The 54254-nt window shown below is 48.2% G+C and carries 30 protein-coding genes and 1 pseudogene; 8 read left to right on the forward strand and 23 right to left on the reverse strand.

Annotation, left to right across the window (positions count from 1 at the left end; translation table 11 throughout):
- A partial coding sequence (locus V2I46_13285) for a TonB-dependent receptor (protein ID MEE4178473.1) occupies nt 1-2310 on the forward strand: 2310 nt, incomplete at its 5' end.
- Between the two features lie 506 nt (nt 2311-2816).
- On the opposite strand, the gene V2I46_13290 is transcribed toward V2I46_13285, so the two are convergent.
- From V2I46_13290 to V2I46_13400, 23 genes and pseudogenes are all read right to left on the reverse strand, one after another.
- Nucleotides 2817-5780 (reverse strand): GH92 family glycosyl hydrolase, encoded by a 2964-nt coding sequence (locus V2I46_13290; GenBank protein MEE4178474.1) that lies wholly within the window; start codon nt 5778-5780, stop codon nt 2817-2819.
- Nucleotides 5777-6817, reverse strand: a complete 1041-nt coding sequence (locus tag V2I46_13295) for a LacI family DNA-binding transcriptional regulator (GenBank protein ID MEE4178475.1) — start codon at nt 6815-6817, stop codon at nt 5777-5779. The genes V2I46_13290 and V2I46_13295 overlap by 4 nt, the downstream gene beginning before the upstream one ends.
- Before the next feature lie 184 nt (nt 6818-7001).
- A complete protein-coding gene (locus tag V2I46_13300; GenBank protein ID MEE4178476.1) occupies nt 7002-8651 on the reverse strand; it encodes a sialidase family protein in 1650 nt (549 codons plus the stop codon).
- 81 nt (nt 8652-8732) lie between these two features.
- A complete protein-coding gene (locus V2I46_13305; GenBank protein ID MEE4178477.1) occupies nt 8733-10076 on the reverse strand; it encodes an anaerobic sulfatase-maturation protein in 1344 nt (447 codons plus the stop codon).
- Nucleotides 10077-10148: 72 nt separating this feature from the next.
- On the reverse strand, nt 10149-11585 hold the full coding sequence (locus V2I46_13310; protein ID MEE4178478.1) for a sulfatase: 1437 nt from the start codon (nt 11583-11585) through the stop codon (nt 10149-10151).
- A gap of 11 nt (nt 11586-11596) precedes the next feature.
- Entirely contained in the window at nt 11597-13129 is a 1533-nt protein-coding gene (locus V2I46_13315) for a sulfatase-like hydrolase/transferase (protein ID MEE4178479.1), read from the reverse strand.
- A gap of 30 nt (nt 13130-13159) precedes the next feature.
- Nucleotides 13160-13807, reverse strand: coding sequence for an FN3 associated domain-containing protein (locus tag V2I46_13320; protein MEE4178480.1), 648 nt, complete (start codon nt 13805-13807; stop codon nt 13160-13162).
- Between the two features lie 102 nt (nt 13808-13909).
- Nucleotides 13910-15427: pseudogene (locus V2I46_13325) on the reverse strand (sulfatase).
- A 39-nt stretch (nt 15428-15466) separates the two neighbouring features.
- Nucleotides 15467-17017 (reverse strand): arylsulfatase, encoded by a 1551-nt coding sequence (locus V2I46_13330; protein ID MEE4178481.1) that lies wholly within the window; start codon nt 17015-17017, stop codon nt 15467-15469.
- A gap of 47 nt (nt 17018-17064) precedes the next feature.
- On the reverse strand, nt 17065-19419 hold the full coding sequence (locus V2I46_13335; protein MEE4178482.1) for a glycoside hydrolase family 95 protein: 2355 nt from the start codon (nt 19417-19419) through the stop codon (nt 17065-17067).
- A 39-nt stretch (nt 19420-19458) separates the two neighbouring features.
- Nucleotides 19459-22197, reverse strand: coding sequence for a glycoside hydrolase family 2 TIM barrel-domain containing protein (locus V2I46_13340; protein MEE4178483.1), 2739 nt, complete (start codon nt 22195-22197; stop codon nt 19459-19461).
- Between the two features lie 284 nt (nt 22198-22481).
- On the reverse strand, nt 22482-24638 hold the full coding sequence (locus V2I46_13345) for an alpha-L-fucosidase (GenBank protein ID MEE4178484.1): 2157 nt from the start codon (nt 24636-24638) through the stop codon (nt 22482-22484).
- Between the two features lie 3 nt (nt 24639-24641).
- On the reverse strand, nt 24642-26522 hold the full coding sequence (locus V2I46_13350; GenBank protein ID MEE4178485.1) for a beta-galactosidase family protein: 1881 nt from the start codon (nt 26520-26522) through the stop codon (nt 24642-24644).
- A 42-nt stretch (nt 26523-26564) separates the two neighbouring features.
- A complete protein-coding gene (locus V2I46_13355; GenBank protein MEE4178486.1) occupies nt 26565-28889 on the reverse strand; it encodes a family 20 glycosylhydrolase in 2325 nt (774 codons plus the stop codon).
- Entirely contained in the window at nt 28882-30681 is a 1800-nt protein-coding gene (locus V2I46_13360) for an alpha-L-fucosidase (protein ID MEE4178487.1), read from the reverse strand. Before V2I46_13360 ends, V2I46_13355 begins: the two co-directional genes overlap by 8 nt.
- 46 nt (nt 30682-30727) lie before the next feature.
- Nucleotides 30728-32347 carry an alkaline phosphatase family protein gene (locus V2I46_13365; GenBank protein MEE4178488.1) on the reverse strand — a complete coding sequence of 540 codons (1620 nt, stop codon included), beginning with the start codon at nt 32345-32347 and terminating at the stop codon, nt 30728-30730.
- Nucleotides 32348-32473: 126 nt separating this feature from the next.
- Entirely contained in the window at nt 32474-33235 is a 762-nt protein-coding gene (locus V2I46_13370) for a DUF1080 domain-containing protein (GenBank protein MEE4178489.1), read from the reverse strand.
- 50 nt (nt 33236-33285) lie between these two features.
- Nucleotides 33286-34740, reverse strand: coding sequence for a Gfo/Idh/MocA family oxidoreductase (locus V2I46_13375; protein ID MEE4178490.1), 1455 nt, complete (start codon nt 34738-34740; stop codon nt 33286-33288).
- Between the two features lie 16 nt (nt 34741-34756).
- Nucleotides 34757-35686, reverse strand: coding sequence for a sugar phosphate isomerase/epimerase (locus tag V2I46_13380; GenBank protein MEE4178491.1), 930 nt, complete (start codon nt 35684-35686; stop codon nt 34757-34759).
- Between the two features lie 6 nt (nt 35687-35692).
- Entirely contained in the window at nt 35693-36748 is a 1056-nt protein-coding gene (locus V2I46_13385; protein ID MEE4178492.1) for a Gfo/Idh/MocA family oxidoreductase, read from the reverse strand.
- Between the two features lie 4 nt (nt 36749-36752).
- On the reverse strand, nt 36753-38357 hold the full coding sequence (locus V2I46_13390; protein ID MEE4178493.1) for a Gfo/Idh/MocA family oxidoreductase: 1605 nt from the start codon (nt 38355-38357) through the stop codon (nt 36753-36755).
- Nucleotides 38335-38841: a DoxX subfamily gene (locus tag V2I46_13395; protein MEE4178494.1), complete on the reverse strand. Its 507-nt coding sequence runs from the start codon at nt 38839-38841 to the stop codon at nt 38335-38337. Before V2I46_13395 ends, V2I46_13390 begins: the two co-directional genes overlap by 23 nt.
- A gap of 332 nt (nt 38842-39173) precedes the next feature.
- Nucleotides 39174-41777, reverse strand: a complete 2604-nt coding sequence (locus tag V2I46_13400; protein MEE4178495.1) for a family 20 glycosylhydrolase — start codon at nt 41775-41777, stop codon at nt 39174-39176.
- 129 nt (nt 41778-41906) lie between these two features.
- On the opposite strand from V2I46_13400, the gene V2I46_13405 reads away from it, so the two are divergent.
- From V2I46_13405 to V2I46_13435, 7 genes are all read left to right on the forward strand, one after another.
- Complete coding sequence (locus tag V2I46_13405; GenBank protein ID MEE4178496.1) at nt 41907-44420, forward strand: prolyl oligopeptidase family serine peptidase; 2514 nt, start codon at nt 41907-41909, stop codon at nt 44418-44420.
- 18 nt (nt 44421-44438) lie between these two features.
- The gene (locus tag V2I46_13410; GenBank protein ID MEE4178497.1) at nt 44439-45551 is read left to right on the forward strand and encodes a carbohydrate-binding family 9-like protein; all 1113 of its coding nucleotides are present in this window, start codon (nt 44439-44441) and stop codon (nt 45549-45551) included.
- A 42-nt stretch (nt 45552-45593) separates the two neighbouring features.
- The gene (locus V2I46_13415; GenBank protein MEE4178498.1) at nt 45594-46631 is read left to right on the forward strand and encodes a peptide-N-glycosidase F-related protein; all 1038 of its coding nucleotides are present in this window, start codon (nt 45594-45596) and stop codon (nt 46629-46631) included.
- A 12-nt stretch (nt 46632-46643) separates the two neighbouring features.
- On the forward strand, nt 46644-47762 hold the full coding sequence (locus tag V2I46_13420) for a family 10 glycosylhydrolase (protein MEE4178499.1): 1119 nt from the start codon (nt 46644-46646) through the stop codon (nt 47760-47762).
- Nucleotides 47763-47772: 10 nt separating this feature from the next.
- Nucleotides 47773-48645 (forward strand): endonuclease/exonuclease/phosphatase family protein, encoded by an 873-nt coding sequence (locus tag V2I46_13425; protein MEE4178500.1) that lies wholly within the window; start codon nt 47773-47775, stop codon nt 48643-48645.
- A gap of 292 nt (nt 48646-48937) precedes the next feature.
- Nucleotides 48938-52054, forward strand: coding sequence for a SusC/RagA family TonB-linked outer membrane protein (locus tag V2I46_13430; protein MEE4178501.1), 3117 nt, complete (start codon nt 48938-48940; stop codon nt 52052-52054).
- 12 nt (nt 52055-52066) lie between these two features.
- A complete protein-coding gene (locus tag V2I46_13435; GenBank protein MEE4178502.1) occupies nt 52067-53983 on the forward strand; it encodes a SusD/RagB family nutrient-binding outer membrane lipoprotein in 1917 nt (638 codons plus the stop codon).
- Nucleotides 53984-54254: the final 271 nt, after the last annotated feature.

Raw genomic sequence — 54254 nt, forward strand, 5'->3', positions numbered from 1 at the left:
AATGATCGTCAACCCCTGCCATTTGTTACGGTACAGATCATCCAGCTGCCCGACAGCAATTTCGTGACCGGTACAGTTACCACCGAACAGGGCCATTTCAGTATTGGTAAGTTGGGTGGTGGAGACTACCTGCTTAAAACTTCTTTTGTAGGATATGAGGAGCAATATACCCCCTTTCATATTGGCCGCCTGAGTTCTTTTCTTGACCTTGGTAATATTCTGATGGCAGAAAGTTCCCTCTCAATCGAGGGGGTCACGGTTTCAGGCATTCGTGAGGAGGTGATTTCATCCATGGATCGCAAGGTTTATTCCATTGAAGATAACTTAAGCCAGGCAGGCGGCTCCGCCCTCCAGGCCATGCAGAACCTTCCGGGAGTCACCATTGACCGTGACGGGAAGGTTTCCCTCAGGGGAAGTGACCAGGTGACCGTTTTCATCGACGGCAAGCAGACCGCCATTACGGGGATGGGCAGTCAATCAGGACTGGAAAACATACCGGCTTCAGCCATTGCAGGCATCGAGATCATCAATAACCCTTCGGCCCGATACGATGCAAGTGGCATGGCTGGCATCATCAATATCATCTTCCGCAAGGAACAGCAACAGGGCTGGAATGGCAGGGCTGGCCTTACCCTTGGCCTTGGAAATTTGGGCAGCAAAAAAGATAACCTGCCCGGCATCAGGGATCAGTACCTCCTTACCCCCAAAGTCAACCCTTCACTCTCAGCCAATTACCGGAAGGATGCCTTTAACTTTTTTGTGCATGGCGATCTGCTGTATCATAAAACGATGATGAAAAGCGAGTTTTTCCTCCGTGAATATGATGACAGCAATCCTGTCAGCCAGCAATGGCTTGAAAACCGGACCCAGCCCATATACAACCTGCGCGGGGGACTGGACTATTCCATCAATGAAAGAAACACCCTTACTTTTTCAGCCTTATTTAATTACAGGGAATATACTGACCTGGGCGACCTCCCCTATTTAAACGCCAATACCAACGAGCAAGTGCGCCTGTGGGAGTATTACGAGAACGAGGTCAACCAAACCCTCTTTGCAACCATCACTCACGCGCATCGCTTCATCCAGCCTGGTCACAGCCTGACCTCCTCGCTGAATTATTCCTTCCGCAGGAAAGATGAGGTGTTTTATTTCGACAATTTTGAAAACGGAATCATGGGGACTGACACCACAGCCCTGATCGCCGATGAGAACATCCTTGACCTGACCGTGGACTATGTCAGGCCACTACGTGCCGGAAGGATTGAGATTGGTACCAAACAAATGGCCCGCATATTTCCCAATGATATTGTATTCACCCCCGGCATCAACTCCATTCTCGATCCCGGCCTTGCTGGCACTGCCGAATACCGTGAGTATATGTCGGCAGCCTACACCAATTACGTTTATGAATTAAAGGCTTTAGAACTGGAAGCCGGACTGAGGGCTGAATACGCCAGGATCGATTACCTGGTGGATGAGAGCCACAGTGTTTATGAAAGCAATGGATTCGATTATTTCGGGTTTTTTCCAAACGTTAGGGCTTCCTGGCTTCTCAACGATAGAAACCGCCTGACAGCCTTTTACAACCGCAGGGTAGACCGTCCATCGGAAAGCATGCTCAGGGTGTTCCCCACTTATGCTGACCCGGAGATATTAAACCTCGGGAATCCGACCCTGGTGCCCCAGTTCACCCAATCCTTTGAACTGGGTTACCGAAATTCCTATGATAAAGGAACTTTTTACCTGGCAGGCTATCACCGCATTTCACGAAACATCCTGACAAAGATCATCACCGAGGTTCCGGAGAGCAACAGGCTGGCCTCGGTGAACCAGAACGCAGGCAAGGGTTACAATACAGGTGTGGAATGGGTATGGACCCAACAGCTTTTAAGGACTGTGAAACTTAGCACGAATGCCAATGTTTACCTGAACCGCATGGCGGCTTTTGAAATCATCAATGCCTACCCCTCAAACATCAGCTTTTCGCGCGAGGAACAATCGGCCTATGCGGGCAACCTCAAACTGATCTTCGATGTAAAACTGCCCCGGAGTTTTAACCTGCAGATTACCGGCACTTACCTGTCACCCGACATCCTTCCCCAGGGAAAAATCCTGGCCAGGTATTCGGTCGACGGGGGCCTGAAGAAGGAAGTACTCAACGGCCGTGGCGAGCTTTTCCTGAATGCCTCCGACATTTTCAACACCCTGGTGGTGAAATACGAACTCGAAGGCAATGGCTTTGATATTACGTCGCAGGATTATTATGAAACCCAGGTGGTTCGCATTGGCTATCAGCACCGTTTCTGATCTTCTGCAAATCCCATCCCGGCAACGGATGTTTTGTTAAATCCATCCAAAACCCTTTTCTTCCCGGACTTCAGGTAATGAAATTCTTTTGCCCTTAAGGATAAAACCGCTGCACAAGATACCCCTGCACCTTAAGATCAATAAGCCTTCAAGGGGCCTGATCAAACCTGGTCTTAGCCTGGTTCAGGATCATATCCAACACGTAGGTAAAACGAATTTTAAACGTAGTTGAAACGTAGTTTAAACGTACACGCACGTCTGAACTACGTCTGAACTACGTGTTAACTACGTCTGAACTACGTCTAAACTCTGACCCAAACAAGACATGGAAAGGTTTTGAGACCAGAAAAGCTGTTCAATGGTTTTTCCTTTATCAATAGGGATAAAAAAACAGTGAGGCATCCTATTGGATCCCTCACTGAAATTTGAATAAAAAGTGAATTTCCCTTTTAAAAACCTGGATTAGTCCAGCCCAGGTCACTTCAATGGGCCATACTATTAAAAAATCATTCTACGATAATTTCATCCACGAAAATGTAAGCATTGCCGCCAGCACCCAGGTGCCATTGGGGAATGGTGCCGAAGTTGGTAGCCTTCACCTTCACATAGCGGGCTTCAGTATTGACCCTGGCCCCAAAATCCTTCACCACGTAGCTGTAATCGTCGATGGGGACGGTGTTCTGAACAAAGGCCACCCTGACGAAGTCTTCCCCATCATCGCTGACATAAAAACTGACATCCACGGGCATCCAGATCCATGAGCGGATTTCCTGGACAAAGCCGGCAGCCACATAATTTACAGGCTGCACCTTACCCAGGTCGACAATGGCTTCGAAGTCGGTGCCGGTATAGCCCTGCCATCCGCCGAGCCGCCAGTTCTCAGCACCCCTGAGTCCGTCGATCAGGGCTTCTTCCCCACCCGCGTGGTAATTCGGAGCCCATTCCGTAAGGATATCCACGGAGCGTTCAATATTCAGCTTCACGAAGGAGGCCTTTACAGGAAAGCTATAGCCCATGCCTTCCTGGAAAGTAACAGCCTTAACGGTAACGGTGGTATCGAGGGTCATGGGGCCTTCGTATTTATTTGATTCACGGGTGGGTGTGGTTCCATCGAGGGTGTAATAGATATCCAGCCCGGGCTGAATTGCGGCCATTTCTATTTGGGCAGATTCCCTGATGCGTGCGCCTTCTGAGATGATGACAGGCACGGGCACGATAAGCTCATCCTGGATATGGGTGACCGGAACAAATTCATCCTGGCCTCCCCATTCCTTGTTGGGTTTGCTGCCCATTTCAAAATGCAAATGCCCACCCTTCATGATGGCATCATGAGAAAGATAGGAATACGGATGGTCCTGACCATTGAGGCTGGCCGACTGGATATAGAAATTCTTGTCAGAGACCTTGTTGGCGGTAATTTTAAAAACATTTCCGTTTTCGAGGGTAATTTCCATTTCCTCAAACCAGGGGGTGCCAATGATATATTCGGGCAAACCGGGGGTCACGGGATAAAATCCCATGGCGCTCATAATCAGCCAGGCTGACATCTGCCCGCAATCCTCATTGCCGCTCAGTCCATCGGGCAGGTTTGAATACTGGTTGTCCATTATTTCCCGGACCCTTTGCTGGGTCTTCCAGGGCTGGTTTACAAAGTTATAGAGATAAGCCATATGGTGGCTGGGTTCGTTGCCGTGGGCATACTGGCCAATGAGTCCGCTAATGTCCTTTTGGTCACGGCCTGAAATCGGCGCGCTGGTAGTAAACAACTCATCCATTTTCGAAGCCAGGTTTTCCTTGCCCCCGTGCAGGGTATAAAAGCCGGTAATATCCTGGGGAACGTAAAAGCTATATTGCCAGGAGTTAGCCTCGGTGAAGTGCCAGTCAACGGTGGTGGGATCGAAGGGCGTGAGCCAGTTGCCATTCAGCTTGGGGCGCATAAAACCGGTGGAGGGGTCGAAAATATTCTTGTAAAACTGGGCCCTGCGGATAAAATCCCGGTAGAGGTCGTCCCTGCCCATCTCTTTTGCCATCTGGGCAATGGTCCAGTCATCGTAGGCATACTCGAGGGTTTTGGAAATGGATTCGTGTTCCTTGTCGCCAGGGATATAACCGTATTCACGGTAGGCGGCCAAACCCAAATGATCCTGTATGGCGCTGTGGACCATGGCTTCCAGGGCTTTTTCCTGATCAAAGCCGCGGAGGCCTTTCATATAGGCATCCACAATCACGGGCACGCTGTGATAGCCGATCATCGTTCCGGTCTCATTGGCGGCCAGCTCCCAAACCGGTAGCATCCCCCCTTTTTCGTACATATCGAGCATGACCTTCACAAAGTCAATGCTTCGTGTGGGCTCGAGGATGGTCATCAGGGGGTGCCAAGTACGGTAGGTATCCCACAAGGAAAATACGGTATAGTTTGTAAAATCTTCAGCAGTGTGGGTGTTCTTGTCCATTCCCCTGTAGCGGCGATCAACATCCATAAAGGTGTTGGGCTGGAGGTAAGCGTGATACATGGCGGTATAGAACACTTCCTTTTGTTCGGGGGTTCCACCCTTTACCCTGACCTTACCCAATTCGCTGTTCCAGGCCTCAAAGGCTTGCTGGCGGATCTCATCAAAATTCCATCCGGGTATTTCAGCCTTCAGGTTTTTATAAGCTCCTTCGTGATCCACCGCAGAGATGGCGACCTTCACTTCGACCGGTGCATCATCGGCAGTATCAAATCCCACAAAGGCCTTTACATTCAAGCCTTGCGCAAACAGCAGATCAGGCTGAAGTTCATCGTCGACTGCAATGCCTTTCCGCACAATGGGCCTGGAGAATTCCATATGGAAAAACCAGATCATGTCGTTGGCCCAGTTTGTTGAGCGTCGCATCCCGCGAATCTCGGTATCGCTTACAAACTCAATCCATGAATCGGTCACCCGGTCACGGTGCTGCAGATCGATGATCAGATTGGCTTCAGCGCCTTCCGGGAAGGTGTAGCGGTGATATCCCACCCGGGTGGTGGCTGTCATTTCGGCCTGTACCCCAGGTTTGTCGAGAAACACGCTGTAATAGCCTGCTTCGGCCTTTTCGTTTTCTTTTTTGAAGGGAGACAGGTAATCGTCGTTGATGAATTTAGGTTCACCCACAATGGGCATCAGCAGGATGTCGCCATAATCGCCAACGCCGGTTCCATTGAGGGCCGTATGGGTAAACCCATAAATCACAGAATCGGAATAATGATACCCGGATGCGCCGTCCCAGCTGCCCAGTCGGGTGTCAGGGCTGAGGTGTACCATCCCGAAAGGAAGCGTGGCACCCGGGAAAGTATGCCCGTGAGCATCGGTCCCGATAAATGGATTCACATAGGCTGCAGGCTCCTTCAGTTCCTCCTTTTCCTGGCAGGAGGACAGGACCATGACAAAAGCAATCAGTGCAAGAACAGGAATGCGCCTGATCAGGTGGTGTTTGCTGAAAAACTTCATAAAGATTTGGGTTTTAAGGATGATTCGCGAATAATGATATCAACGGGTAGTTTCACTGTTTTCTCGGCTTCCGTAATATGGTTTCCTTCAATCTGCCTCATCAGCAAGTCAAAGGCCACTTCACTGATCCTTTCAATGGGCTGGGCAATGACTGAGATGGAAGGACGGGTAAAGCTAAAGAAACTGACGTCGTCAAAGCCAATGATTGACACCTGCCGGGGAATGTCAATGGACAAATTCCTGAGGTTTTGCATGCAGGCAGCTGTCAGGTTGTTGTTGAGGGAAAAAATGGCCTCGGGCATGTTCCCATCCTGGTATAAATGCAAAAGTTTTTCCTTAATGGTTTTATCCATTTCCCCGAAAGGGGTGCGTATGATCAAGTCCTCCGGGACCTGAACTCCTTCCTCAGCCAGGGCCGACTGGAACCCCTTAATGCGATCGTTGATGGTGGAGATATGGTCTGGCGTAATGGCTACAATGGCAATCCTTTTAATACCCTGGTGAAGCAGATGCCTTGCTGCCATGCGGGCGCCCCCAAAGTTATCCACGGAAACGTTGGGCGACAGCATGTTTTTGAAGGTTCTGTCAATCATTACGTGGGGAAAGCCTGCATCCGCAAGTTTATCAAAGAACTCAGGACTATCCTGTGAGGTGGAGATGATCAGCCCATCCAGTTTACGGTCACGCAGTTGCCTGATCTGTTCCTTTTCCTTGGTCACATTTTCATCCGTGCTGCAAATAACTACAGTATAACCATGGCCCCAGGCCAGGTCTTCGATGCTTCGTGCAATGCGGGCATAACACCTGTTGGAAATGTCGGAGACAATCACCCCGATGGTGTTGGTTTTCCCGGTACGGAATCCGCGAGCCAGGACGTCGGGCTTGTAATTGAGTTCCCTGATCTTTTCTTTAACCTTTTTCTGGGTCTCCAGGCTGATGCCATGCTGATCGGCCTTGTCATTCAGTACCAATGACACCAGGGTCTTGGAAACCCCCAGGCTTTTCGCAATGTCATCAATGGTAATTTTCCTTGGCATAATGGATGAATTAATGCAAAATTAAAAACTAAAACGATTTAGCCAGATAGATTTTGTAAATTTTTCTAAAGATGGCGAATTTCGCTGATAAGAACGCGGTAAAATGTTCCATCTCCTGAAAAAGAAAAAGCAGGCGAAGGAACAACACTAAACCCGAAACCTAAATATGGCTGCCTGGTGGCCTCTAATTATCCTGACAAAGCTCTTTTACCGGTATTTTCTGAAAATACAACTCCTTAACGCCCTCATAAACAATACCAATGGTGCGATCATCCACCATTGTCATACAGGAATAACCGTTACCATAGGCTTCATTAAGCAAGATTTGTTTGGATTCAGGCCAGGTATTTCCGCCATCTAAGCTTGCCTTGATGGTCATGTTAATTCTTTGTTCCTTGCTGTCGGGGTTAGAGAAGAACAACACCTGCTTCATTTCATTCTCCACCTTCATATTATGCGCAATAAGGCTGGCCATGCAATTGGGTTCAGGTAAAGCCGAGTTGGAGGATGGGTGTGTTATCCAGGTTTTGCCAAAGTCATTTGTTATTGAAACAGCGCGGCCATTATTTCTTTCTTTTTCAAATTTATTTTTGTCATCGCGCATATTCAGCATCAGGCTGCCATCGGGCAGTTGTACCACCTGGGCTTCAGTGGTGTTTGGTTTTGCCCCTGTTCCAATCTGCCAGGTCTGTCCGTTATCTTTGCTGAAAACAATAGTCGAGTGACTGGTATACTGTCCCCCATCCAGAGCCTGCACTCCAATATCTTCCTTAAACTGTCCAGGAAATACCAGTGTCCCATCTTCAAGGGTAATTCCCCTCCCGGGACCTGCAAAAAGGAGCTGCCATTCAGGGTCTTTGATTTGCTGGGTAATGTTAATGGGCCCTGACCAAGAGAGGCCGTCATCCGTGCTTTTCACAAGGATAAATTGTCCAGTCTCCTCAGGAGCCATTCCCGGACTAGAAACCCACCAGTTCATGTCATCTGGGGACCCTCCACTCATCCACATGGCAGCAACCCAGATGGTATGTGTCGTATGATCGTAGAGCACACTTGGATCGCCTATTCCATTCAATCTTTGTGGTCTTCCACCCCATTCTCCCATATCCATGATGACCTTCATGGGCTCCCAGGTCTGCCCTCCGTCCGTGCTGCGGCTCATACCTACGTCAATGTCCTCCTGCAGGTCCTTGCTGTTGTTGTAGCGGTTGTCATAAACCGAAATGAGTGTTCCTTTGGCAGTGGTTATCAATCCTGGAATTCGATATGTATCGCAATTATCCTGTCCCGCAGCGCGCAATACTAAAGCTGGCCTGAACCTGAATTTTTCAGTTTGGGGCAAGGCCAGCAGATATTTCTGGCCAAATATTAGCTGCACTTCTGCAAGCGAAAAACTTTCTTCAAGATTGACATTTTCCTTCAATGAAATATCTAAACTCAGGTCATAGTCTCCTGGATTCAAGGGCAAATCACAACCCAGCTCAATGGAATTACCTTCCCCAGTAAAAGGAGCCAAAAACTCCAAACGGATGGTGTCGCCCGAGACTGCTTTTCCCTTCTCCTCGATGTTTAAAACCATTCCTTCGATCATTTTGGGTTTGCCTTCTTTGCCAAATACCAGCCTTATATTAGTCAGTTCGGGCAAAAGAACAGAATCAGCGATTTCAAGGCCAACTGAAATTATTCCCTGATTTTCCTTTTCAATGAAAAGGGGCGTTTCCCTGATAATTACGTTACCGGTAACACCAGTTGGCACTTCCATTTTCCTTTGGCAGCCAAATAAGCCCATCGTGAAGACAGCAATCAGTAAAAAAAACAATTTCCCAGCGTTCATTCTTCTAAATATTTCTATTGATTCAACATTCATATCATTCATCATAAAAACGGCTTGTTTCTAAAAAATACTTTTTGAGATTTAAAGAAAGTTAAAGAGAAACCCATCAGGATGGCAATGCTTCATTTTCTTTCCGCTACCGCAAGGGCAAGGTTCATTGCGACCAGGTTTCCTTTTGGGGGCCAATTGCATTTGATCCTTTTTTCTTGCCCATTCCATAACATTTGCCGGAGGCCTTTTTGCTTTCAATTCCTTCACCATAAAATCCATGTATGGTTTGGTGTGGCTGAAGAAGCTATAATAATCCCTGCACAGATAACTCAATCCTTTCTCCCCGGAAGGGGTTTTAATAAATCGATGCTTAGGGCAATCTCCATGGCAAGCAAATTTAAAACTGCATTGCTTGCAGTAATTGGTCAAAGAGGCTTTCTTGGCCAACCCAAATAAGGTTTGTGCCGTTGAACCCATCATTTGTTCCAGCGGTTGTTCACGAATATTACCCAAGAAGTGATCTTTATATACAAAATGGTCACACGAATATACATCCCCGTTGTGCTCCATCACAGCAGCATTTCCGCATTTTTCCGAAAAAACGCACAATCCAGGCATTGTTCCGTACCAATTGGCAAGCGTTACGTCAAAAAGCTGAACAAAATAACGCCCCACATCATTGCGCACCCATTCATCAAAAATGGTTGTAATAAATTTCCCAAACTGTCCTTGTTTGACGGACCACTCCGTCACACGGGCTTCTTCAGGGAATTCGTGGTGTATAAGTTTCTGCTGGAATATGCTTTCATCCGTTGCCTCCCGCTCAACAATAGGGATAAACTGCATAAAAGTGCTTCCAATTCCCTTCAGAAAATGATAGACTTCCATCGGATATTCTGCATTATACCTGTTAACAACGCTGAGGGTATTAAATTCAACCTTGTGCTTTTTCAGGAGATTTATCCCCTCCATTACTTTTCTCCAGGTTGGATGGTCCTGCTTGTCCCTGCGATATTGATCATGCAGTTGTTCAGGTCCGTCAATCGACACCCCTACAAGAAAATTATTTTCACTTAGAAACACACAAAATTCGTCAGTTAATAGTGTTCCGTTGGTTTGCAGGGAGTTTTCGATCTGTTTGTTCCCAGCGTATTTTTGTTGAATTGCTAATGCCTTCCGGAAATATTCTATTCCAAGCAAAGTTGGTTCACCTCCTTGCCAGACAAAACTTACCACAGGCACCTTATGTGCCCCAATATATTGTTTGATAAAGATCTCAAGCAAATCTTCCTCCAACCTGAAATGAGGTTTCCCCTTATAAAAATTCTTTTTTTCAAGGTAATAACAATAGGTGCAGTCGAGGTTACACAGGGGCCCAACAGGCTTGAGCATCAAATGAAAGGCATCGGGCGGGACCGGGAACTGGAAATCCATAGAGATTTGAAAAATAAATTCCAAGAAAGAGAATAATTCAAGGCAACCTTGTCAAAAGTACTGATTTTGACATTACCAGTAAACAGGGTTGTGTTCAACCCTGCCTGGCTCGCGGCGGTTTTGTCCCGGCACGTTTTTCAGATCATCTCCAAGATCCAGACGAGCCTTTTCAGCAATTCTTTCCAATTCTTCAGCTATTTCCGGGTATTTGGCAAGCACATCATAGGCTTCCGCGGGATCTCTTCGCAAATCGTACAGCGCTTTTGGAAACAAAAAATTCTCGTTTGCACTTCCTGGTATGCCGTCATCACCTGGCAAAAAGCCTTTATATGTGCGACCGGGATGTTCAAAAACCAGCTTCCAGCTTCCGCTTCTCACAGCTTGAAGGCTGTTTTGCCGGTAATAGTAAAGGAATTCTTTCCGGGGATTTGCTTCAAAGTCACCTTTAAGCAAAGGCAATAAACTAACACCATCAATTTTTTTCCTTGGAAGATCTGCTCCGGTTATCTCTGCAATCGTAGGCAAAACATCAATACCTGCGGCAAGACGGTTACAAACCTTCCCTGGCTCTATTGTGCCCGGCCACCAAAAAATTGCAGGTACACGCTGGCCACCTTCAAATGTAGTGCCTTTCCCTTCCCTTAAGCCGCCTGAACTACCTGAATGATTGCCGTAATTAAGCCAGGGACCATTGTCAGATGTAATTATTACCAGGGTATTCTTTTCAAGTTTAAGGTCTTTTAGTGTTTGAAGAATGCTACCAACACTCCAGTCAAGTTCCATCATCACATCGCCGTAAAGGCCCTGTTCAGATTTGCCTTCAAAATCTTCGGATACGAAAAGCGGCACGTGTGGCATGGGATGTGCCAGATAAACGAAAAACGGCTTTTTACGTTGGCGTTTAATGAAATCAATGGCCCGCAGGGTGAAATCGCGAGTGAAATCAGCCTGATTCGGATTGGTTTCAATCACACTGTCGCCTTCAAAAAGTGGTAAAGGCGGATAGTAATTTGGGGTGCCGGGATGGAAAGGCCACATATCATTTGAATAAGGAATGCCATAGAACTCATCGAAACCATGATTTAGCGGCAGAAAATCCTTATGATGACCAAGGTGCCATTTACCATATACCGCTGTGGCATAATCCTTTTGCTTTAACATTGAAGCGATGGTCATTTCTTCAGGATTCAGCCCTGTGAGTGACGTATGGTCAAAAGCCCAGGCAATACCAAGCCTGTTTGGATAGCAGCCTGTAAGAAGGCCAGCCCGGGAAGCGCTGCAAACTGCCTGTGGCGAATAAAAATGAGTGAAGGAAAGGCCCTCATTGGCCATTTGATCAAGATGCGGAGTGGTAAAACCCAAGGCACCTGTCCGACCCATGTCACCATAGCCCATGTCATCAAGATAAACCAGGATTATATTAGGGCAAATTTGTTCTTGCTTTTCACCTGGCTGTGAGCAGGAAGCAAGACCTGTCAACAAGGCTGAACCAACAATCACATTTCTCATGACTTTTTCTTTTATTTGGTATTATAATTAATAACTGCCTGCAGCTCTTTTTTGATTTCAAAAAGGATTTCAGGTTTCTGCCCTGCCAAGTTAATAGTCTCCCGCCGGTCTTGAAAAATATTAAACAGCTGATCTCCCGGCTCAAATCCGGTTTCAATTTCCATTGCCCAAGGAACAAAACGGGTTTCCGGCCCCGGGGCAATGTATTTGTATCCATCCTCCCTCACATATGCCAAAACACCCATAATTGCCTGCAATACAAGGCCCTGACTTCCAGAATCATTTAATCCTATCAGGGTTTCCCAATGATTTTGACTATCCATGGCGGCTTTGTGGTCATAATCCTGGCCTAAAAAAGCAGCGAAAGAAGCAAGAAAGTCCAGATGGCTGAACAGCGCCTCTGAGATCTTTCCCGCTTCGATAAATCCCGGCCATTGCACTATCAGGGGAACCCGGCTACCGGCTTCCAACACGCTGTATTTTCCACCCCTGAAAGGGCCGAATGGATTATGATAGCCAAGTTTATCGGCAGCAAAATCAGCATAACCATCATCAAGCACAGGACCGTTGTCGGAAGTGAAGATAATAATTGTTTTTTCGAGTAACCTGCGTTTTTGAAGCGCTTCAACAATTGCCCCAACCGTCCAATCGAGCTGCACCATCATTTCACCTCGTGGTCCGTAGGATGTTATACCCTGAAAACGCTCATGGACGATGCGTGGCACATGAATATCAACAGGGGCAAAATACATAAAAAACGGTTTTCCATTTTGCCTGTCAATAAAATTTACCGCCTTATCCACCAGCATATCAGCAATGTCTTCATCACGCCAAAGGGCCGACTCCCCTCCTTTCATAAATCCGATGCGGCTGATACCATTGGTTATGGTTTGATCATGGCCATAGGTATACATCATTTTTAGCAATTCCGGATGATCGTATCCCGTAGGTCTGTCGCCCACCTTTTCTTTAAAGTCAACTTGAATAGGATCATCGGAATCAAGATTAACAACCCTGTTGTTTTCCACATATACTGTTGGAACCCTGTCATTGGTCGCAGGAATCAGCCAGGCGTAGTCAAAGCCCACTTCCAGCGGGCCTGGAGAAAGGATTCCATTCCAGTCGGTTACATTATCATTTCCAAAACCCAAATGCCATTTCCCAATCACAGATGTGGCGTAGCCAGCCCTTTTCATTACGGATGGCCAGGTTTCCTTTCCAGACTGTATCAAGGCAGGAAGGTCGGCATTGGCCACATTTCGGCCGGGTGACCGCCAGGCATATTCGCCTGTCAACATCGAAAATCTTGAAGGGGTACTCGTGGCTGCGGGGGAATAAGCGTTGGTAAACATAAGCCCATTCCGGGCAAGGCGGTCAATGTTCGGCGTGGGTATCCTGCCCTCGTAAACACCTATATCACCATACCCAACGTCATCACTATAAATAATAATTACATTCGGCAGGCGCCCTTCTTTTTCATGCGCCCCTTTGCATGCCGGTAAAATGTTAGCAGCGAGAAGCGAATAAATTACTGTTCTTTTCATTAGTAGAAAATAAAAAATCCGGTTAATCTTCTATTTCACAATAATCTCATCGACAAACAACCAGGCAGGCTGGCCTTCTCCTGGGTGCCCCGATGGGCAGGCCCCGAAATTGCGGGCTGTTATCCTTAAAAAGCGAGCCTCCAGGTTCTCAAATTGCATAAAAAAATCGACGGCCTGAGGCAGGTCATTAACAACCGGGGGGCTGGTTTTGCCTGCTTCAATATAGGTTTTCCCATCCAACGAAATTTCCAGCTTTACCCATTGTGGAGCAAAAACCCAATCAACATGGCGTTGCAAGGTTCCAAGGGTAAGGCTGTTGATTGCTTGAACCTCTTCCAAATCAATAGTGGCCACCACATCCTCGCCCTGAAAGCCATGCCAGTTTGGCCTGAGCATAATTGAGCCCCGCAGGCCATCGGTCAGAATATTTGGTGCGTTGGCCATAAACCTTGGATTAGGTTGATGTTTATACATTACATCACGTCCACTGGCCTTGTGAAAATGGAACTCTTGTTCAGCAGGAATACCCATCAGATGACCATCCCTGAAGGCCCGGGCTTTCAAAGTCAAAGATTGATTAATTTCAACCGGCCCTGAATATTTCAGGGAATTCATATCAGGTTCGGTCCCATCGGTAGTATAAACGATTCCACCCCCTTCAAGATCAGTATTAAGCACTACCAGTAAGCGACCACCGAGAGATTGCGGGACAAACAAAACCCTGAAATATCCCTGCCCATCCAAAATATTCAAGGCCAGATTATCCTCATTCTCGATAATTAATTCACGTAGGCGGGATTTCAAGCCATCAATAATACCCTTATACTCAGAATCTGAGTATAGGTTTTCAATTTCAAGCGAGTCTTTCTCAAGATCAAAAAACTCCCACTCATCAATATCATAATAGAAGCGAATGAGTTTATAACGGCCATCAAAAATACCGAAATGCCTTTTCACGGAATGTTCACCGGGGTATTCATAATAATGATAATACACGGCATCCCGCCAATTGTCGGACATATCACCTTGCACCAGAGGCACCAACGAGCGGCCCTGCATATCCAGTGGCACTTCCAGCCCGGCCACTTCCAGGAAGGTGGGGCCATGGTCAATATTCTGAACTAGTTCAGTAACTTTTCCTTTTTTTTTAAAGCCTTTCGGCAGACGCATAAGCAGTGGGGTACGGAAAGACTCCTCATACATAAAGCGCTTGTCGTACCAACCATGCTCACCCATGTAAAATCCCTGATCAGAAGTATATACCACGAGGGTATTCTCTAGCAGGCCCTTTTCTTCCAGGTAGTTGAGCAAACGCCCCACATTCTCATCGAGCGATCGCACACAGGCCAAATAGTCACGCATATAGCGCTGGTATTTCCATTCACTCAACTCGTTACCATTCAAATTAGCTGCTTTGAATTCTTCAATAATTGGCATATAGTGGTTATCCCAACGCTGGCGCTGTCCATGTGTCATTCTGCCATATTCCCCATCGCGATACCATTGGCCGAGGCGGGTTTGAATTTCCTGCTCCGGATCAGCCATTTTCAGGTCATAGACAAGATCCATATCACCGGAATGAATGCTCATTCGTTGCTGCGCTGCTGCTCCACGCCCCTGGTAATCATCATAGAAAGTAGGCGGAAGCGGATAGGTCATTTCTTTAAACTCATCTAAGTGCGTGGTATCGGGCATCCATTCACGGTGCATAGCCTTGTGATTAATCATTAACATGAAAGGCTTTTGGTGATCCCATTGCTCCTCAAGCCATTCGATGCTGAATTGGGTTATCAAGTTGGTCACATAGCCTTCGTGCCTTACCCCCTGCCCCATTTCTATAAAATCGGGGTTGTAATAATGCCCTTGTCCGGGCAGGATGTTCCAGTAGTCAAAACCTGTGGGATCGCTTTGCAAGTGCCACTTGCCTATCAGGGCAGTTTGATATCCGCCTTGCTGCAATAATTTCGGGAAGGTTTCCTGGCTCCCATCGAAAATATCCTCGTTGGTAAGCTGACCATTGGCATGGCTGTGCTTGCCCGTGAGCAGCGTAGCACGGCTTGGAGCGCTAATAGAATTTGAAACAAAGCTGTTGGTGAAAATTACACCTTCACTGGCAATACGGTCAAGGTTTGGTGTTTCAATGAATCGATTATCGTAAGCGCTCAGTGTCTGAAACGAATGATCATCAGTAAGGATAAACAAGATGTTGGGTCTTCCAGTTTCCGGGGTTTTAAACATCTGACAACCCGATACCGAAAGCAAAGCCAGACCTGTAACCGTAAGAGCTGAATTCTTCATACTAAAGGTTTTTCAGTTTTTCTGCCAAATTTTAACTTCCTAATCAAAAACAAAATTGAATTTCTTGATTGCAGCCGGCGTGTGAAAATCTTTCATTTTTTGTTCAATATGGTGGACTATTTCCGGATATTCTGCAGCCACATTGTACTGTTCCTGTATATCACTTTCCAGATCATACAATTCAATTTCCCTATTTCCCTGAAAAATATTCTTTCGTATACCTTTCCATTTACCCCACCTTACCGCCTGTTGTCCACCATATTCATGTAATTCCCAATAGAGATATTCGTGGGTTGGCTGTTCTTCATCCAGCAGTTCGGGTAGGAAGCTTATACCATCGGTTTCAATACCGGGCTCAATGCCGGCAATTTCACAGAATGTAGGCAACACATCCCAAAAGGCAGAAACATGGTGCGAAATCCTTCCCGGCTCGATTTTACCCGGCCAGCTGGCTACCATGGGCACCCTTATGCCGCCTTCGTGTAAAAATCCTTTGCTCCAACCGTATTCGTTCTTAAACGGCCTGTTGCTATCGAAAAACGGCGAATCGGCTCCCCCACTGAATGAAGGGCCATTGTCGGAAGTAAAAATGATCAGCGTATTGTCATAGACACCCATTTCTTTCAGTTGTTTCACAAGCAATCCAATTTGTTCATCCAGGTATGAAACCATAGCGGCATAGGCTGCCCTGGGATAACGATTCGGGAAGTAGCCAAAACGGCCGTCATAGGGCTCTTCATCACCAAACTTCTCCACATAATAATCAACCCACCCTTGTGGTGCCTGCAAAGGAACATGCGGAATGGGCGTTGCCCAGTAAAGGAAAATGGGTTTCCCTGTTTTATTGGGATTATTTTGATTAATATACCTTGTCATAGCCTCGAACATCACATCCGGGGCATACTCATTCAGGTTAAAAGGGGTGTAAACGCTTTCATCGTAAAGATCAGCACCCTGATCTAGACTGGTATGTGGCGCCACAGTATCATTGTTTAAATATACCCGGTTAAAATTTTCGTAAAGATGTAACGGATAATAGGTATGTGCCTGCCGCTGGCAATTGTATCCGAAAAAATAATCAAAGCCCATTTTTGGCGGCACGCTCTCTGTATGTGGAGCACCCAAACCCCATTTCCCGATCAAAGCAGTGTAATAACCGGCCTCATTAAGCAAATGCGCAAGGGTTACGGTGCCTAGTGCCATAGGATGCTGCCCTTCAAGGGTCGAATCCACCAGCATTGACCTATAATCTCTTACATTGCCCCGCTCAGCCCATTCTTCATTGCCCCGGATCTGAGAATTTCCTGTATGAAGGCCTGTGAGCAATACATTTCTTGCAGGCGCAGAAACCGGCGCCCCAGTGTAATGCTGGGTAAACATGACACCCGAGCGAGCCAACATGTCGATATTTGGGGTTTCGATCTTCGTCTGCCCATAGCATCCAAGCTCCCCATAACCCAGGTCATCGGCAAGAATATAAATAATATTGGGCAGCTGCGGTCCATCTGAAGCACCGGGCATACTGTACGACTGGGGTATCATGCCACTAGCTACCCCAAGTCCGGATAACAGAAGGTACTTGCTTTTCATATCAATATTTTTTTCAATAAAGGATTAATTTAAATGATTTACTCAGCTCAAAACTCATAAACCCCTGAAGTAGGAATGATGAATTCCGTTTCTTTGCCATTGGCTTTAATTATCCCGTTAGATTTATGATTTCCGCGTATCACAACCGATTTTACCGTAGCGTTTTTCCATTCAAAATCAAGCTCAAACCCACCCCGGGCTCTTAAGCCTGAAACCTTTCCATGAGGCCAGGCATCGGGTAACGCAGGCAGTAAGTTGATCATGCCTTCATGCGATTGAATAAGCATTTCAGCAATACCAGCAGCACCACCCATATTCCCATCCAGTTGAAAAGGGGGATGAGAACAAAGCAAGTTATTGTATGTGCCACCCAAACCCATATTCTCCTCCTTGTTGCCCACCTGCTTGAGCAATCGCCGCAGCAATTCATACGCATCATTTCCCTTTTGAAGCCGTGCAAAGAAATTGATCTTCCATGCCAGGGACCATCCCGTGCCTTCCTTCCCTCTGGCAGCCAGGCTAGTCAGCGCTGCCCTTGCAAGTTCAGGAGTTTTATTAATGCTGATCTGCTGGCCAGGGTGCAATGCATACAAGTGGGAAAGATGGCGGTGGTGGTTTTCAGGATCATCCACATCTTCGACCCATTCCTGCAACTGCCCCCAGCGGCCTATCTGTGGAGGAATGACCAGGTCGCGGAAATGGGCATAATGATTAATTTTGGCCTCATCAAGACCTAAAATACCGGCTGCTATGGCACAGTTATTAAAAAGATCCCAGGCGATCTGATGATCCATGGAGGCTCCGGATGATATACCCCCCTGTTCTGGAGAAAAAGAAGGAACTGACACAAGGAAACCGGCTTCATTAACTGTCAGATAATCCTCCCAGAAAAGGGCGGCTTCTTCCATCAGCGGAAAGGCAGTATTCCTTAAAAAAGCCGTGTCCTGTGTAAATTCGAAATGTTGCCAGGCGTGACGCATGAGCCAGGCTGCACCTGCGGGGAAATAACCCCAGGGAAGCCCCCAGCCAGGCGATGTATAACCATAAGCATTGTTCATGGTATTGATAACCCATCCTCTGGTCCCAAAGAAAGCCCCAGCAGCAAGACGCCCCGGTGGCAGCAGTTGTTTCAGGTAGTCAAACAAAGGAGTGTGACATTCGCTCAGGTTTGCCAATTCAGCAGGCCAATAAAGCATCTGCAGATTGATGTTTGTATGATAATCACAAGCCCAGGGCGGATCTGTGCTGTTGTTCCATTTCCCCTGCAGGTGCATCGGTAAAGTGCCGGACCGGCTGGAAGAGATCATCAGGTATCGTGCATATTGAAAATACAACACCTCCAGCGCAATATCAGCTTCCCCTTCAGAATAACGTTCCAGTCTGCGATCCGTTGGAAGTTTTTCCGGCGTTTCACCACCTAATTCCAGTTGTACCCGATCAAAAAGAGGAACATAATCATCCCTTTGAAGTGCTTCCAGATGCTGAAAATCATAATCATAAAGCGCATTCAGGACTATCAGGGCTTCTCCCAGCCAGTCAGGGTTACGATATAGGGGAAACTCATTTTTATAGGCCGTAAATACAGTATGTTTCAGGGTCAGAAACCTGGCTGACTTAATGGTTACTTTGCCTTCATCATATTCTATCTCTCCGTCCGTGTCAAACAGGACCGAGGTAAGAAATGTCAGTCCATTATCAGCCAAATGCCCATACAGGTGGAATATCTTGTGAAGAAACAACAGGCTGTCCACGGGGTGAGGAGCCTGTATCTCAAAAGCATAATCCGTGCCATTCTCCGCATCATTTTCAAAATGATACACCATAGCGCGCGCCGGATAACAGCCAAAAAAAGTACGCTGATGCTTTGTTTCTCCATCGGCATACATAACCCTCCCTCGGCCATTATTCAAGTTCAGTTCCCTTAGATAATCAGTAAGCTTGCCCGAATGTTCCACCGAAACAAATAGTTCTCCCAGGGCTTGCTGCGCACCATAATCCCCAAATTCAAGGTCTTCCCTCGGGTGGATGATTCCTGTCATCCATTGTTGAGTTAATTGCATGGCCTCCTGAGTTTTTCCCTGGGCCATCAAGTCCCTGATTCCGGGTAAATGAGTTGCAGCACTTTCCCTTAATCCAAAGTTGTATTGTTCGCCTGAACCTGGTCCTCCCGCCCAAAGAGTGCCTTCGGAGAATTGAAGACGTTCCTGTTCAGGATCTCCAAAAAACATCACACCCATATAACCATTGCCAAGCGGAAGGGCTTCCTTCATCCAGTCCAAGGCTGGTTTGTCATACCAAAGGATGAGTTCCTTACGCTGAGTCTCCCGTTTGGAACAAGCCTCCATCAGGAAAACTGCCAAAATCAGTAGAATCAGAAGACCAGAAATTCTTTTCCTTCTCATTGAATACACAGGTATTAAGCACTGATTATTTCCCTGATCTTATCTTTTGGGATCTTCCCCGAAATCGCGTTGTTGCTGCTCTACTTCCTTAAGCATCAAGCGGTTAATTTCCTGCTTCAAGCGTTCAATTTCCATAAGCAGGTCCTGATCTAGCCTTTGATGGCCTTGTACAGGGGCTTCAAGAATTGACTCCAGTCCTTGAGCTTCCTTTACCGAAAACAAAAGGGGGAGCTCTGGGGCAAGGCTGAACAACTCAAGTTCAGCACTCAATGGCATGTGTGTGCCTTCAGGAATTACCCAGGCCCTGATTTTAATTAAACCCGGACTGGTGGTGGCCTGAACCAGTGCAGGAGCAGTTCCCCATTCAACAGTTACTGGATGAATCAAAGGATTCGAAGCCCCGATCAAACGACCCTCTCCTTCCACTTCAAAATACAACTGGTAGTTGTTTCTTGCCCTGATCTGACCATCTGCATCTGCAATAGCAGCCACTACAGTAATATAGTCAGACCCATCAGCACGGAGGTTAACATTCTCATCATCAAGCCATAAAAGTAATCGTGAAGGTCTCCTTGCAGGTTTAATCCTATGGGTAGCCACCACTTGCCCGTCAATCAGGCCTTCGGCCAGCATAAACGATTCTTCTTGGCGGTCATTCATCGCCAGAGCCTTGTCCTGCATGAAATCCCAGACTTCCTCAAATACAATGACAGGCGAAGGCATCCCCTGCCTGCTCTTATCCTTCAGGTAGGTATGCGATTGCCCATTTTCAAAAACCTTCAGCCTGACTTCATCGCAATTGGAGAAAACGGTGACATCGGGTGAGGAAAAGGGTGACATCTCGTGAGCGATGTAAACCAACGGACCACTCTCGCTGATTGGATGAATTTCCCTTGGATCCCGTTGCGACATGAACAAATAATAGGAATATTTCGGCTGACGAAAACCATCGAGGATACCCCCATAAAAGGGGTCGGAATGATACCCGCGATTGTGGTCAAAGGGATGCCAAAGACAACCCCCAAAATGTTGCGGTGCAGTCTTATGCAACAATTCCAGACTGGTATACTGGTAAGGAGGATTGGCATAATGGTTGGCCTGAATCAGCATGGGGTCCTCTCCCCACGCCCGTTTTACCCTGCTGGGAGAATTGTGTGAGTTCCAGTCATCCACATTATCCCCCCATTCCCGGGTGAAATAGGTCTTGTTCTCATCTACATGGGAAATGGACCAGCTGGCATCCCCTCCGGAGGGATGGCCATATAATACAGGAAAATATTCATTTCCCCTGGCTTCAGCATCACAAACTGTATAACAATAAGGAAAGGGATACTCTGCCAGAACAATGTCCTGGGTATTTTTGGCAAAATGTTCAGGATACCAGGTTTCATTAAGTACAGGCTCCCATAGGATAACCGAAGGATGGTTGCGGTCGCGCCTGACCATGTTTCGTATGTCCTGATAGATTCGCTGCTCAAAAACAGGTTCTTCATTCCAGAACTGCCAGCCAGGCGTGTTTACGATTACAAACAGGCCCAGCTCATCGCAGGCATCCATAAATGCAGGGTCTTGCGGATAATGGGCGTTGCGAATGATCTCCAGCCCTGCATCCCGAAGTTTCTTTGCATCCCGCCAGTGGGTAGCATTGGGAACCGCATTGCCCACCAGGGCATAATCCTGGTGACGGTTGGCCCCAATCAGGGGTCTTCCATAAGGTTTGCCATTAAGCCAAAACCCATCTTGGCCCTTGAATTCAATGCTTCTGATCCCAACCCGGCGCATATAGCCATCCACGAAGTTTCCCTGCCTGTCCTTCAGAGTGACAAAGAGATGATAAAGATTGGGGGATTCGGGTGACCAAAGCTCGGGATTACCGATAAAAAGCTTACGCGAAAAGTGCCTGCCTTCTCCCCTCCTTAACCTGATGGTTTGAGATGTTGCAGATACGATGGTTCCGTCTGCGGTTTTTAGTTCATATTCTGCTAAACCTCTGAAATCCCGCTGGTCTTCATTCATTATATGCAATTGAAGCAGAATATCAGCCTTTTGTTCCGTAACCTCTTCAAAAGCAATGAACAACCCTCCACCGGCTTCCTGATCTACAACATTGGGATCCGTTATATAAACCTTCTGATGGGCTATCAGCCAGCAGTCGCGATAAATGCCCCCGAAATAGGCAAAGTCAAGCAGATCCTGCGGCTTTCCGGGGGGGTAATCCGGGTCATCAGAATTATCAGCCCAAACCGCAATGACATTTTGTCCGTTAGGGTTAATTTGGTCTGTAATATCAACAATGGCAGGCAGGTAACCGCCAAAGTGTTCCTTCAGCAAATGGCCGTTCAGGTAAATTCTTGACTTACCCATGATGGCCTCAAAATGTACAAAAAGCTTCTTCTCCTTTATTCCTTCAGGAAGATCAAAGTGCTTTCTGTACCAAACCTCTCCCTGGTAATTGACCCCTCCACTGGCCTGGACGGGCAATACTTCAATCCCATGCGGAACAGAAACTACAGGCCATTCTGAATCATCAAGATCTATGGTCTGTCCGTTTTCTACAGGCCCCTTATGGAATCGCCAGGCAACATTCATCGAGAATACTTCACGCCCCGTGCCTTCCACCTGGTAAAAACCAGCCGTACTGAAACGAGGCTTATGGTTGCTGCCAAAAACCTCCTGTTTCCCGGGAAACAGGAGCACACTTAACAAGAGAAGAAAATAGAAAGTAAAACTCTTTACTAATTCCTTTTGATTTTTTTCCAAGAATGGCAAAATACTCATTATTTCTGGCCTTTAAAATTCCTTTTCAAAAAGAAATGATTGGTTTTTTATTGCCCGATTGTTAACCATGCTAAATCATTCCTATATTTCACTGCATCCTTTCAGGAATACATGACGCTGATGTCATTTTCTGAATAAAAGTCAGACCCCTTCTTAATATATTCAACCATAACCTGATCAAATTTTTACAGAATAAAAACGTGTAAAATTCATTAGAAAAATTTCAGAATCTTGGATTTTTCCAAGGATATTGCATCACATCCCATTTGATACCCTTTAATAGACTAATACCCTGTAATGACCCCCACCTCTCCCACCGAAACCCAGGGGTCGCCATAGATTCCCAGATGGCTGACAAAACGAAAATACCTTGCAGCAAAGTCTTTTTCAAACATCACACGCTGAGATGAGGGGTTGTTTACCATATTATCAAAGACGCCGTTGTCAATGACTTTTTGCCAATTTAAGCCATTCACACTGATTGAAAAAGAATATCGCAATACCGTGCCGCTAAAACTCCCATCTGTTCTGGGCGAATAGGTAAAGCCCTTGATAATGATATTTTCACCCATGTCCACAGTGATCGAATGGGGATGTTCCTTCACTTCTCCGTCCCAGGGAGTATGCCACATGGTGGCCTTATCGCTATCGATGGCATACCCGGCAGGAAATGCGGAATGCCCTTCACTGGCTTCCATCACGTTCCATTTGGAGGGACTGATATCAAAGGTTTCTGTGATCACACTTCCTGCCACCTGGAAATCCTTAATGAAAGCCCTTGCCTTTACAATGCCCGGACCAGGGAAAAGAAAGGGGCTCCCATACCGTTTTGAAGTGGCGATAGGTTCACTGCCATCAAGGGTATAGGTAATGAAAGGGAATTCTGTCTCGGAATGAATGCTTACCAGTCCTTCTTTATTTCTGGTAATTACAGGATCCGATAAGATCTCGGGGCTAGGATAAAGCCCGAAACCAGAAATCAGGGCATCGTGTCTTGCACCCGCAATGACCAATCTTACCTGATCAGTTTTGACTGGCGAAATCTTGATCAATCGCTTGTAGCCAATGGTGGTTCCAGATGCAATTTCTTCCCACTGCCCGTTTACCATGGCTTCAATCAAAAACTGTTCAACCCTTTGCCCTTTTGCAATGTATTCTTTAAGTTCAATGACATCAAAGGTTTGCTCTTCCGGCAAACTGAATTCAATTGTTCCGGGGAAATCCTTAACTGTCCAGTAGGTTCTTCCATTGTCATCTGTCAAGGCCCTTCCTTTGCGATTACCTGGCTTAGCTTCTTTCAGAAGGTTGACTGAAAAAGCTGCCTTCACCCATTCCCCGAACTCACTTAGCCGGGCCGCATCGGTTTCATGGATCAGACCCCGTTGGTCGGGAGGCACGTTCAATAATAGCAATGAATTCATTCCCACTGAATTGAAGTATATATCAACCAGTTTCGCCAGCGATTTCACCCGCCCATTTTCTGCTTCGTGGTAAAACCAGCCGGGGCGAATGGAAACGTCCACCTCTGCGGGATACCAGAACAAGCGGTCAGCCTTTTCAATCAGTTCCCTGCTGCCCAGGTCTTCACTCATTGCATCAATACCCAAACCTTCATTGATGGCAACCATTTCAGGACGTCCACCAGGGGCTAGGGCCGTTACGCTCCATTCGGTCGGTCTGCCATACCCAGATTCGGTGCCTACCCAGCGAACATCTTCGCCTTGGATGGCCACCACGGCCCGGGGCTGCAGGCTGTCAATAACGGCAAAATAGGAAGCCCAGTCATATTCCTGGCGCTTTCCGTTGGGCCCTTCCCCGCAGGCCCCGTCAAACCACACCTCGTCCACCCGGCCATACCAACTCAGCAGTTCAGTGAGTTGTTGCCTGAATAAGGCATTGTAACGGGGCGAATCCCCATACGATGGGGCATTTCTGTCCCATGGTGAAAGATAGACGCCAAACTTTAGCCCCAGGGAATCACAGGCCTCCTTCACTTCCCTTACAAGGTCGCCTTTTCCATCCCGCCAGGGGGATGCTTTAACGGAATGCTCCGTGGTTTCCGTGGGCCAAAGACAAAATCCATCGTGATGCTTTGCTGTCAGGATTACCATCTTCATCCCTCCATCCTTAAAAACCTTCACCCATTGAAGGGCATCCAGTTCTGTAGGATTAAATTGCTCAGGTGGTTCAGTGCCATCTCCCCATTCACGTCCGACAAAGGTATTGATACCGAAATGAATGAAGGCAGTCATTTCAAGCTCCTGCCAAGCCAGTTGCTCAGGCGTGGGAATCACATGGGCGGCCATAAAAACCTTTACATCAAGTGTATTGGTTTCATCAAAAATCACCACCTTCTCATGATTTGTTTCGCCCTGGCAAGCAGCCAGGGCAATGATCAACAGGGCTAAAAGGATTGTCCGCAGGCCTGTTTGCTTTATCATCCCTTAATATTGAATTTGTTGTATGGAAGTGGGCCCCACAAATAGCTCCTCGTTCAGCTGATCAAGGATGGGTTCATCAATGCCCTGTAATTCCTTTTGCCAGGTCTTGAGCATTTCAAACACCACCACTTCATTCTCACCCTCCTTCAGCCAGGGTGCAGGAATGTACAAAGTTTGCTGTGGACCCACCTGCCAGTAACGCCCAATGTGATAGCCGTTTACCCATACGCTGCCCTTGCCAAAGTCACGCATATCCAAATAAGTGTCGGCAACTTCTCCCAGGGTGAATGCTCCCTTCCTTAAAACCGGCCATTCATAGGCTTGTCCTTCAATGGACTCAGCAGCAAAGCAAGAATCATCCAGGTGATAAAAAGGATATCCGTATATCTCCCAACCCCTAATCTCAGCTCCATCGAAAAATACTGCTTCAGTGATCCCTTTTCGGTTGTCAGTAAGGAAGGTGCCAAAATTGATTCGGCCAAGGTTTTCAATGAAAAGCGACAACCTTGCTCCACCTTGTGGAACGGACAGGAAAATGGAATCCAGCTCAGTTCGCCGATCCACAATTCCCATTCGTTTTCCGTCCAACAAAACGATCCCATAATCACGCAGCTCCTTGATCTTCAACCAGCCTTCGCCTTCAGGAAGGCTAGTTTCATAAAGTACATAACCGTATCCCTGGTCAATATCCTCGAAACTCAGGGGCGTTTCACTGCGGATAGCCTGCGGCCTATGCTGCTCAAAAAAACTAACCTCGTCAAGCTTAAAAGGCTGTATGGCCATGGAAGGCTTCGGCTCAGGAACATCGGGGATGTAATAGCTTTCGGGCGCATATTTTTTCACCAATTCGCGATAGGCAAAGAACTTGGGCGTGGGGTTCCCTGCTTCATTGATGGGTGCATCGTAATCGTAGCTCTGGGTCTGCGATTGGTAAGGCATATAGGTATCATAATTGGCTCCGTTCATAAACCCGAAGTTCGAGCCCCCGTGCGACATATACATGTTGAGGGAAATGCCGTAATGGAAAATGGAATCCAGGTGCTGGGTGAAGACTTCCACCGAAGAAGTATGGTGCTTCTTTCCCCAGACATCAAACCAGGCAGGGTACCATTCCGATACAAAGTAGGGTCCTCCCCCATTGATGCGGTCTTGGGTAGCAATGACTTCCTGGGGCTTCACCCCTCCGTTCACGGCAGCATAGGTTCCCGGGAGATGCCCTGCATCAATGGTTGAGGGGGGATCGCAGGTAAACAGGTCACAACTAAAGCCTGCTTCCCTGAAAATATCCCGGTTGATTGCCAGGTATTCCTTATCATCTCCATAAAACCCGTATTCGTTTTCAATCTGAACCATAATGATTGGGCCGCCATTTTCAATAAGAAGTGGTGAAAGTTGTTTGGCCACCTCATGAACATAATTGCGGTAGGCATCAATGAAACGCGGGTCTTTGCTGCGCACCTTCAGGTCTTCTTCTTTTAGCAGCCACCAGGGATACCCCCCGAACTCCCATTCAGCGCATACATAGGGACTGGGCCTGAGCATCACCCAAAGTCCCTCTTGCTGTGCCAAACGAATGAATTCAGCAATGTCGGCATTGCCTTCAAAATTGTACTGCCCGGGGTAGGGCTCGTGCACGTTCCAGAACATGTAAATGCTGATGGCATTCATCCCCATCGCCTTGACCATCTGAAGCCTGTCCTGCCAGTATTCACGGGGAATACGTGAAGGATGAATCTCGCCCGAAAAAAACATCACGGGTTCTTCATTCAGCAGGAATTGCCCATCAGCAATGCGGAATGTGTTCCTTGGTTCTTCCTGGCATCCAAACAAAAGGCTTACCATAAACATGGCTGAAACTGCAAGTATTCTTCCAAAAATTTTCATAGGAACGTTTTGTTTCAATTTCCTTTTATATAGAATTCCATATTACTCAACAATGATCTCGCTGACAAACAACCAGGAAGGCTGGCCTTCACCCGAGTGTCCCGGAGGGCAAACCCCCTGATTCTTCACCGTAACCCTCACAAAACGTACATTATCCGCAGTCTTCTGAGTAGAATACACTTCTACGAAACGTTCAGCAAGGTTGATATCCGTTTCATTCTCTACCCTTTCCAGCAATTCAAATGCCTCACCGTCGGCGGAAACCTCAAAGGTCACCCATTGCGGCAGGAAAATCCAGGAGCCGCTGGTATGAAGGGCATCCACAGAAATGTTCTGAACATTGGTGGGTTCACCCAGGTCAAGGGTCGCCACCAGGTCAACGCCCCGGTAACCCTTCCAATTGCCATCCCCATAACTGCGAGTCCCTCTGATGCCGTTCACAAGTGTAAATTCACCCTGCGCATCATAGTTGAGACTATTAGGAAATTCAGTCGAAATGCCCGCCGCAAAGGCCTTGTGGAGCAAATATTCGCGTGTCATCACTTGTTCCATCGAATTGCCATTCTTAAACACAGCAGCCATAACCTGGGTAGTTTCGGTTATCTCAAAAGGTCCTTCATACAAGGTAGAATTGACGTCCGGTTCTGAACCATCCAGCGTATAGCGAATCTGCGGTTCAAATACTTCGCTTTCCAGGCCAATTGTGAGGGATTTGTATTCAATATTGACCTCAGGAATGGCCTTCACCTGGAAGGCACTCATCGAATAATTGATCTCTTGCTTCTCATAGCGTTCATATTGGGCCTGCATCCTCCGTGAGAAATCACCCCAGTCACGGTGCTCTTTTGGGGACCAAGTGATTTCTGCAAGGGCAGCCAGCCTTGGAAAGGCCATATACTCCACGTGAGAGGATACCGGCATGAACTCTGTCCAGTGGTTGGCCTGAGCCCCAAGAATGTGGATGCCTTCCTCTTCAGTGAGTTCTTCAGGAATAGGTTCATAGGAATAAACCTTTTTCAGCGTGTTATTCCCGCCAAAGGCTGTCGGTTCAATATCAGGGTCTCCCTGGTAATGGTCGAAATAAAGAGGGCTCCCGGGGGTCATTACCACATCGTGCCCCATCTTTGCGGCTTCAATACCACCGGCTTCTCCCCTCCACGACATCACGGTGGCATTGGGCGCCAGTCCGCCTTCAAGGATCTCATCCCAGCCAATGATGCGGCGCCCGTGAGCATTGAGGAATTCCTCTATCCGGTGAATGAAATAACTCTGCAATTCTTCTTCATTGGCCAGCCCTTCTTCCCGAATGCGCGCCTGGCATTTCGGGCAGACCTTCCAGCTCGATTTATCAGCTTCATCTCCCCCGATGTGAATATAGGTGGAAGGAAACAGCTCAATCACTTCCTTCAGAATGTTTTCAAGAAATTCAAAGGTGCCGTCGTTCCCTGCGCAGTAAATATGCGTGATGGGCCAAACCCCGCCTGATGGAACGCCTACGTTCCCGCCGGAACAGGAATATTCAGGATAGGCTGCCAAAGCCGACATGACGTGTGCGGGCATTTCAATTTCAGGAATAACCGTTACGTTGCGCTCAGCAGCATAGGCAACTAGGGCCTTCACCTCTTCCTGGGTATAATAACCCCCGTAAGTGGAATTCTCCGGGTCAAAGATCACAGGGCGTGCATTCCAGTGCAGGTGTGACAGATCCACACGCCAGGCCCCTACCTCGGTAAGCTTCGGGTATTGTTTGATCTCCAACCTCCAACCCTGGTCATCCACCAGATGCCAGTGAAACACATTGAGCTTGTGCATCGCCAACTGGTCAATGATTTTGTAAATGAATTCAATGGGATGGAAATGACGAGACACGTCCAGATGCATTCCCCGGTAGCCGAAACGGGGGTAATCCTTTATGTTTAACCCAGGCAGTTTACCCTCAGGATGAGTGCTCAAAACCTGGTAAAGGCTCTGAATTCCGTAAAGGATCCCTGCAGGTTTATTGGCATTTATCTTTATTCCATCCTTGCCAATTTCCAGCAGATACCCTTCTTCGTCCAATTCCTCATCTGTTAAGGCATTCAGGAAAAACGCAATACTGCCGCTCTCCAATGATTCTTCCGTTAAGGCAGGCTTCAGTTCAAATCCAAGGTAATCGGCCCATAATCCCGAAGCAATCCTGGCCATTCCTTCCAGGGATGGATCCAGATACACCAGAGGGGTCCCTGGTTTAATGTTAAAACCTCCGGAAACCAGTTCCATCTCCACAGGTTTGGGGATGATGCTTATTTCGGTTTGTTTTGGCTGTGGGTTGCACGAAAGCAATAGGCTTCCCAGAAGCACGAAGGTAAAAAATCCAGATTTATTCATAGCTTTCAATTTTAAAGGACCAGGCATGATGGCCTGGCATTTCGTTATACTTAATTTTGCTGACGTCAATTGTCAGCAGTCCATCCTCGAATTTCCAGGGCAGAGCCCCTTCCCTGCCAAGCAATGAAATGCGGGTTCCTGGAACTGGTTCCTTTATGGGAAGAACCAGTTCATCATCAGGCCATTCCAGACTGATAGCATAAAGATTGCCATGATTGGCAGTATATACCAGGTATTGTTTCAAGGAAAGATAAGCCCCCATCAATCCATCGCCTTGCGCCAGGTCTGTTTCTGAGAAAAGGTTTTTCTGCGGGATTATTTCCCTGCTTAGGGAAGGACTCTCCCAGAAAAGGCTCAGGTTCGCATTCTGAAGGTTTTCCCTGAACTCAACCTTGATGGGATATTTCTGACCTTTCTCCAACCGAATCCTACCTTCCATCAATATACCCTGCCCTTCACGCATTGCTTCTGACTGGGTGCCTTCAGCCTGTTGCTCCCAAAGATCCAGCACGAGCCGGCCATCCACATACAGGCGCATCCCGTCGTCGGCCACCGCCGAAAAATGATATTCCTCACTGAAATCGGGCTGCAGAAAACCGGTCCAAGTCGCAGTAAAATGGTCTTCCGCAATGCCCCTGACAGGCGAATTGCGCACCCAGTTAAAATCAATCTGCGGATCAATGCGCTTTACTATGACTTCACGCTCCTCCCCTGTCTTGATCCAGGGCTCAGAGGCATAAATGGCTTCTTCGTTCACTCCTATCCAGGCGCCCAGTTGCTCCAGGCGTTCCTGTTGCAGGAGCGGAATCTTTCCATCAGCAGCAGGTCCAACGTTGATGGTGATGCCGCCCCCGTTGGCAACTGCCCTGACAAAGAAATGAATCAGTTCTTCAGGGCTCATGTAAGCATCCAGCTTCTCGTTGCGGTTCAGTCCAAAGCTCCGACCCAACCCCCGTACCTCTGCCCAAGGCCGGTCGGTCTTAATACTTCCCGAACTGTATTCGGGAGTGATGAAACCAATGTCTGCCCCGTGCCCCCAGCGGTCGTTAACAATTGCATCAGGCCCCACCAGGTTGTAATACCAGGCAATAAGCTCGCGGGCGTGCCAGTCCTCCGCCGTATGAAACCACTCTCCATCCGTGAAAAGGACCTGGGGCTTATAAGTCCCGATCACTTCCTTAAACTGGGGAATCATATGCTGCTCGATATAGGGATGGATGGAATCGTGAGGGTCAATATACCATTGGTGCAATGGATTATTCCACTCCGGCAGAGAATAGTATAACCCAAAACGAATGTCTTTTTTCCGAACAGCTTCAGCCACCTCGCCTACAATATCCCTATGCGGGCCAACTTCCACGCTGTTCCAACCAGGTGCATAGGCACTGGGCCACAGGCAATACCCATCATGGTGCTTGCTCACCAGGATGATGTATTTTGCACCTGCATTTTCAAAGATCTCAGCCCATTCGTCAGCATCAAACAGTTCAGCCTTCAGCAGGGGCGCAAAATCCTTGTATTCAAAGTCCTCACCCCAGTATTTTTTCATGAAGTCAATACGGTTCTGGGCACCTGCCTGCAAGCCCCGCAGATACCATTCAGCATAAGATTCAGGTCCCCCATAGGATGGTACCGAATACACCCCCCAATGGATGAAAACACCCAGCTTGGCATCCCTGAACCATTGCGGATAGGGGCGTGACCGCAGGGATTCCCAGGTCTCTTCCAGCTGAGCGTCCTGACTCATTGCTGCAAAACCCGAAAACAGCAAAACAAAAAAAACTGTTTGCATTAAGGGCTTGCTGAGCCTTTTCCATAATTTATACATAGCAAAATGATTATTGAATTAAAATTTCATCAACGAAAAGCCAGGCGGGCTTTCCTTCCCCGGAATGGCCGGGTGGGCAAACCCCTGCATTGCCAGCATTTACCCGTATATACTTCACATCCACCGATGCTGGCAGCATTAAACGGAGTTCATTGCGGCCGGCTTTAGCCTGAGCCGTTATTTGGGTTTCATCAAAATTCCCCAAATCAAAAAACGTTTCCCCATCAACCGACCCCTGTATGTTGATAAAGGTGGGCGGAAAGATCCAGGAAAAGGGATTATTCAGGTACCCGACGGTAAGTGTGCTGATAGCTGAAATCTTCGGTAAGTCTAAGGTCGCTTCTATATCCTTGCTCTCAAAACCCAACCATTGGCCATCAGTAAACTCACCCGAGGCAATAACCCGGTTGATTAGGGTTTCTGCTCCCTCAGAAAAGTATTTCTGACAGGGCATAGGCCTGAGGTGAATTTTTTCGACCGGAAGCACCAGCTTTATATAGGCTTCTGTAATGCGGCTCCGGAATGTTTCCCGGAAAGCCATCGCTTTAACCCGGGTGTCTTTGTCAATAAACAGAGGCTCCCGGTACAATTCAGAATCTTCACCGGGATTACTGCCATCCATTGTAAATCTTATCTCAGCCTCAGGATAATGAACAGATAGCGAAAGATATTCGGCCGAGGTGTAGAGACCGCTTTTGATATTGGCTACCGGATCCTGCACATAGGCATTGGTATTTTGTTTTGATAAATCAGAGCCCTTAAAGGCTCCAAAAACAGGCCGGCCAATCCAGGAAACGGGTTGCTCAAGGCCCAGCAGTGAAACAATAGTCGAAGCGGTATTATATACATCGTTGGGCTGCTCGATCATACGGTCCCTAATAACTCCTGGTCCCGAGATCATCCATGGAATCACCATTTCCTCCTGGCTGATTCCCCCATGCCCGTATTCAATTCCGCCGTGATCAGAGACCACAATAAAATGAATTTTTTCAAACAGTCTTGCTTCTTTCAGTTGCCTGAAAAGTTCCCCGATAGCTGCATCCACTTCCACGAGCGACCGGATATACTCTGGAGATTCCCACTTAAATTCATGTCCAACCTCATCGGGGTGTCCCACGTATATGAAAGTAAATTCGGGTTGGTTCTCAATAATCCATGGGGTAGCCATTTCAAAGGTCCCGGGAAACGATTCTGCGTATACAATCTTGTCAATGTTTTTGGGATTGGTGAAAAACATTAGGGCATCCCAGTCGTAGAAAAAACCCAACCGAGCCTGGGGAATTTGTTGCCTTATGACTGAAAAAACCGATGGAAAGTAGCCATCCTCGTCGGTATCAGCTGGGGGTATCTTTGAGGTTTCCCTGGTCCAGCCATTCATGGTCACCGCGTGCTGCTCAGGTCCGGCTCCCATCAGGTGCGATGCCCAGTTGGGACCACTGACAGAAGGCATGACACTGCGGGTCTTAAACGATAAGGCCCCTTTCCTGACCAGATTATCAAGGTTTGGCGTGGCAGCCCTTTGGAAGCCCAATATGCTCATTCCATCAATCCCGATCAGGACGACCATCTGAGCCTCTGGCATTTCTGACCGCTGACCGCAGCCACTGAAAACCAAAATACCGGCTATCAAGATCAAAAATGTTGGCTCCAAAAATTTTTTTAATAACCTTTCCATAACTTTGTTACCCCCTTCTTTTCACCAACGGAAAGGCAAGACCGGCTCGGTATTAGCCAGCCTTGCCATTGCCAGCGATCGCTAAAGTTTTCTCAACTTAATATTTTTGTACCAGACATCGTCGCCGTGGTCTTGCAGCCCGATAAAGCCTTCCTGGGCAACATCTGCCCAATCGGGATTGTAAGGTGGGAACTTGCTATTGGCCACCATTTCATTCCATTCAGGCGTCCACAAATGGTATTCCACTACTTTTTCACCATTGAGCCAGTGTTCCACCAAGCCTTTGTAAACCAAAATACGGGTCTGGTTCCATTCTCCCACAGGCTTCACTTTATCCTGGGCTACACCAATCATATCATAAAGCGCTCCGGCACTGTGAATCCCATCCCGGCCATCGGGATGGGTGGTATTATCCAGCACCTGGTATTCAGGGGCAGTATGCCAGATCACCATATCGGGCCGTTCCTGGGCCAGGTATAAAATACCGCTATTGCCACCGGGAGAGATCTTCCACTCAAGCGAAAGTTCAAAATTTGAAAACTTCTCGTCATAAATAATGTCGCCCCCTTCCAGGCCGCCCGCTTCTCCCCTGCCCGAACTAAAGCAACGAAGCATTCCATCGGCCACTTCCCATCCTGTAGGGAAAATATCCTTGTTGTAGCCACGCCATTCCCCGGGGGTTTCCCCGTCGAACAGCAACATCCAGCCATCAGCAATCTCTTGCTCGCTCAGGGTGTTGTCAGCCACAATGACTTCTTCGGCTTCTGTTTCCGCTTGCTGTTGTTGTCCGCCGCAGGCAACCAGGCCCATGACAACCATCAATAAAAAAAATAATTTTTTCATTTGCTCTCTAATTTTGGTTTGTAAGTGAAATTTACTGTAAAATAAAATCGTTAAAGGGTCCATCCTGCCCTGTAAGTATGCCTGATATATTCTTCAGCAGCTTGTTTGGCATTCATCGTTTCGTGCCGGGTATCGAAATGGGGGTGCCCGTCGATAACCTCAAATTTATCGCTCTGCACCACCCGGATCTCGTCATTATCGCCAATATTGGTGAAGCGCATGTTTTCGCCATCCCATTGCAGCTCCCTTTTGAGGTCCTGTAACCTTACGGCTACCACACCCATCGCCACCATTTCATTCATGGGGCCTGAATACCCGAAATAGGAGCTTGCCTCTACCCTGTTCTCCGGGCTTTCCTTACAAGCACGTACCCAGTCCATTTCGTGGCTGGTGGGAACCCTGCGAAGCACAGGTGCAGGTCTTTGATAATTTTTGTCATAATCAAGCGGCAGCAGGAATGGGTTTTTGCCATAGCAACCCGTCATGATCTTGCCTTTGCTGCCAATGAACAGGCAACCCCCATCGGGATCGCGTCCCATGGTTTCTCCATCGGGTAATTCTTCCGGCCGGGGAGGCAATAAACCCCCGTCCCACCATGTGACAGATACCTCAGGCATTGCGATATTCCTGAAGTTCTCCCTTTCGGGGAATACAAACTTAACCACTTCAGCCAGAGGTGGTGATTCGGTGTTAAACAAAGAGGAACTCCCCTGAACCCGCGTTGGATATTTCAGTTTAAGACCCATAAAGATCGGGTCCATGATATGGCAGGCCATGTCACCCAGGGCTCCCGTACCAAAATCCCACCATCCACGCCAGTTCCATGGCGTATAAATAGGATGATAGGGCCGGTAAGGCGCAGGCCCCAGGAAGAGGTCCCAGTTAAGCGTATCAGGGACGGGGTGTACATCCGTAGGCCTTTCCAGTCCTTGCGGCCAGATGGGACGGTTGGTCCAGGCGTGTGCCTCCCTGACCTCGCCAATGGCGCCATCCCAGATCCATTCGCAGGTCTGGCGTATGCCCTCTCCTGAATTCCCCTGGTTGCCCATCTGTGTAGCCACCTTATAATCTCTTGCAATACGCGTCATCTCACGCGACTCCCATACCGAGTGGGTCAGCGGTTTCTCGCAGTACACGTGTTTGCCCATTTTCATCGCGTTGATGCTGATGATGGCGTGCGTATGATCAGGCGTGCCAACCACGACGGCATCAATGCTGTCCTTCATCTCATCGAACATCCTGCGCCAGTCATAATATTTTTTGGCATTGGGATATTCGCCCATGATCTTGCCGGCATATTTCCAGTCCACATCACACAGGGCCACAATGTTTTCGCTGCTCACGGCCCTGATAACGCCGCCACCGCGACCCCCGACGCCTACCCCCACGATGTTCAGCTTATCGCTGGGCATGCGATGGCCCAGCCCCGATACCACGTGGCTGGGCATGATCATAAAGCCTGCTGATGCCACAGCCGCATTGCGGATAAACTTCCTCCGGTCCATGCCATTGCTTTGGTTGTCATTTTCTTCCATGGTTCTGGTTTTTTAATAGGTGTGAATGAATATAACGAAGACTCTGTTCAGCACAATGTAGCGATGTCCCTTCCGAGCATTCCTCCTGCTCATAGATCAGCAATTCAACCCCCGCCTTTCGGGCTGAAGAAAGCACCGTCTTAAAATCAATGATTCCGTTGCCAATAATGCAACTGTTACCTGTAAAATCAACATCTTTCAAGTGTAGCATCGAAAACCTTCCAGCGTATTTATCGAAAAAGGGAATCGGATCTAATTTTTCCCTGGCAAAGAAATAGGTGTCGGCCTGGAAGGATACAAGTCCTGCTTCGGTTTCGCTGAGCAGGACATCATAGGGTAATACATCTTCTATTTTTCTTAACTCAAATTCATGGTTATGGTAGGCAAAGCGAACCCCAAATTCATTGCAGACCTCCCCTATCCGGTTCATTTCCTCTGCAGTAGCCTTAAAGTCATCAATTGTATCTGCCGGGCGGCCCTTGAATGAGGGCAGGACAAGGAAACGCATACCAATGGCTGCGGCCGTTTCTGCATATTCCCGGGCATTGTCAATCGTAATTCCCGTATGCGTTGCATAAATTTCCAGATCCAACTCGTCACACATCCTATTAAATTCCTTAGCAGGGATGCCATAAAAACTGCCATCATAGTCATAAGGCTCAATCCCTGAAAACCCCATTCTGCTGAGTGCTTCCAGGGTACCACTGAGGTTCGTGCCGATAAGGTCCCTTACCGACCATAGCTGAGCCCCCAGTTCTTTCTTTTCTTTGGAAACTCCATCACCGGAAGACCTTATGGCACAACCAGGCAAAACAACCCCAAGGGATAGTAACTTCAGTGACTGAAAAAACTCCCTGCGTGTGGCCAAAGGCTGATTGTTTGGTGAGTGGACTGAATCATAAAGGGATGAGTTCATAACGATCTATAAATTTATGACACTTTTTTGGTTATGACTCAAGATGGCCGCCTCAATGATTTGCAGATTCAGAATGGCATCTTCAACAGAAACTTTCTGAGCCATCTCTCCCCTGAGGGATGCCAGCACATCTTCGTAAAAGCCCATATAATGGCCAGGCAGTGTTGGATATTTTATTTTCAGAGGTTCTTTGCCAGCCACTGAATTCAAAACGCCGAACATTCTCCTTGACTCCCAGCCAAAACCTGCACCGTCAGGTTTTTTTCCTTTTTTCAAGGCTGCCTCCTGAACATCCAGGCCATATTTAACATAGGAACCAAGGGTGCCGTGCACCTGGAACCGTGGACCTGTCTCGCGGACAAAAACGCTGGCCTGAAGCGTAGCGGTTGTCCTGGGATAGATCAGTTTCATGTCGAAACTGTCGTTTGCAAGGCTACCTTCCCGCTGAAAATGCAACAGGCACCATACCGCCTGGGGCTTGCCAAACAGGCAAACGGCCTGGTCAATGAGATGAGGGCCCAGGTCATAAAGGGTGCCGCCACCCTCTGCCTGCGTATACCGCCATTCTGCCCGGGAAACTTTCGGCTGGTAACGATCGAAATGCGATTCAAAATCCAGCACCTCTCCCAGACGGCCTTCCCTTATGATTTGCTGCAGGGTCATAAAGTCCCCGTCCCAGCGACGGTTGTGATATGGAAACACCATCTTGCCGCAGGTCTGGCTTCGGTCTGCAATTTTTTGCATATCCTTACTGCTCATGGTCACAGGCTTCTCAATGATCAGGTGCTTTCCCGCCTCCAGGGCAGCCATGGCCTGGTCATAATGCAACGGGTGCGGGGTGGCAAGCACCACCAGGTCAATGGAGGCATCCCCGAGCATCTCCTCATAGCTTTGGATGATGCTGGCGGAGGGGTATACTTTTCCTGCCTCATCTCCTGAAGTCACTATGGTGTGCAGCTCAAAGTCAGGATGCCTGTCCACAAAGGGCGTGTGAAAGACCCGCCCCGATAAGCCGTATCCTATTACTGCAGTCCGAATGACTGCCTGTTTTTCCTTTTTCATCCCATCATACGATTTGTTCATTCACGGAATCCCAATGCGCCTTGCGTCCCTCGTGATAGGAAATCGTTCCCATATGGGCGGTGATAGCCTCTTCGAAAGCCTGGTCGATGTCACAGCTGGGCTGTGAGCCGTCGCCTTTCCTGATGCAGTTGATCCATTCGCGCAGGTGAAGATGCGAAGTGTCATAGGTTTTGCCGTCGCGGTATGTATAAAGCAATCCCCTTTCGGCAAAGTATTTCTCGGTGGGCGAGGTAATGGCATCCACCTTGTCCTGTCCGGGGACGTAGGAAAACAAAGGCTGGTGTGGTTCTATCAGCCCCTGGCTGATCTTTTCGGCGTAACGGGTCGATTTTGGATCCGCCATGATCAGCAGGGTCTCATCCAGTTCCATATAGGCATCGTGCCCCATGATCACCTTGCCGCGTTTCTTCTCGCTGGCCAGGGTGGCACTGTAAAGCAGGGTCAGGTCGAGTCCCGGATATTCAAAAGCCATATTCAGCACATCGGGCACGGTACGTCCGTCTTTATAAAAATAAATACCTCCTGATGCCATAGCCGATTGCGGGATACCCAAGTCAAGGATCTGGTTAAGTGCATCGTATTCGTGCGTAAAAAGGTCGCCACTCAGTCCGGTGCTGTAATCCCACCAGCAGCGCCAGCGAAAGAAGCGTTCCAGACTAAAGTCGTGCCAGGGCGCCGGGCCAATGAACTGTTTCCAGTCGATATTGCCTGCATTGGCATCGGGGTCAATGTCGTACACCCAGGCGCCGTTAGGGTCGTTTCGGTTGGTACAAACCTCTATGAGCGAGATTTTCCCGATCACATCCCGCTCGATGAGCGACCTGGCCACCTGGTAACTGTCGGTCTGTCTTCCCTGGTGTCCCAGCTGGAATACAATGCCCGTATCCTTCACTACTTCCCGCACTTCGAAGGTCTCTTCCACGGTCCACGAAAGTGGTTTTTCGCAATAAACGTGCTTGCCGTGACGGGCGGCCTCCAGGACAACCGGTACATGAAGATGATCGGGCGTGGCAATAACAATGGCATCCACATCGGGAGCAGCACAAAGTTCCTGGTAGGTCCTGTATCTTTTTGATGGAGCCTCCATATCACCATTTGTGCCATTGCGGTGCAGATTGGCCCCTGCCTCCATTCCGTTTTGCGCGTTTTTATCAAACACATCGCAAACCGCCGTGATCCTTACATTGAGGTGATCCTGGGCATAAAAATCCTCCATATATTCCTTCCAGTACTTGTTGGTCCTGGCCCATTCCGAGTACTCATCAATCCGTGAGGGATGCAGAAAGCCAAGCGCCTTGAGGAGGTAAACGCCGCGACCCCCGGTGCCGACGAACCCCAGCCGCAGGGTTTCGCCCCCCGCTACCTGGGGGACCCCTTTGGGAATGATGGAATCATCCCCGCCCAGCAAATCCAGACGGTTTGCTTTCAATTCCCCAAGATTCTTGATCAGTCCATATCCCAATAGCCCGAATGCCGGAACTGCAGCCAGCCCTTTCAGAATGTCACGCCGGTTAAACTGACTACCTTGCTCAGAGGCCTTACCCTTTTTATCTTTTTTATCCTTTTTATCCTTGTTTTCCTGATCCATATGATTTTGAAGAAAATGTTCCTGATTTCTTTAACAACCTTTCAAGCCCCACAAGGTGAGCTGTTGGAAAACTAAGCACCACCCCAAGAGCCAACAGTTCCACGAGGGTCTTGTCAATGACAAAGTAACTGCCATCCACAGGGAAAAGATATTCTATGCCCGGAAATGGCGGGTGTGAGAAATAATACAAGCCCAGCAGGATCATCCCCCCAATGGCAGCAGGTTTTACCAGCCAGCCCAGCAGCAGGAAAAACCCGATCAGGGCCAGCCCCCAGGCATTGATAAAATCGCTCACTGCCAGCAACGATGGGTTGAAGGCGATCCATTCAAAGAAAGGCTTCAAAAACCCACCTGAATCCATCAGATAGGCCTTGGCGGTCCAGGCCGGATTCAGCACCTTCACCATCCCCTCATAAAAGAAATGCCAGCCAATCGCCATCCTCAGCAAGACCAACCAGAACAATTTACCTTTCGTGTATTCCATGTATTCCCAAAAATTATATTAAGTATTTTTCATAAGTCTATACAATTCGCCAGGAATGAGCTTCAGCCTTTCCAACCCGATCTCTCATTCAAATCCCTTCCTCCTCATTTTTCGTTTTTCATTCTTCCTTTTTCATTTCACGTTCAACCCCTCACCAAATACCTGCCATCGACCTACCTTGGTCGTGTGCAGCCGAACCAGGAAAGACCCATACACGACCATGATACGACCATGGTCCCGCAATGAATTAAAAGAATAGGATGAAAAAAAACATTTTTCAAACAAAAAATATTTTAAACTAAAAATTTAAATTTCAGGCAGTTATTCATTTTTCATTCTTCACTTTTTATTTCCACCACCCTGCTTCCCTTTCCTGAGTGGTCGAATGCCCTGAGCTTTACGACAGGAGCATTTACCTCAACGGGACCAGTGTATTCTTCCGACTCGAGGGAAGGATCCTGTCCATCGAAGGTATATCGGATCACCAGCCCGGGAAATTCGACATTGGCCTGCAGTTTCCCATCCTGAATGATGGCTCCGGGCAGGGGAATGCGGTAATTAAAACCTCCAAAAAGCCTCGAAAGCCTGGGCAATTCACGCCTGGCCAGGGTATTGGCAAAAATATTCCAGCCAGCTTCCACCTGCTGGGCACGCGAAACTGGGTCGGGATTATTTTCCCAAATCCTTTCTGCCCCCCAGACCGTTTCAGACAGTCCGATCAGCTTGGGCAGGAGATAATATTCCATCATTTCCGGGCCGAAAATGGTTTCAGCCCACAGTTGTGCCTGGATGCCCAGGATGTTGGCACGGGCTTCAGGCTTCAGGCGTTCCATTGAAGCATAGGCAATTTCGGGATCCACCGCATTCCCCATATTGTCGCGAAGGTTGGTTGTGAACACGTTGAAAGGGCTGTAATGCCAGGCATCGCGGGTCTTCACGAAACCACCCCAGTAAAGGCCAGGCTCTTTAGGGTCTTTGTTATAGGCCAGATCGAAATAAAAGTTGGTGACGTGACTCAGAATCACAGGATAACCAGCATTGGCAAAGCGATAGGCCAGGTCCTGCTGACCCCAGAGGCTGTTCCAGGCGTTAGGAATAACATGCCCGCCAGCCAGGGCAGGATTCACCACATGCCTCCCGTTCTCATCCCTGATCATGGCCATTTCTTCCCAACCTGCCATTTTTAGATTTCTTTCCTTGAAAATCTCGAGGGCACGCCCCGAGAAATAGGCTTGCATGTTTTCGTGGGCGCCTGTCAGTCCTTTCTCTTTGATCAGTGCATCCACCATGGGGGATTGGGTCCAAGCCCCGCCAGGCACTTCATCCCCGCCAATGTTAACAATGTCGAGTGGCGCATCGGCTTCTTCGTACATGGCGATGACTTCATCGAGAACGGTTTCCAGGAAATGATAGGCAGACTCGCGGGCCACATTCACCACGTTGTCCCTGAAGCTCTGGGCCGTGTAATATTCTGAGGTTTCTTCAGGGTCTATCAGGCGGAATTCGTTGGCAGCGTCCTCCTTGCCTTCAGCCATGAACTTCTCATAACGTGCCTCCATGGCCTTGATGGCTGCCCGCGAATGCCCCGGCATATTGATCTCGGGGATGATCTGGATATGCCTTTGGGTGGCATATCTCAGGATCTCAAGGTAATCTTCACGGGAATAGTATCCATTGCCCCAACTGTCGGTAGCATCCGCAAACGGACCTGATCCATAGGCCGGATGCAGTGCAGGGGCATCTATCGTGGTGTGCCCGCGCTTACTGCCCACTTCCGTCAGTTCGGGGAGAGCAGGGATTTCAAGCCGCCAGCCTTCGTCGTCAGTCAGGTGAAAGTGCAATACGTTCAATTTGTAAAAGGCCATTAAGTCGATCACCTTCAGAATATTTTCCTTTTTCTGGAAGTTGCGCGACACGTCAATGTGCAACCCGCGGTAACCAAAGCGGGGGGCATCTTCGATGCGGATTACCGGCAGAGAAATTTCATCGGTTTCTTTCAAAATCACTTCCACCGGAAGCAGGGCCACCAGGCTCTGCATCCCATAAAACACGCCTGCACGGTCGTTGCCTTCAATGCGAATGACCTGATCATCGCTCACTTCGAGGCGATAGCCCTCTGTTGTTTTCCCCTGGATCTCAAAATCATCGAGCGAAAGAACAACGGAAGCCTGGGCACTGGAAGTGGGTTCCAGAATGCGGATGGACTGACCCGTATGATTTTCTATCATATTGGAAAGCCAATGCGCTTCTTCCTCCAGTCCAACTTCATAGGAAATGGTCAGGGGGTTGTCAAGAATAATGTGTTCTCCACTCCCTTGCACTGACAAAGGGCTGGGGATAATGGGCAAAAGCTCATCTTCAGGAATCAGGAAGGCCTTGCTGTTTTCCCCATAAACCAGTTCCGGCGTGGGCAAGGGGGTGCTGTCAATATTATGTCTGTTGCTCTGCTCTGGCCGCAGGAAAGGCAATATGGTATATTGTTTCACTTCCACGATCTTTTCTTCCCCTTCCTCTCCATTGAAAACAAAGTAAAGTCCTTTCGGGGCATCCGCCTCCTTGATCCACCAGGCTTCACATTCATAAATGATTTCGATTTGCTCGCCAGGCTTCAGCGAAAACCCTTCAAGGGGGAGAATCCGATACCAGTCGCCGTTGATGTGCTCAAGCAAAACCCCGGAGGCCTCGTCTGCGCCGATCACTCCTCTTGGCGATTGATTGTAGTAAAGCGTCCAGTTGTCATCGGTCAAAGTGAGCTGGCTATTATTAGTAACCAGAAAACGGGCTTTAACAGCCGGCCTTTCTGAATGCTGGTTACTGATCACTTCCCATTCAATGGCAAAATCGTTTTCACCCGGGAATATATTTCTTTGGCAGGAAATCATGACCATCAGGATGAGAAGCAAGAATGGCAAGGGGTTTTTAAAGAGGGTTTTCATTTTTTGCTCGGATTGATGGATGAGGAAAAATTTAAAAAAAGAGGAATTCAAATTGTTTATTATTTTTGTTCCTAAATCAATTTAGGTCGCAAGATAATAAAAATTTAAAACCGCAAAAAAAAAATCAAAATGATAACAACCCGCTTCAGGATCTTAGCCATTTTTTCCGTTATCTTCTTTTTGCCGTTCGCCGAAAGTTTTGGGCAGCGAACCGGAAATATCGTTGAATATTTTGGAAAGGACCGTGTGGAAAATACCGAAGAAGGCATTATCCTCCACCAGTTTTCCTTGGGACTTGCTCTGAGGGAATCTGTCCGCCCGGCCGTTTTGACCGGTGGAGAGGATGTGGTGGCCTGGCAAATTGCCACAGGACGGTTCGAAAGACCTTTTGAAGGACAAAAGCTGAAGGACAGCTATAAAAATGAATCCGTTGAACTGGTATGGGAAGCCATAGAAGCGGATACAGCAGGCACTTTCAGCGGCAACCTGGGGAGGTCGTGGGTCTATATGGAACTGGAATCCCCCGAGGAGCTGAGCGTGTTACTCGATGCCAAGGGCCATACGGTTACTTATATCAATGGGATGCCCCACGAAGGCGATCATTACGATTTTGGATATACGCTTATTCCCTTCACTTTAAAAAAGGGGCTGAACCAGTTCCTGTTCTCCCATGGGAGGTTTGCCCGCGTCAGCGCAAAGATCGTCTTGCCTTCACAGGAGGTCCTTTTCTCGCAAAGGGACAAAACCTTGCCAGCCCTCATCAGGGGTGAAAAAGATGCCAAATGGGGCGCCATAAGGGTGGTCAACAGCGGACATGAAACCCTGAAAGATTTTTCCATTACCTGCCAGCTGCGTTCCGGAGAAAGCCTTACCACACCAATGGACGAGGTCATTGCGATGACTTCCCGCAAAGTTAAGTTCCAGGTGCCTGCCCCGCGACGATACACCCGTACCGACAAGCTGGCAGCCACCCTGATCCTCATGGATGCCGCAGGCAATGAGGTTCACCGGGCAGAGATGGAATTGAATCAGCAGGATATAAGCCGTCACCACGAGCGAACCTTTGTTAGCAACATCGACGGCAGCGTGCAGTATTACAGTGTTGCGCCCTCAACCTCCAACCAGCCAGGTCAGGCCTTTGTTCTCTCGACCCACGGCGCATCGGTGGAAGCCACCAACCAGACCCGTGCCTATAAACAAAAGGACTGGGCACACATCGTAGCCCCCACCAACCGCAGGCCCTTTGGCTTTAACTGGGAGGAATGGGGGCGAATGGATGCAATGGAAGTGATGGAAAACGCCAGGAAAATATACCCCACCGACCCGGCCAGAACTTACCTGACAGGGCATTCCATGGGGGGACACGGCAGCTGGTTCCTGGGTGCCACCTATCCCGACCGTTTTGCCGCCGTTGGTCCTGCGGCAGGCTATGCCGACATCATTGGCTACCGCCGCAGTGCTTCCGATTCGCTGCGGGCCAGAAACCCCCACTTTGAAATGATTTACCGGGGCGCCATGCCCGGGCGTACGCTCAACCTGATCCGCAATTACCTGCAATCGGGGATGTATGTCCTTCACGGCGATGCCGATATGGTTGTCCCTGTCGAGCAGGCCCGCATGATGCGTGAGCGCCTGGGAACTTTCCACAACAACTTCAGCTACCACGAGCAAATTGGAGCCACCCACTGGGATGGCGACCATTCGATGGACTGGCCCCTGCTTTTCGATTTTCTGAAACAAAACACCATTCCTGCAGTGAAGGATGTGAACCACATTGAGTTTCGCACCGCTTCGCCAGCCGTGTCGGCCAGCAACTATTGGGTGGTGGTCAACCAGCAGACCAGGCATTATGAGGTCAGCACCGTTGACTTGAAACGCACTCAGGATACCATTGCAGGGACCCTTGACAACATCAGGAACATCACCCTGAAATTGTCTCAGCTGGAATTTCAAAACAATCCCGTTATCTTAATCGGCGACCAGGTGATTGAAGCTGAAAAAGGCCAGGATGTTACCCTGGCTCATAAAAACGGTCGCTGGGCTATCAGCACGCTCCCGGAACCGGCAGAAAAGCATCCTACGCGTTATGGCGGGTTCAAGCTGGCCTTTACCAACCATATGGTCTTTGTATATGCCACTGGCGGAAGTCCGGAAGAAAATGAATGGTACCGGAATAAAGCCCGCTATGATGCCGAGACTTTCCTTTATCGCGGCAATGGCTCCATCGACATCGTGGCCGATACCGACTTTTCCCTCGCTGCTTTTGCTGACCGCAATGTGATCCTTTATGGCAATGCCCAGAACAACAAGGCCTGGAGTCTGCTGTTGAAGGATGCTCCCGTACAGGTAGAAACCGGGATGATTCATTTCGGGCCTTACAGCCTCAGGGGCCACGACCTAGCCGCCTACTTTCTCTATCCCCGGCCCGACAGTGAGTATGCAAGCGTGGGTGTGGTGGCAGGAACTGGCATAGAAGGGATGAAAGCCCTGGCGCCCAATAATTATTTCTCGGGCATCACCGGCTTCCCCGACCTGATGATATTCAGCACCGAATGGCTCCGCTCAGGATTGGAAGGCATCATAGTCAGCGGATTCTTTGGCAACGACTGGAGCGTTGAGAACGGCGATTTCAGAATGAACTAATGTAAAAAACCTGCAGCCTTGAGAAATTTGCTGTTCTTTCTTACCCTTCTTATTCTTTCAGAAAGCACCTTTTCGCAGAAGATTCTGTTTGAAGCCTTTCCGAGAACTTATGTGGCATACCGGACAAGCCAAAAACTTTTCCTGGACGGCCGGCTGGATGAAGCGGACTGGCAGGCCGTGCCCTGGACCGAAGACTTCACCGACATTGAAGGCAGCCTGAAGCCGTCCCCCTTTCTGCAAACCCGGGTGAAGATGCTCTGGGATGAAAACTATTTCTACATCGCCGCCGAACTGGAGGAGCCTCACCTCTGGGCTACCTATACAGAAAGGGAATCCATCATTTTTCACGAGAACAACTTTGAAGTGTTCATTGACCCCAAGGGAGATACCCACAACTATTATGAGTTGGAGATCAATGCTCTGGGCACGGTTTGGGATCTGATGCTCCTAAAACCCTATCGCAATGGCGGCCAACCCATCAGCGCCTGGGATGTGGCCGGATTCAAATATGGCATAGAGCTCAGGGGCACCCTCAATGACCCCACAGACCGCGATACCCTGTGGACCGTGGAAATGGCCTTCCCCTGGAAGGTATTGAAAGAAGCTGCTCCCGGAAAGCGCCCTCCCCGGGCAGGCGATCAGTGGCGCATCAATTTCTCCAGGGTGCAGTGGCAAATCGAAGCCGTCGAGGGACTGTACCAGAAGGTCATCAAAACCGAAACAGGCCTGCCTTATCCCGAATACAACTGGGTATGGTCGCCGCAAGGAGTCATCGACATGCACCGTCCCGAATCCTGGGGCTATGTGCAGTTCTCCGCATTAAAGGCCGGGGAGGGCAAAGAAGCCTTCAACATCCATCAAGATGAATACCTGAAGTTTGTCCTGCGCGAACTGTATTATCGCCAGCATAATTTCTTCTGGGAACACCAGCGTTATGCCCGGAGCCTTGAAGAACTGAATCCTGACGACCTGGAATTCTTTGCCCCCTACCCTGTCGCTTTTGATGTAGCCCAAACCCGCTTCAGGCTTTCACTTCCGTCAACCGACGGGACTTCCTACTGGCACATCAGTGAGGACAGCCGGTTATGGAAAACCAATAATCCATTTGAAGAAAGGGGAATGTTTTATTAACGGTAAAACCCTTTAAAACTAAAAACGTTTAATTATTAAATAATGAAAAGATTCTATTCCTTAAGCCTGCTTATACTTTTCGCTTCGCCCTTGCTATTTTCGTCCTGCGACAAGAAAGAGGATGATGAAGATCAAAAGCCAGTCATTCATACCGTAAATACCTTTCAGTCGGTCAGGCACGCCTTTGGTGGCGAATTTAGTCAGGCCCACGAAGGCACATTCAATTTCCCGGCAGATCCCACAAAAGTGGAAAAGATCAGGATGTTCATCAAGCTCAGGTGTCCCGACGGGGGTTGTAATGCCTGGGATGTCTTTGCCAACATCAAGGTTTGGGACAATGATTCAGAAACCTGGTTCGAAATTGGGCGCTACATCACGCCTTACGGGGTTGACAATGTCCAAAGGCCCCAGGGCTTCATTGTAGATGTCACCGATTTCAAATCACTTCTCGCCGGGGAGGTCAGTCTGCGTTCTTTTGTTGAGACCTGGGGCAGTGATGGCTGGCTGGTCACGGTCGATTTTGAGGTGACCGAGGGCAATCCCGATTATCCCTATTATGCCGTTCAAAACGTGCTGGACTATGCCCAGCATTCGCTGCACGGCGTTCCCTATGGGGAAGAACATGATTTTGTGCTGCAAAAGACCATAGGCATTCCTGCCAATGCTGTAGAAACCTGCCTGCGGACCATCATCACCGGATGGGGGCACGCCACCCCGCTGGACCCTGGTGGCAGGGGCTGCGCCGAATGGTGTTTCCGCACCCACCAAGTAGCTATCAATGGCGAGGCCATGTTTGATCACGATATGGGTCCCATGGGTTGCGGGCAGAATGCCGTTCAGCCACAATATGGCAACTGGACTCCCGATCGCGCCGGTTGGTGTCCGGGGATGGAAGTGCCCGTCAGGAAAGATCTCTTCGCAGACCCTATGAACGGCCAAAGCTTTACCTTTAATTATGAATTCCAGGAGTGGGAAAACAACTTCCAATCTACTGCTGATAATCCGCACGCTTATTATGCCCTGACCACTTTTGTAGTCGTAAAAAGTAATGAGCCCATTCAAAAACCCAGCGTCAATTAATCCTGAGAAAATATGCACAGAAGGACTTTCTTACATAAAGCAGGGATGATGGGCCTGGGCGTGGCCGCATTCAACGTTTTTGGATTTGCCTGCCTCAGGGATGACAAAAGTGCCAGGTGGAAAAACTGGGTATGGGTCACGCCTGGCAGGGAGCTGGATGACGAGACTTGGCTGAAACACCTGGAGACCATCAAGCAAAGCGGAATCGACGGGATTTTCCTGCAGGTTTACAGCAGCCACAAAGCCTGGTGGGAGACAGACCGCCTGCCTGTGGAAGAGCCCTTGCTCGAACGGATAATTGCTCTGGGCCAGCAAACCGGGCTGGAAGTGCATGCCTGGATGTGGACGATGATCAATAACAACCCTGATCATATCGAGAACCATCCCGACTGGTATGCAGTGAATGGCCTGGGGCAACCCAGCCACAGCGATCCCGCTTATGTGGGCTATTACCGCTTTATGTGTCCCAACAACCCGGGCGTAAAGGAATTTGTCAGGGAAAACGTGCGCTCCCTGGCAAGTATTCCGGGCGTATCGGGGGTGCATCTCGATTATGTCAGGCTCCCTGATGTCATCATCGCTGAAGGATTGCAACCCAAATACAATATTGTTCAGGACCGCGAATACCCTGAATACGATTATTGCTATTGCGAAACTTGCCGAATCAAATTTAAGGAGGAAAGCGGCATCGACCCCCTCAAGGATTTGGAGGACCCTTCGGCAAACGAACAATGGAGGCAGTTTCGCTACGATTCCATTACGAGCCTGGTGAACGATGAGCTTGTACCCCAGGCAAGAGCTTTCAATAAACCCATTACTGCCGCCGTTTTCCCAAACTGGGAAAGTGTCAGGCAAGAATGGCGAAAGTGGCATCTTGACGCTTATTTTCCGATGCTTTACCACAACTTCTATAATGCAAAACTCTCTTGGATCGGGGAAAACCTGGAGAGGCAGATCGCTCAGCTGGAAATAAAAAAACCAGTCTATTCTGGTCTGTTTATCCCTTCGCTGACTCCTGCTGAACTGGAACAAGCCTTGGACATTTCAAGTAAATCCGGGGCTTCAGGAGCGTGCTTCTTTGCATTTAACCACCTGACTGATGACCATCTGGAAACCATTCAAAGATTCTAAACTCAGCTCTATGAAAACACGCCTTTTTCTGCTGATAATCTGGCTGTTTCCCTTGTTCTTGTTCTTATCCTGCTCCAAACGGGAAATTGAAATCAAGGTGATTAGCTTCAACGTCCGCTTTGACAATCCCGGCGATGGAAACAATGCCTGGCCAAATCGCATTCCCCTGGTTAAGCAGTATCTGGAAGAAGAAAGCCCTGACATCATTGGTTTCCAGGAAGCCCTGCATCACCAGGTGGAAGATCTCTCAGCAATGCTTCCGGGATATGACTGGGTAGGTTCGGGAAGGGATGACGGTAAGGAGCAAGGTGAATACACACCCGTTTTCTTTAAGAAATCAGAATTTGAACTGGCCGACAAGGGGCAGTTCTGGCTATCATACACCCCTGAAATACCTGGAAGTATTGGGCCCGGTGCCCTGCTGCCCCGGATTACCACCTGGGCCAAATTGATCCATAAGCCTTCAAAGACATCCTTGTATTTTTTCAACACCCACTTCAGCCATGTAAGTGATGAGGCCAGGCAACTGAGTGCAGAGATCATTGCTGAGAAAATGAAACAGATCGCCGGCAAGGCGCCCCTGATCCTGACCGGCGACTTTAATATTGAATACGGAAGTGATACCTATCAGTTGGTGAGCCAACAGTTTCTCGCAGGCAATCAACTGATTAATACCTTTGCTAAGAATATGGAGGAAAATACTGCAGAGCTACCCAAAACTTACAACGGCTTTTCGGAAGCTAACACCGGGGCTTTCATTGATTTTATCTTTACAAAAAAAAGCTTTTCCATTAAAGGCTATTCCGTTGACAAGGTAAAGGCTGGGGATATTTTTATTTCCGATCATTGGCCTGTAAAAATCTTACTGGAACTAAAAAAATAACCGGTCTTGTATTTTTTGAGAATTGGATAAAATTCGAAGACTGATTTGCAACTGTCAGGTTATTAGACAAAACGAATAAAAAAAATCGTTAAATAATTGTTAAAAAAAAATTATATTTTTTTCTAAATCGTTTTAGTTTTTTTATACATTTGTGAGTTGCTATATGTTTGCTTTGGCATATTTGACCCCCGGATCTGTCCGGCAATACGTTCTTCAATATCAATTCTTTTCCATTTTTCATTAACCAAAATCCAATTTCAATTACCCAATTACCAACAAAACAAAACTAATCATGAGAAAAAAAATTCTGTCTTTTGTTTTGACCATGGGGTTTTTGGTCACTGTTGCCTTTGGCCAGGACCTCTTGGTTACAGGTACGGTCACCAATGCTGCTGACGGGACCACGCTTCCCGGCGTCAGTGTAGTGATCAAGGGAACCACTGTTGGTGTCTCATCAGACATCAACGGGAATTATTCCATTCGCGTTCCTCAGGGCGCTACCCTGCAGTTCACCTTCATTGGCATGAACCCCAAAGAGGTGGTCATCACCCAAGCCGGGACCTTAAATGTGGTCCTTGAGCCAGAAGAAACGATGCTTGAGGAATTTGTGGTTACTGCCCTTGGGATCGTTCGTGAAAAGAAATCCCTGGGTTATGCCATGCAGGAAGTCAGCGGGGATGCCCTGGTGCAAACCGGTGAAGCAAACCTGGCGAACTCCCTGACCGGTAAAGTCTCGGGTCTGGAAGTCGTACGCTCCAGTACTGGTCCTGCAGGTTCTTCAAAAATCGTCCTCAGGGGTTTTAGCTCACTGACTGGTGACAACCAGCCTTTGATCGTTGTCGATGGTATACCTATGAATAACTTCACAGGTGCTGATAACAACGACTACTGGCAGCCTTCCCTTGACCTTGGGAACGGTATGTCTGACCTGAACCCTGAAGATATTGAGAGCATTTCGATTCTGAAAGGAGCCTCTGCTGCGGCCCTTTATGGTTCACGGGCGGGTAACGGGGTCATTTTGATTACCACCAAAACTGGACAGAAAAAACCCGGTCTTGGAATTACCTTCTCCGCTTCGCTGGGTATTGAGTCTGTTTTCACTCACCCGGAGTTACAAAACAGTTTTGGACAGGGAAGTACCGGAATCTTTGACCCGCTTTCTACATTGAGCTGGGGTCCGGCCATTGAAGGTCAAATGGTGGAAGACTGGACCGGAGAAATGGTTCCCTTTACGGCCTATGATAACGTAGAAAACTTCTTCGAGCCAGGCATTGCACAAAATTATTCCCTTTCATTCCAGCAGCAGTATGAGAAAGCTTCGGTTTACACCTCATTTACCCATCGCGACGATCAAAGTGTAATTCCTGGCACAGGACTCACTCGAACCAATCTGCTTTCACGAGCCGTTGCAAACTTTGGTGCAGATGACAAGTGGACCATTGATGCAAAAGTTCAGTATATCAATGCGAACGCTGAAAACCGTCCGATCCTTGGGTTCAACTATTCCAACACCTATTACACCATGCATGTATTGCCACGTACGATCGACGTGCGCAAATTTGACCCGCCTGTAAACGAGTTAGGTCAAATGATATGGTATAACAGCACCAATGACATTAACCCCTATTGGGGCGCCAAGTACGACCTGAACTCTGACATTCGCGACCGTTTTCTTTTACAGGGTTCTGTGAAGTATGCCTTTACAGATTGGCTCAATGCGGAAGTTTCAGCCGGTTCAGACCTTTTCACCACCAATTACGAATCAAAGCTTTATGCAGGTGGACGTCACACCCCGGCTGGCAGATACACCCTGGGAAAAGAAACATTCTTTGAACACAACATTTCCAGCATGCTGTCCGGAGGGAAAGACAACCTGATTGACAGGCTGGGTGTTTCAGGAACGATCGGAACCAACATCATGATGCAGGAGTCTTCCTATATCAGTGCCAACTCAGGTCCCCTGGAAGTTCCTAACCTGTTTGCCATAAACAATGGTATTTCCAATCCTTCGGTTTGGGAAGGCATGAGCCAGAAAAGGATTGCCTCGGTATTTGCCTTAGTACAGTTTAACTGGGCTGGTTATTTCTTCCTCGACGCTACTATGCGCAATGACTGGTCGTCTACCCTGAGTATTGAAAACCGCTCGTATTTCTACCCCTCTGTAAACTCCACCCTGGTGTTCTCAGAAATGCTTGAAAACATGGATGTTTTACTACCCCGTTGGTTTACTTTTGGAAAGATCCGTGCTTCTTTTGCACAGGTTGGTAACTCGTTGGAACCTTATCAACTATTCAATACCTATGGTATTGGAAGCGATCCGCTGGGTAACACCATTGCCAATAGCGGAAATATTCTTTTCGATCCCAATGTAAGAAGCGAGTTGATCACTTCAAGGGAGTTTGGAACAGACCTCCGTTTCTTCCAGAATCGCTTGGGCATTGACTTTACCTGGTACCGTCAGAATTCAACCCGGCAGCTCATTAACCTGCCGATGGACCCCCTCAGTGGTTTTGCTTCCCGTAAAATCAATGCCGGGGATATTCAGAACCAGGGTATTGAAGTCATGCTCCATGGCCGCATCCTTCAAAACCCGAACGGGTTTAACTGGGAAGCACAGGTTAACTTCTCCAGAAATGAAAATACCATCGTTGATTTATATGAGGACATTGAGAAATATTTCCTTGGTGGATATGACCATTTGAGGATAGAAGCTGTTGTCGGTGGAGGATATGGGGACATATACGGATCAGCTTTCCGCCGTGTGACCGATGAGGACAGCCCCCATTACGGCGAACTGTTACTTACCGAACTGGGATATCCCGTTGCAACCACCGAGCGTGAATATCTCGGGAACCAAAACCCCACCGGATTGCTGGGCTTCACCAATACTTTCCGCTACAAGGGGCTTTCTTTTGGATTTACCATTGATGGCCGTTTAGGCGGGGAAATTTTCTCAGCCACCAACGCTTATCTGCAGCGCCTTGGTGTGGCAGCTGTCACCGCTCCGGATGGAAAACGCGATGATATCATAGTGGAAGGGGTTATCGATAATGGGGATGGCACCTACCGTGCAAATACGACGGCCATTAGCGCCCAGGAATACTGGAACACCATTGGCTGGAGTGGCAGTAACCTTGGTATTAATGAAGCCAATGTATACGATGCCACCAGTATCCGTCTCAGGAATATTAACCTGAGCTATAATCTTCCCCGTAAGTGGTTTACCGGAATGCCCATCCAAGGTATCAATGCAGGGGTATCTGCAAATAACGTTTGGCTTTTTAAGAGCCATCTGAACGGTCTTGATCCCGAATCAGTGTATGCCACCAGAACCAACGCTATTGGCTTTGAGAACTCGGCACCTCCTACCTCGAGGATCTTCCTGTTTAACTTAAATGTTTCATTCTAAAAACCGGGAAAAATGAAAAATATTCTCAGAACAGTTTTTTTATTAGCAGCGGGCAGCCTGCTGTTTGTGTCCTGCGGGGAAGATTTCTTCGATGTGAACTCCGACCCCAAAGCTGCCAATTTCGAGCAGGTACAGGTCGAGTATTTCCTTAACAATTCCATTACAGGTGCTCAAATGGATCCTCACGTGGCCGAGCGTCAATTCATCCTTTACTGGAAAACCGGTGCCCGTCAGCACAGGGTTAATGGCGTTATTGCTACAGGTAGTTATAATGATGGCTGGACCATCGATAATTACAGTTATCTTTCTGGTTGGCTGAAAACGGCGAATCTTGCCGTCAGTATAGCTGAAGAGAAGATTGAAGCTGGTGTGGTTTTTGCTTATACCAACAACCTTCTTCAAATTGCCCGCATCTGGCGTGTTTATCTGATGAGTGAATTCACCGACAATTACGGCCCAATGCCCATTGACGGTTTCCAGGGCACCAACCCTGAATTCAAGGATGTACAGACTGTCTATTACTATATGCTTGCTGAATTGGCTGACGCCGTTTCAAAAATTGATGTGAATGTGCAGAACCCGGCCGATCTGGCAAAGTTTGACAAAGCTTATGGATTTGACTATCTGAAGTGGGTGAAGTATGGAAACTCCATGCGGATGCGCCTGGCCATGCGACTCTCTGAAGTGGATCCTGCCAAAGCTAAAACTGAATTTGAAGCCGCTGCGGCTGGGCCCATCATCACCGATGCAGGCGATACCTTTGCCGTTGCTGAAAAACCAGGCTGGGATGCCCTTACTGGCGTGATGACGCGTGAATGGAACTCGCAACCGCTCTCAGCCACCCTCAATAACCTCTATATTGGTTTAGGAGGTATTTCCACCCAAGATCAGGTGCCTGAAGTATTCCATGAAAAAATCAAACCCGCCGATTACATGGGTGTTCGTTATGAGGAGCATTATGGTATTTATACCAACGACCCGACTGCTGGTTTCCTTTATGATGGTTTATACCCGGTGATGGATCCAAGAGCTTATAAGGCTTTTATTATCCCCGGCTGGTTTGACAATCCTGATTTTAACCATTATCCCTCCTGGGACCAGAGCGCTTTTACCACCACCCGAACTCTTTTGAACCTTGATGGGAATGGTGTATTGGCTACTATTGACGGTGTCGGAACCTGGAATGCAGCTTGCCTTGGTGCCTGGGGTCCAAAATCCTCCAGGAATAACTTTGCTTTCTATGGTGGCACCAATCCCCGTTTAGCCCATCGCTATCGCAACAGCACCAGCAGCCGCGTTTTCTTTGGCCCTTGGGAGACTTATTTCCTCGTGGCTGAAGCGGCTGTCAGAGGCTGGACTACGCCAATGAACGCGAAAACCGCCTATGAAGAAGGAATCGCAGCCAGTTTTGCTTACTTTGAGGTAACGGAATATCTGCAGGATTATCTGATGTCAGAAAGTTACAACAGGGCTGGCACCTCCGTGAAATGGGAACATACCGCCGAACCCCCTGCCACTGTAACCATGAATTATATTGATGGTTACACCCAGGAAGAAGGCACCTGGACTTTTACATACCCAGTGAACCATTTGCATAACAACGGTGCGACCAAGAACGACCTGATGACCAAGATCATCACCCAGAAGTATCTCTCGCAATTGCCCTGGCTGCCGTTGGAGGCCTGGAGCGACCACCGCCGCCTTGGGCTTCCCTTCTTTGAGAACCCCTCTGTTGAATTACCCATTTCAACCTTACCTGCATTAACTCAGGCGAATTATATGGAAAGCAGTACAGCATTCTTCCCGCAACGTGTGCCTTACCCTTCAACCCTGCAAAACAGCAACCCTGCTGGTTATGCACAAGCGGTAGGCTTCCTCGGAGGACCTGATGCCGTTCTGACCCCGCTGTGGTGGGCAAAACAAGATTAACATCTCAGTAATTACAGCTTCAGTTTTTTTTGACAACCGCCCCGGAAGATTTTTCCGGGGCGGTTTGTTTTTGTGTTGTCCCACTTTAACCTTATCTGGCTGAATCGAACTTTATTCTATAATAATTGCACCCAAACAAAAGGTTTAACCGGTGTTTAACCGGTGTTTAACCGTTTTTAATTGGTTAAACACCGGTTAAACTATGGTTAAAATATAAATCTGATTTTGAAAAAACAATACAGGGAAAGGATTGTACCTTCTTTCTTTATCA

This window comes from Bacteroides sp. (genome assembly GCA_036351255.1).
In the GTDB taxonomy this organism is placed as follows: domain Bacteria; phylum Bacteroidota; class Bacteroidia; order Bacteroidales; family UBA7960; genus UBA7960.

What these genes read in the sequence shown, in the direction of transcription:
- V2I46_13290 (MEE4178474.1), bottom strand. Translation starts at nt 5,780, where the DNA reads ATGAAGTTTTTCAGCAAACACCACCTGATCAGGCGCATTCCTGTTCTT.
- V2I46_13295 (MEE4178475.1), bottom strand. Translation starts at nt 6,817, where the DNA reads ATGCCAAGGAAAATTACCATTGATGACATTGCGAAAAGCCTGGGGGTT.
- V2I46_13300 (MEE4178476.1), bottom strand. Translation starts at nt 8,651, where the DNA reads ATGAACGCTGGGAAATTGTTTTTTTTACTGATTGCTGTCTTCACGATG.
- V2I46_13305 (MEE4178477.1), bottom strand. Translation starts at nt 10,076, where the DNA reads ATGGATTTCCAGTTCCCGGTCCCGCCCGATGCCTTTCATTTGATGCTC.
- V2I46_13310 (MEE4178478.1), bottom strand. Translation starts at nt 11,585, where the DNA reads ATGAGAAATGTGATTGTTGGTTCAGCCTTGTTGACAGGTCTTGCTTCC.
- V2I46_13315 (MEE4178479.1), bottom strand. Translation starts at nt 13,129, where the DNA reads ATGAAAAGAACAGTAATTTATTCGCTTCTCGCTGCTAACATTTTACCG.
- V2I46_13330 (MEE4178481.1), bottom strand. Translation starts at nt 17,017, where the DNA reads ATGAAAAGCAAGTACCTTCTGTTATCCGGACTTGGGGTAGCTAGTGGC.
- V2I46_13335 (MEE4178482.1), bottom strand. Translation starts at nt 19,419, where the DNA reads ATGAGAAGGAAAAGAATTTCTGGTCTTCTGATTCTACTGATTTTGGCA.
- V2I46_13340 (MEE4178483.1), bottom strand. Translation starts at nt 22,197, where the DNA reads ATGAGTATTTTGCCATTCTTGGAAAAAAATCAAAAGGAATTAGTAAAG.
- V2I46_13345 (MEE4178484.1), bottom strand. Translation starts at nt 24,638, where the DNA reads ATGATAAAGCAAACAGGCCTGCGGACAATCCTTTTAGCCCTGTTGATC.
- V2I46_13350 (MEE4178485.1), bottom strand. Translation starts at nt 26,522, where the DNA reads ATGAAAATTTTTGGAAGAATACTTGCAGTTTCAGCCATGTTTATGGTA.
- V2I46_13355 (MEE4178486.1), bottom strand. Translation starts at nt 28,889, where the DNA reads ATGAATAAATCTGGATTTTTTACCTTCGTGCTTCTGGGAAGCCTATTG.
- V2I46_13360 (MEE4178487.1), bottom strand. Translation starts at nt 30,681, where the DNA reads ATGCAAACAGTTTTTTTTGTTTTGCTGTTTTCGGGTTTTGCAGCAATG.
- V2I46_13370 (MEE4178489.1), bottom strand. Translation starts at nt 33,235, where the DNA reads ATGAAAAAATTATTTTTTTTATTGATGGTTGTCATGGGCCTGGTTGCC.
- V2I46_13375 (MEE4178490.1), bottom strand. Translation starts at nt 34,740, where the DNA reads ATGGACCGGAGGAAGTTTATCCGCAATGCGGCTGTGGCATCAGCAGGC.
- V2I46_13380 (MEE4178491.1), bottom strand. Translation starts at nt 35,686, where the DNA reads ATGAACTCATCCCTTTATGATTCAGTCCACTCACCAAACAATCAGCCT.
- V2I46_13385 (MEE4178492.1), bottom strand. Translation starts at nt 36,748, where the DNA reads ATGAAAAAGGAAAAACAGGCAGTCATTCGGACTGCAGTAATAGGATAC.
- V2I46_13390 (MEE4178493.1), bottom strand. Translation starts at nt 38,357, where the DNA reads ATGGATCAGGAAAACAAGGATAAAAAGGATAAAAAAGATAAAAAGGGT.
- V2I46_13395 (MEE4178494.1), bottom strand. Translation starts at nt 38,841, where the DNA reads ATGGAATACACGAAAGGTAAATTGTTCTGGTTGGTCTTGCTGAGGATG.
- V2I46_13400 (MEE4178495.1), bottom strand. Translation starts at nt 41,777, where the DNA reads ATGAAAACCCTCTTTAAAAACCCCTTGCCATTCTTGCTTCTCATCCTG.
- V2I46_13405 (MEE4178496.1), top strand. Translation starts at nt 41,907, where the DNA reads ATGATAACAACCCGCTTCAGGATCTTAGCCATTTTTTCCGTTATCTTC.
- V2I46_13415 (MEE4178498.1), top strand. Translation starts at nt 45,594, where the DNA reads ATGAAAAGATTCTATTCCTTAAGCCTGCTTATACTTTTCGCTTCGCCC.
- V2I46_13420 (MEE4178499.1), top strand. Translation starts at nt 46,644, where the DNA reads ATGCACAGAAGGACTTTCTTACATAAAGCAGGGATGATGGGCCTGGGC.
- V2I46_13425 (MEE4178500.1), top strand. Translation starts at nt 47,773, where the DNA reads ATGAAAACACGCCTTTTTCTGCTGATAATCTGGCTGTTTCCCTTGTTC.
- V2I46_13430 (MEE4178501.1), top strand. Translation starts at nt 48,938, where the DNA reads ATGAGAAAAAAAATTCTGTCTTTTGTTTTGACCATGGGGTTTTTGGTC.
- V2I46_13435 (MEE4178502.1), top strand. Translation starts at nt 52,067, where the DNA reads ATGAAAAATATTCTCAGAACAGTTTTTTTATTAGCAGCGGGCAGCCTG.